This is a genomic window from Prochlorococcus sp. MIT 1303 (genome assembly GCF_001631965.1).
In the GTDB taxonomy this organism is placed as follows: domain Bacteria; phylum Cyanobacteriota; class Cyanobacteriia; order PCC-6307; family Cyanobiaceae; genus Prochlorococcus; species Prochlorococcus marinus_D.
On sequence record NZ_LVHK01000043.1, the window covers coordinates 1 to 56,320 of the forward strand.

Annotated in this window: 56 protein-coding genes and 1 pseudogene (1 of these 57 cut by a window edge); 25 read left to right on the forward strand and 32 right to left on the reverse strand. The window is 51.5% G+C overall.

Features of this window, described 5'->3' with window-relative positions; genetic code table 11:
* Positions 1–173, forward strand: a pseudogene (locus PMIT1303_RS13495) (dehydrogenase); the annotation flags it as partial.
* A 169-nt stretch (positions 174–342) separates the two neighbouring features.
* On the opposite strand, the gene PMIT1303_RS07890 reads toward PMIT1303_RS13495, so the two are convergent.
* From PMIT1303_RS07890 to PMIT1303_RS07910, 5 genes are all read right to left on the reverse strand, one after another.
* Positions 343–1,008, reverse strand: coding sequence for an SDR family oxidoreductase (locus PMIT1303_RS07890; RefSeq protein ID WP_063398261.1), 666 nt, complete (start codon positions 1,006–1,008; stop codon positions 343–345).
* Between the two features lie 410 nt (positions 1,009–1,418).
* Positions 1,419–2,591, reverse strand: coding sequence for a transaldolase (locus PMIT1303_RS07895; protein ID WP_063398262.1), 1,173 nt, complete (start codon positions 2,589–2,591; stop codon positions 1,419–1,421).
* A gap of 92 nt (positions 2,592–2,683) precedes the next feature.
* The gene (locus PMIT1303_RS07900; protein ID WP_063398263.1) at positions 2,684–4,492 is read right to left on the reverse strand and encodes a penicillin-binding protein 2; all 1,809 of its coding nucleotides are present in this window, start codon (positions 4,490–4,492) and stop codon (positions 2,684–2,686) included.
* Complete coding sequence (locus tag PMIT1303_RS07905; protein ID WP_074159230.1) at positions 4,492–4,959, reverse strand: hypothetical protein; 468 nt, start codon at positions 4,957–4,959, stop codon at positions 4,492–4,494. The genes PMIT1303_RS07900 and PMIT1303_RS07905 overlap by 1 nt, the downstream gene beginning before the upstream one ends.
* 93 nt (positions 4,960–5,052) lie before the next feature.
* A complete protein-coding gene (locus PMIT1303_RS07910; protein ID WP_304440524.1) occupies positions 5,053–6,444 on the reverse strand; it encodes a CPBP family intramembrane glutamic endopeptidase in 1,392 nt (463 codons plus the stop codon).
* Between the two features lie 151 nt (positions 6,445–6,595).
* On the opposite strand from PMIT1303_RS07910, the gene PMIT1303_RS07915 reads away from it, so the two are divergent.
* Positions 6,596–7,927, forward strand: a complete 1,332-nt coding sequence (locus tag PMIT1303_RS07915) for a histidine phosphatase family protein (protein ID WP_063398442.1) — start codon at positions 6,596–6,598, stop codon at positions 7,925–7,927.
* Between the two features lie 4 nt (positions 7,928–7,931).
* A complete protein-coding gene (locus PMIT1303_RS07920) occupies positions 7,932–9,188 on the forward strand; it encodes a dihydroorotase (protein WP_063398441.1) in 1,257 nt (418 codons plus the stop codon).
* Here PMIT1303_RS07920 and lepB read toward each other — a convergent pair.
* A complete protein-coding gene (gene lepB / locus PMIT1303_RS07925) occupies positions 9,178–9,882 on the reverse strand; it encodes a signal peptidase I (RefSeq protein ID WP_063398265.1) in 705 nt (234 codons plus the stop codon). The genes PMIT1303_RS07920 and lepB overlap by 11 nt on opposite strands.
* Positions 9,883–9,963: 81 nt before the next feature.
* Between lepB and PMIT1303_RS07930 the strand changes: the two genes are divergently transcribed.
* Positions 9,964–11,457, forward strand: coding sequence for a hypothetical protein (locus tag PMIT1303_RS07930; RefSeq protein ID WP_063398266.1), 1,494 nt, complete (start codon positions 9,964–9,966; stop codon positions 11,455–11,457).
* Positions 11,458–12,098: 641 nt separating this feature from the next.
* On the opposite strand, the gene PMIT1303_RS07940 is transcribed toward PMIT1303_RS07930, so the two are convergent.
* The 3 genes from PMIT1303_RS07940 to PMIT1303_RS07950 all read right to left on the reverse strand — a co-directional run bounded on the left by PMIT1303_RS07940 (position 12,099) and on the right by PMIT1303_RS07950 (position 13,873).
* A complete protein-coding gene (locus PMIT1303_RS07940) occupies positions 12,099–12,461 on the reverse strand; it encodes an arsenate reductase family protein (RefSeq protein WP_063398268.1) in 363 nt (120 codons plus the stop codon).
* Between the two features lie 56 nt (positions 12,462–12,517).
* The gene (locus PMIT1303_RS07945; RefSeq protein WP_011130626.1) at positions 12,518–13,042 is read right to left on the reverse strand and encodes an inorganic diphosphatase; all 525 of its coding nucleotides are present in this window, start codon (positions 13,040–13,042) and stop codon (positions 12,518–12,520) included.
* Between the two features lie 366 nt (positions 13,043–13,408).
* Positions 13,409–13,873 (reverse strand): hypothetical protein, encoded by a 465-nt coding sequence (locus tag PMIT1303_RS07950; RefSeq protein WP_011825410.1) that lies wholly within the window; start codon positions 13,871–13,873, stop codon positions 13,409–13,411.
* A 147-nt stretch (positions 13,874–14,020) separates the two neighbouring features.
* On the opposite strand from PMIT1303_RS07950, the gene PMIT1303_RS07955 reads away from it, so the two are divergent.
* From PMIT1303_RS07955 to PMIT1303_RS07970, 4 genes are all read left to right on the forward strand, one after another.
* Positions 14,021–15,820, forward strand: a complete 1,800-nt coding sequence (locus PMIT1303_RS07955) for a proline--tRNA ligase (protein WP_063398269.1) — start codon at positions 14,021–14,023, stop codon at positions 15,818–15,820.
* Between the two features lie 28 nt (positions 15,821–15,848).
* On the forward strand, positions 15,849–16,289 hold the full coding sequence (gene psb27 / locus PMIT1303_RS07960; protein WP_196757478.1) for a photosystem II protein Psb27: 441 nt from the start codon (positions 15,849–15,851) through the stop codon (positions 16,287–16,289).
* An 87-nt stretch (positions 16,290–16,376) separates the two neighbouring features.
* Positions 16,377–17,696: an adenylosuccinate synthase gene (locus PMIT1303_RS07965; protein ID WP_196757479.1), complete on the forward strand. Its 1,320-nt coding sequence runs from the start codon at positions 16,377–16,379 to the stop codon at positions 17,694–17,696.
* A 64-nt stretch (positions 17,697–17,760) separates the two neighbouring features.
* Positions 17,761–18,768, forward strand: a complete 1,008-nt coding sequence (locus PMIT1303_RS07970) for an adenosine kinase (protein WP_156486974.1) — start codon at positions 17,761–17,763, stop codon at positions 18,766–18,768.
* A gap of 13 nt (positions 18,769–18,781) precedes the next feature.
* Here PMIT1303_RS07970 and cutA read toward each other — a convergent pair whose 3' ends face one another.
* Both cutA and PMIT1303_RS07980 read right to left on the reverse strand, forming a co-directional pair.
* Positions 18,782–19,123 (reverse strand): divalent-cation tolerance protein CutA, encoded by a 342-nt coding sequence (cutA, locus tag PMIT1303_RS07975; protein ID WP_063398445.1) that lies wholly within the window; start codon positions 19,121–19,123, stop codon positions 18,782–18,784.
* Positions 19,124–19,143: 20 nt separating this feature from the next.
* On the reverse strand, positions 19,144–19,965 hold the full coding sequence (locus tag PMIT1303_RS07980) for a precorrin-6A/cobalt-precorrin-6A reductase (protein ID WP_063398271.1): 822 nt from the start codon (positions 19,963–19,965) through the stop codon (positions 19,144–19,146).
* A gap of 29 nt (positions 19,966–19,994) precedes the next feature.
* Here PMIT1303_RS07980 and PMIT1303_RS07985 point away from each other — a divergent pair, with 29 nt between their 5' ends.
* Positions 19,995–20,477: a single-stranded DNA-binding protein gene (locus PMIT1303_RS07985; RefSeq protein ID WP_063398272.1), complete on the forward strand. Its 483-nt coding sequence runs from the start codon at positions 19,995–19,997 to the stop codon at positions 20,475–20,477.
* A gap of 9 nt (positions 20,478–20,486) precedes the next feature.
* Here the strand turns inward: PMIT1303_RS07985 and PMIT1303_RS07990 are convergent, their stop codons facing one another.
* Positions 20,487–20,687, reverse strand: a complete 201-nt coding sequence (locus PMIT1303_RS07990) for a hypothetical protein (protein WP_011130635.1) — start codon at positions 20,685–20,687, stop codon at positions 20,487–20,489.
* A 52-nt stretch (positions 20,688–20,739) separates the two neighbouring features.
* Between PMIT1303_RS07990 and PMIT1303_RS07995 the strand changes: the two genes are divergently transcribed.
* The 4 genes from PMIT1303_RS07995 to PMIT1303_RS08010 are packed head-to-tail and all read left to right on the forward strand — an operon-like array spanning position 20,740 to position 22,985.
* Entirely contained in the window at positions 20,740–21,312 is a 573-nt protein-coding gene (locus PMIT1303_RS07995) for a DUF2854 domain-containing protein (RefSeq protein WP_011130636.1), read from the forward strand.
* Positions 21,299–22,225, forward strand: a complete 927-nt coding sequence (gene argB / locus PMIT1303_RS08000; RefSeq protein ID WP_063398273.1) for an acetylglutamate kinase — start codon at positions 21,299–21,301, stop codon at positions 22,223–22,225. The genes PMIT1303_RS07995 and argB overlap by 14 nt, the downstream gene beginning before the upstream one ends.
* A 3-nt stretch (positions 22,226–22,228) precedes the next feature.
* A complete protein-coding gene (locus PMIT1303_RS08005; RefSeq protein WP_063398274.1) occupies positions 22,229–22,720 on the forward strand; it encodes a hypothetical protein in 492 nt (163 codons plus the stop codon).
* Between the two features lie 19 nt (positions 22,721–22,739).
* Positions 22,740–22,985, forward strand: a complete 246-nt coding sequence (locus tag PMIT1303_RS08010) for a hypothetical protein (RefSeq protein ID WP_231901412.1) — start codon at positions 22,740–22,742, stop codon at positions 22,983–22,985.
* 14 nt (positions 22,986–22,999) lie between these two features.
* Here the strand turns inward: PMIT1303_RS08010 and priA are convergent, their stop codons facing one another.
* Complete coding sequence (priA, locus tag PMIT1303_RS08015) at positions 23,000–25,303, reverse strand: primosomal protein N' (RefSeq protein WP_063398276.1); 2,304 nt, start codon at positions 25,301–25,303, stop codon at positions 23,000–23,002.
* A 390-nt stretch (positions 25,304–25,693) separates the two neighbouring features.
* On the opposite strand from priA, the gene rpoD reads away from it, so the two are divergent.
* Entirely contained in the window at positions 25,694–27,028 is a 1,335-nt protein-coding gene (rpoD, locus tag PMIT1303_RS08020) for an RNA polymerase sigma factor RpoD (protein WP_063398277.1), read from the forward strand.
* A 260-nt stretch (positions 27,029–27,288) separates the two neighbouring features.
* Here the strand turns inward: rpoD and PMIT1303_RS08025 are convergent, their stop codons facing one another.
* The 4 genes from PMIT1303_RS08025 to PMIT1303_RS08040 all read right to left on the reverse strand — a co-directional run bounded on the left by PMIT1303_RS08025 (position 27,289) and on the right by PMIT1303_RS08040 (position 29,088).
* Entirely contained in the window at positions 27,289–27,561 is a 273-nt protein-coding gene (locus PMIT1303_RS08025; RefSeq protein WP_156486975.1) for a hypothetical protein, read from the reverse strand.
* Between the two features lie 244 nt (positions 27,562–27,805).
* Positions 27,806–28,120, reverse strand: a complete 315-nt coding sequence (locus tag PMIT1303_RS13500; RefSeq protein ID WP_156486976.1) for a hypothetical protein — start codon at positions 28,118–28,120, stop codon at positions 27,806–27,808.
* 184 nt (positions 28,121–28,304) lie between these two features.
* Complete coding sequence (locus PMIT1303_RS08035; protein ID WP_063398280.1) at positions 28,305–28,559, reverse strand: hypothetical protein; 255 nt, start codon at positions 28,557–28,559, stop codon at positions 28,305–28,307.
* A gap of 241 nt (positions 28,560–28,800) precedes the next feature.
* Positions 28,801–29,088: a hypothetical protein gene (locus tag PMIT1303_RS08040; RefSeq protein ID WP_156486977.1), complete on the reverse strand. Its 288-nt coding sequence runs from the start codon at positions 29,086–29,088 to the stop codon at positions 28,801–28,803.
* A gap of 960 nt (positions 29,089–30,048) precedes the next feature.
* Here PMIT1303_RS08040 and hemC point away from each other — a divergent pair.
* Positions 30,049–31,002, forward strand: coding sequence for a hydroxymethylbilane synthase (gene hemC, locus PMIT1303_RS08045; protein WP_063398282.1), 954 nt, complete (start codon positions 30,049–30,051; stop codon positions 31,000–31,002).
* Positions 31,003–31,078: 76 nt separating this feature from the next.
* On the opposite strand, the gene PMIT1303_RS08050 is transcribed toward hemC, so the two are convergent.
* From PMIT1303_RS08050 to PMIT1303_RS08060, 4 genes are all read right to left on the reverse strand, one after another.
* Positions 31,079–31,720: a L,D-transpeptidase gene (locus PMIT1303_RS08050; protein ID WP_369818716.1), complete on the reverse strand. Its 642-nt coding sequence runs from the start codon at positions 31,718–31,720 to the stop codon at positions 31,079–31,081.
* A 107-nt stretch (positions 31,721–31,827) separates the two neighbouring features.
* The gene (locus tag PMIT1303_RS08055; protein ID WP_011130644.1) at positions 31,828–32,415 is read right to left on the reverse strand and encodes an inorganic diphosphatase; all 588 of its coding nucleotides are present in this window, start codon (positions 32,413–32,415) and stop codon (positions 31,828–31,830) included.
* 101 nt (positions 32,416–32,516) lie between these two features.
* Positions 32,517–32,675, reverse strand: coding sequence for a hypothetical protein (locus tag PMIT1303_RS13505; RefSeq protein WP_156486978.1), 159 nt, complete (start codon positions 32,673–32,675; stop codon positions 32,517–32,519).
* 8 nt (positions 32,676–32,683) lie between these two features.
* On the reverse strand, positions 32,684–33,058 hold the full coding sequence (locus PMIT1303_RS08060; RefSeq protein ID WP_231901413.1) for a hypothetical protein: 375 nt from the start codon (positions 33,056–33,058) through the stop codon (positions 32,684–32,686).
* A gap of 815 nt (positions 33,059–33,873) precedes the next feature.
* Between PMIT1303_RS08060 and PMIT1303_RS08065 the strand changes: the two genes are divergently transcribed.
* Complete coding sequence (locus PMIT1303_RS08065; RefSeq protein ID WP_063398284.1) at positions 33,874–36,108, forward strand: hypothetical protein; 2,235 nt, start codon at positions 33,874–33,876, stop codon at positions 36,106–36,108.
* Positions 36,109–36,551: 443 nt separating this feature from the next.
* Here the strand turns inward: PMIT1303_RS08065 and PMIT1303_RS08070 are convergent, their stop codons facing one another.
* From PMIT1303_RS08070 to PMIT1303_RS08080, 3 genes are all read right to left on the reverse strand, one after another.
* Positions 36,552–37,004 (reverse strand): hypothetical protein, encoded by a 453-nt coding sequence (locus tag PMIT1303_RS08070; protein WP_063398285.1) that lies wholly within the window; start codon positions 37,002–37,004, stop codon positions 36,552–36,554.
* A gap of 194 nt (positions 37,005–37,198) precedes the next feature.
* Complete coding sequence (locus PMIT1303_RS08075) at positions 37,199–38,749, reverse strand: carboxypeptidase M32 (RefSeq protein ID WP_063398286.1); 1,551 nt, start codon at positions 38,747–38,749, stop codon at positions 37,199–37,201.
* A 92-nt stretch (positions 38,750–38,841) separates the two neighbouring features.
* Positions 38,842–39,279, reverse strand: a complete 438-nt coding sequence (locus PMIT1303_RS08080) for a thiol-disulfide oxidoreductase DCC family protein (RefSeq protein ID WP_063398447.1) — start codon at positions 39,277–39,279, stop codon at positions 38,842–38,844.
* Between the two features lie 159 nt (positions 39,280–39,438).
* On the opposite strand from PMIT1303_RS08080, the gene PMIT1303_RS08085 reads away from it, so the two are divergent.
* The 6 genes from PMIT1303_RS08085 (at position 39,439) to PMIT1303_RS08120 (ending at position 44,433) form a co-directional block, all read left to right on the forward strand.
* Positions 39,439–40,053: a secondary thiamine-phosphate synthase enzyme YjbQ gene (locus PMIT1303_RS08085; RefSeq protein WP_231901414.1), complete on the forward strand. Its 615-nt coding sequence runs from the start codon at positions 39,439–39,441 to the stop codon at positions 40,051–40,053.
* Positions 40,046–40,414: a hypothetical protein gene (locus PMIT1303_RS08090; protein WP_063398287.1), complete on the forward strand. Its 369-nt coding sequence runs from the start codon at positions 40,046–40,048 to the stop codon at positions 40,412–40,414. The genes PMIT1303_RS08085 and PMIT1303_RS08090 overlap by 8 nt, the downstream gene beginning before the upstream one ends.
* A 9-nt stretch (positions 40,415–40,423) precedes the next feature.
* Entirely contained in the window at positions 40,424–40,678 is a 255-nt protein-coding gene (locus tag PMIT1303_RS13830; RefSeq protein ID WP_197459802.1) for a hypothetical protein, read from the forward strand.
* Between the two features lie 24 nt (positions 40,679–40,702).
* Complete coding sequence (locus PMIT1303_RS08100; RefSeq protein WP_063398289.1) at positions 40,703–40,993, forward strand: 4a-hydroxytetrahydrobiopterin dehydratase; 291 nt, start codon at positions 40,703–40,705, stop codon at positions 40,991–40,993.
* A gap of 90 nt (positions 40,994–41,083) precedes the next feature.
* Positions 41,084–42,169: a GTP-binding protein gene (locus PMIT1303_RS08105; protein WP_063398449.1), complete on the forward strand. Its 1,086-nt coding sequence runs from the start codon at positions 41,084–41,086 to the stop codon at positions 42,167–42,169.
* Between the two features lie 662 nt (positions 42,170–42,831).
* Complete coding sequence (locus tag PMIT1303_RS08120; RefSeq protein WP_063398292.1) at positions 42,832–44,433, forward strand: iron ABC transporter permease; 1,602 nt, start codon at positions 42,832–42,834, stop codon at positions 44,431–44,433.
* Positions 44,434–45,033: 600 nt separating this feature from the next.
* Here PMIT1303_RS08120 and PMIT1303_RS08125 read toward each other — a convergent pair.
* From PMIT1303_RS08125 to PMIT1303_RS08140, 5 genes are all read right to left on the reverse strand, one after another.
* Positions 45,034–45,750 carry a putative 2OG-Fe(II) oxygenase gene (locus PMIT1303_RS08125; RefSeq protein WP_063398450.1) on the reverse strand — a complete coding sequence of 239 codons (717 nt, stop codon included), beginning with the start codon at positions 45,748–45,750 and terminating at the stop codon, positions 45,034–45,036.
* A 643-nt stretch (positions 45,751–46,393) separates the two neighbouring features.
* Entirely contained in the window at positions 46,394–47,377 is a 984-nt protein-coding gene (locus tag PMIT1303_RS08130; protein ID WP_063398293.1) for a lysylphosphatidylglycerol synthase transmembrane domain-containing protein, read from the reverse strand.
* Entirely contained in the window at positions 47,371–48,603 is a 1,233-nt protein-coding gene (locus PMIT1303_RS08135) for a LarC family nickel insertion protein (RefSeq protein WP_063398294.1), read from the reverse strand. The genes PMIT1303_RS08130 and PMIT1303_RS08135 overlap by 7 nt, the downstream gene beginning before the upstream one ends.
* Complete coding sequence (locus PMIT1303_RS14065) at positions 48,600–48,770, reverse strand: hypothetical protein (RefSeq protein WP_011825368.1); 171 nt, start codon at positions 48,768–48,770, stop codon at positions 48,600–48,602. The genes PMIT1303_RS08135 and PMIT1303_RS14065 overlap by 4 nt, the downstream gene beginning before the upstream one ends.
* Complete coding sequence (locus PMIT1303_RS08140) at positions 48,771–49,448, reverse strand: hypothetical protein (RefSeq protein ID WP_197459803.1); 678 nt, start codon at positions 49,446–49,448, stop codon at positions 48,771–48,773.
* A gap of 151 nt (positions 49,449–49,599) precedes the next feature.
* Between PMIT1303_RS08140 and PMIT1303_RS08145 the strand changes: the two genes are divergently transcribed.
* Positions 49,600–50,379, forward strand: a complete 780-nt coding sequence (locus PMIT1303_RS08145) for a lipopolysaccharide assembly protein LapB (protein WP_231901415.1) — start codon at positions 49,600–49,602, stop codon at positions 50,377–50,379.
* Here the strand turns inward: PMIT1303_RS08145 and PMIT1303_RS08150 are convergent.
* Entirely contained in the window at positions 50,330–50,707 is a 378-nt protein-coding gene (locus PMIT1303_RS08150) for a hypothetical protein (protein WP_369818717.1), read from the reverse strand. The two genes, PMIT1303_RS08145 and PMIT1303_RS08150, sit on opposite strands and share 50 nt — an antisense overlap.
* 19 nt (positions 50,708–50,726) lie before the next feature.
* Here PMIT1303_RS08150 and xth point away from each other — a divergent pair, with 19 nt between their 5' ends.
* Positions 50,727–51,566, forward strand: coding sequence for an exodeoxyribonuclease III (gene xth / locus PMIT1303_RS08155; RefSeq protein WP_063398297.1), 840 nt, complete (start codon positions 50,727–50,729; stop codon positions 51,564–51,566).
* 54 nt (positions 51,567–51,620) lie between these two features.
* On the opposite strand, the gene PMIT1303_RS08160 is transcribed toward xth, so the two are convergent.
* On the reverse strand, positions 51,621–53,096 hold the full coding sequence (locus PMIT1303_RS08160; protein WP_011825363.1) for an FAD-linked oxidase C-terminal domain-containing protein: 1,476 nt from the start codon (positions 53,094–53,096) through the stop codon (positions 51,621–51,623).
* Positions 53,097–53,229: 133 nt separating this feature from the next.
* Here PMIT1303_RS08160 and hemL point away from each other — a divergent pair, with 133 nt between their 5' ends.
* Positions 53,230–54,531, forward strand: coding sequence for a glutamate-1-semialdehyde 2,1-aminomutase (gene hemL, locus PMIT1303_RS08165; RefSeq protein ID WP_231901426.1), 1,302 nt, complete (start codon positions 53,230–53,232; stop codon positions 54,529–54,531).
* A gap of 201 nt (positions 54,532–54,732) precedes the next feature.
* Here the strand turns inward: hemL and PMIT1303_RS08170 are convergent, their stop codons facing one another.
* Positions 54,733–56,320, reverse strand: partial view of an amidase gene (locus tag PMIT1303_RS08170; RefSeq protein WP_063398298.1) — the 3' portion only. It continues 191 nt past the right edge of the window; 1,588 of the gene's 1,779 nt are visible here — the last part of the coding sequence; its start codon lies beyond the right edge, outside the window; its stop codon occupies positions 54,733–54,735.

A 56,320-nucleotide genomic window follows, 5' to 3' on the forward strand; every position in this document is an offset into this window, starting at 1 on the left:
TGGCCTGGGGGAAAAGGATTGCTCAGGTGTTTTATCGATTTCCCAAGGTGGGATATCAGCTTGGAATCAAAAGGCCAACAGCTCCACAACGGATTGCTCAGATCCTTTCTGGAGAGATGGGATATGGAGACATTGCCCAGCGTGTAATTAAACGGTTGCTCTTGCAACGTTAATTACCTGAAAGAATAAAGATTGGCCGAACGAAGTTCGATAACTAGCATTCAAGCATTTCTAATTCAAAATAAATTTTAGCGTGAGCAGTGAAGCGCTCTCTAGTGATTACGAAGAACGCAAAATAACAAGCCAAAAGCAACGTCAATCACTTCCTTGCCAAACCAATTTTTACCAAGGAAGAATTTCCCCATTGGCATGCCAAAAAGTGCCTGAGTTTTCCAAATTGAGATTGTCAATACGGGCCAACAAGCCATCAACTGACTCTTCTGGAGTGATGCCTTGAGCAGTGAATCCTGTCATGCGGGTACGCACAAGCCCTGGATGAAGAAGCGCCACGGCAATGCCTTGAGATTTAAGGTCGATAGCTAATGACTTTCCTGCCATACATAAAGCCACCTTCGACATCCTGTAGCCATAAGAACCGCCGGAACTGTTGTCATCGATCGAGCCCATGCGGCTAGTCATCAAAATAACTTTGGCTCCAGGAAGTAGATGATCCAAAAGAGCATGTGTGACACGTAATGGCCCAATGGCGTTGACCTCGAACTGACGACGAACGCTCTCGGGATCAAAATCTTTCAAATTTGTGCTTTCCAAAATGCCGGCATTGTGGATCAGCACATCGATCGGCAAGCTGCGAAGCCGTTGCTTCAAGCGCGCAATCGATCCATCTGAAGTGATCTCTACCCCAGCCTCAATACGCACGCCTAAGCCTTCCATTTGCGGCGAAGGCTTACGGCATGCAGCCACAACCACGTCACCACGTGCATGAAGCTGACGACAATATTCATAGCCAATGCCGCGATTCGTTCCTGTGATCAGATAGGTCGCCAAGAGCAGAGAAAGCAGAAGCCTATTTAGAAAATAACTTTATAGCGAGAGGGGATCTTTGCACGCATGCCAGTTGGATTGGCTGGATTGCCAACCCTGATCTCTCTCATGCTCTGATCAAACGATGCCGATCTTGCGATCAGAGCATTATTACTTTCAAGATGGCAGAAAGACTCTCCAGCTTCAACTCAGGCAAAATAAGATATTCTTCAAAGCCATAAGAAATTGTAGTAAGCACTCATCCCCAAGCTCTCTATCTTACTCGAGACAAAGCTATAAATTTTCCCACCCAGAGAAGATCGCAATCTTGACTAGAGACTTCAATAAGACCAAACGTTCTATGTCTTTCAGATAATTACTGCCAGGGGAAAGCATTGACAACGGAAAGACTCATCCCCTTATTCAGCGAGACTTCAAGCTGTTGTTAGTGCCAACGCAGCACCCAGCCCAGAACGAACATCTTCCTGAAGGAGTCGGCCATCATGGTCATGATCTAAGGCGTCAAATACCGCATCACTACCGAGCCATTCTTCTCTAGTAATACAACCATCACCATCGAGATCATTGAGCATGAAAATCTCCTGAACAACATGGCAGAAAGCCGCTCCTCCCTCCAAAACAGCTAATCGATGTGCCAACTGAGCCTCAAGAGTTTCAATCGCCTTGCTAAAGCCGCGAATCCCTTCATCCAACTTCTCAAAAGCCATGCGATCAGCCCGCATCATTGACTCAAAACTCTCCTTATCGACATGGATCTGAGACTCTGCAGCAACAGGATTGACAGCATCCAACTTACGCATCAGCGGAGCCTCTGTACTACGCAGCTGATCCAAAAGCTTTGGTGAGATGGTCAACAAATCACATCCAGCCAATTCAATAATTTCGTCAAGATTGCGGAAACTCGCACCCATGATCTCAGTCTGGTAATCATAGGTTTTGAAGTAATTAAAGATCTTGGTCACCGAGATCACACCAGGATCTTCTGGACCTGTATAAGAATCCCGACCAGTAGACGCTTTGTACCAATCAAGGATTCGCCCAACAAAAGGAGAGATCAAAGTGACTCCTGCTTCTGCACAAGCGACAGCCTGAGAAAAGCCAAATAGCAGAGTTAAGTTGCAATGAATTCCATCCTTCTCCAAAACCTCAGCCGCTTTTATGCCCTCCCAAGTAGAAGCTATCTTGATCAAAACGCGATCATTAGTAATGCCAGCATCGTTATATAGGCCAATCAGTTTGTGAGCCTTAGCGATTGTGGCTTCAGTATTGAAACTGAGGCGAGCATCCACTTCAGTGGAAACACGGCCAGGAACAATCTTGAGAATTTCCTTTCCAAAGATTACACAAATCTCATCGAGAGCCTCATGCACCACCTCCTCCACAGCTGCAGAGTTGCCCAATAACTGACGGGAGGAATGAAGAGCCTCATCGATCAAACTCTGATAAGCAGGAATCTGAGCCGCCGCAAGGATCAATGAAGGGTTGGTCGTGGCATCCCTGGGGGTGAACTTTCTAATGGCGTCCAAATCACCGGTATCCGCCACGACCACGGTCATGGTGGAAAGCTGCTCAAGGAGTGTGGCCATAAAGCAGAACGTCTCGCAAGATCTTTAAGCTAGCGGCGTTTTTTTTGCTGACAGCCCAGGTTCAGAACTCACCATCGAAGCTTTGCCAAGACTTAGCCTTTGGCCGGCTGAGAATGGGTCTGCTCAGTGCTAGGGGGAATTTTTTCAAGCACCAGCAAAGCATCAATGATCTGCTTCGCCACAGGTACCGCCACCGTGGACCCATAAGCATTGCCCCCCTGGGGTTCATCCACCACGACCAGCACCACATAGCGAGGATTATCAACAGGCAGATGGGCAACAAAGCTGCAAATCTTTGCTCCTGATAAATAGACCCCATTCAGTGCTTTCTGAGCAGTGCCGGTCTTGCCACCGATTCGATAACCAGGCGTTTTCGCCCCTTCCCCACTTCCTTTCTCTACAACCGATTCCATCCAGTCCCGCACAATCCTGGTGACATCTGGGCGCAGTAATTGATGTCCAGTTGTTGCGGCGGCGCGTGGAGCCAACGCTTCTCCCGCCCGCAATCCCCTGGTGATGTGGGGACTCACCAGGCGGCCACCATTGGCAATCAAGGCATGCAACTGAGCCAGCTTCAGTGGCGTGAGCGACAGTCCCTGTCCAAATGCCGCCGTGGCCGGCTCAATTGGCTGAGCCACGAACTGCTCCTTCGTCTTTAACTGACCTGCAATAGCCCCCGGCAGATCCGTATCGGGCTTGACATCAAGTCCTAGCCGTCGCAACCAATCCCAGTACAGCGTGGGTTTGAGCTGACGCATGATCTTCACCATGCCGACGTTGCTAGAAACTTGCAGCACCGTGGCGTAGTCGATCACCCCATGGCTCTGACGATCATGGTTGGAAATAGGCCATCCACCGATCTTCAGTGATCCGTTGTCGTTCACCTTTCCACCCGGCTGAATCACACCTTCCTGAAGAGCAAGGGCAAGGTTGATCGGCTTTAAGGTAGAACCAGGTTCATAAAGGTCCTGAACGGACCACTCGCGAAAGCGAGAGGGCGAATATTGCCAATACTTGTTCGGGTCATATGTGGGTGTTGACGCCAGCGCCAGCAACTCTCCATTGGTGACATCAATCACGATGGCCACTCCCTTCTTGGCCTTCCACTCTTTGACCTGGGCCACAAGTGCCTGCCCCGCCAACTCCTGCAAACGAGCATCCAAAGTGAGCTGCAGACTTAGATGATCGCCATAAAACACTCCCGGAGCCAGGTCGTCAGGAAGGGGGGTGCCATCCGCTCCTCGGCGCAGGCTGCGAACCTGTTCATGACGCAACAAATCCTCGTGGCGACTTTGCTCCAATCCCGCCTGTGGGACGCGATCCAAATTAAGAAAGCCCACCACGTTGGCAAAAAGAGAGCCCTGCGGATAAAGCCGCTGTGGATAAGCCTCAAGATCTAAACCACTGATACCAAGGTTGCGGATTTCATTGACGATGTCCTGATCCAATCCTTCAGCAAGCTTCACACCAGAAGGACGGTCACCAAATCGCTGCACCAATTCGGCAACAGGAATCGCCAACACCCCGGAGAGCTTGCGAGCAACATCCAGTGGCTTACGAATCAAACCGGGATCATCCCCGGGGAAATTAAAATAACGAGGATGAGCCCAAAGCCGAAAGCGTTCCTCATCGAGAGCCACCAGCCGTCCATTGCGGTCCACAATTGAACGCCGTGTCCCAATCGGTTGGGTTCGATGGGTCTGCAAATCCCTTGCACGGGCTTCAAGTTCCGGTGCTTGCAGAACCTGCAGCCAAGCCATCCGGCCCACAAGTCCAATCAGCCCAACGCAGAGGATGGAAAACACCCATCGCATCCGATGAGCAGGAACTGATTCCAACGCAATCACGCCCTGGTCACGCCTCCTAGAACTTCGTGAGCGACGAGCCTTTGAGGCAGGCATCAGTAGCCGTGATTAATGGGTTGGCCCATCAATTGGCTAAGCAGTTGCGACTCTCCAGAAACAACACCACCAGACGGATCAGCAGAGCGTTCGAGATAAAGAAGGTTGGCAACCTTTGTGGGAACCATCGACTGAGGCAACCTAGTTTCAGCCAACAAGTGACGCTCAATCATCGCGGTTGACTCCGTAAGACGATGAGCCAATGAGCGAGTGGTCTCCAGCCTGTTGAAAGCAATGGTCCAACGATGCTGCCAATGCAGCGTGAGAGCAGACATCAATGCCGCAGCAACCAAAACACCGATCAATGCACCATCAGCAGCCCGATGCAGTCCTGCCAGAACTGGCGACTGGCGAGCCAGCTTCCTTGAAGACAAGGATCCCTGGATCAGCTCAAGTGTGCGGACAGATCGTGCCCGCGAAACACCACGGTTAGCCGTTACCGAACGCTGTTGGAGTGCGGCAACCACCGAATAAGCCACTGTAATAAATCAGTGAACCACCCTCAATAGGCCTCCGCAAGGCTAAGTCGCTGACAATCACATGCTGATTGAAGAGTTCAGTTATCCGCCAAGGAGCAAAAGATTGATGAAAGTAACCCCATTCCAGAGGGCATGCATCAGCACGCAAGGCAAAAGACGACCTGAACTAAGCCTTAATAGACCGAGTCCCAAGCCCAACACAAACAGCGGGGGTAATTCACCAACACTCAGGTGAGCCACACCAAACACCAACGCGCTGGTTACCACACCCCATAGCGGACCAAAAGATTTCGCCAATACAGGCAGAAGCGCACCACGAAAAACCAACTCCTCAAAGAGAGGCGCCAGAATCACAGCGGTGGTAGCTAGCAACATCAAGGCCAATGGATCCTTGCTGCGCAGTACCAGTTCCAATAAGGGGTTACTTCCCCCTTGATCCCCCAACAGCAATCCCATCAGCCATCCAGTCAATAGAACCAACGGCATCACCATCAACCAGCCTCGACCTGCCTTCAGCAACGCTGAACCCCAAGGCTGCAGACGCCACTGCAACCATCCATCAACAGGCCGATCAGTTGCCTTCAGACTGCGCAGCTGCTGACGCAGAATCAACAATGGCGGTAGTGCCAAAGCGCCGTAGCCAATCACCACTGTCAACGCTTTGCTCAAGGGGCTGTCCAGCCCCCTAGTCATCAAGGCACTCAGCGGAGCCACGAAAGCGGGAGCAATCACCTCACCCAAGACCACAAATCCACAAGCGATCAGGAGCACCATGTCCGTTAAAGAAAGTGGTAAGGCCTGAAGCGGTGGCCAGGGAGCAACGGACTTGCGGATCAACATCCAAAGATGACGCAACAAAAGCCCAGTACCGGCAAGTAGCGCCGCCGCCGGTAAAACCACGCTCAAGACCAGCCTCAAAGCCATGCTCGATGCGACACGGGGATTCACGCAGTCATCGCGATCCCCGCCAAGAGCAAAGCAACCAACCTGCTGAAGCAAAGGGTCCCCGCTTAATGAGCCAAGCGCCTCACGATCAGCAAGTGACAGGCCCCCTTCTTGCGTACTAGCCAGTAGCACCTGCTGTAGAGGAATCAGTAACGGTGACTGCACTGAAGCAGCCAGGAGCTCACGACGTTCTGCCCCTGAAGATTGGAGTCCGGCGAGCAACAGCCTCTGGCGGTCATTCATCTGAGTGAGAGGGATCTCACCGAGAGCTTCTTGCAAAGCCAATGTTGGATCCTCACCCACCAGCAGAGGCCTAATGGCTGCAGGGACGGCCTGATCAGCAAGCAAAGCCATCTCCTGTTGCTGCATGGAGATGGTTGGGGTCACTGACGGCCTGCTGAAGCTGTCTTGCAACCCCACAAACCAAATCAAAACCGCGAACATCAGTGATACAAAAGCCAGTCCGACTTTCCAAAGCGGCTCACGGGTGTATCGCCTGATCAGGCTGAACAGGGGATCAAAGCTCAACGACCAGGCATCAATTGAAGCTGATTCTCGCTGGCCGCAGCACAGCGCGCTAACAGCTGTTCAACACTCCCTCAAGGGCATCGCCGAAGACCATCCCATACTGCGCTGGCAGGGGGCCCCATACGATGGCCGCGTCAAAACATCTTTGCCGGTGCCCCTGCGTCTTCTCCTCGTCCGTCATGGTCTGAGCAGCTTCAACCGCGAGCGACGGATTCAGGGTCGCAGTGATCTTTCCACGCTCACCTCGGAAGGCCAAGAACAGGCCCGTCAAACTGGACAAGCCCTGAAAGAAATCCAAATCAATGCTGTTTATAGCTCCCCTCTGAAGCGTGCCGCATCCACAACAACAAACCTACTAGCAAGCAAAGGCAGTGATCTCAGGCCTTGCTTCGATGATGGGCTACTGGAAATCGACCTGGCTCCATGGAGTGGTCTCTGCAGCGATGAGGTAAAGATCACATTCCCAGATGCCTATCGCACCTGGAAGCAACAACCACAGGAATTGGTTCTCAAGCGAGAAGAGGGCAATCCCTATAAACCCATTGGCGAGCTGATGGAACAGGCTCGTGAATTCCTACGGAAACTCATTCAACGTCACCCACTGGAGGGTGACGAAACAGTTCTGGTTGTTTCGCACAATTGCATCCTGCGCTGCTTAATCCTTGTTCTGCTTGGTGAGCCAGACCAAGGATTGCGACGGCTGCGCCTCGATAACGCCTCCCTCTCGGTGTTCAACCTGATACCCCTCTCAGAGCAATCCCATCAAGCACAAATCGAATGCCTAAACAGCACCGTTCACTTGCATCAGCAACTACCCAGCAAAGGAAAGGGTCCGAGACTGATCCTTGTGCGCCATGGTGAAACCGACTGGAACCAACAAGGCCGGTTCCAAGGCCAAATCGACATCCCGCTCAATAAAAATGGCTTCGCGCAAGCCGCCGCCGCCGGAGCATTCCTAAGCGATGTGTTGATCGATCAGGCCTACAGCAGTTCGATGACCCGACCAAGACAAACGGCAGAAGCCATCCTCAAGCACCATCCAGATGTCCAACTCGAAGTCACCCAGGGGCTGGTGGAAATCGGCCATGGCCTTTGGGAAGGGAAGCTGGAATCAGACATTGAAGCCGGCTGGCCTGAACTGCTAGAGGCCTGGAAACAAGCTCCGCAGACGGTGCAGATGCCCGAAGGCGAAACCATCCAGGATGTATGGAAGCGTTCCGTGGCCTGCTGGAACAAGATCGCCAACAGCCTGGTTCCAGAAGCAACAGCGCTCGTGGTAGCTCATGACGCTGTCAACAAAACGATTCTCTGCCATCTACTCGGAATGACCCCGGCTGATATCTGGGCAGTCAAACAAGGGAATGGAGGTGTCACGGTGGTCGACATCGCTACAGATCCCGGCCAACCTGCAGTGGTGACCTCTCTCAACCTCACCTCTCACCTTGGTGGTGTGCTCGATCGCACAGCTGCTGGGGCGCTCTAACGTGATGCCCGAGGCACAACTTCTAGACCCCATAAGGATCCTGCACGGGTCGGATCAACCTGTCGTTGAAGATGCTGTGCTGATCAGAGACAGCCATCTGATCGCCTTTGGAGCGCAGGCACGTAAACAGGCTCAACAGCTCGGACTGACCCCCAAATCAGCCAGCCAACAACTACTCGCCCCCTGTCTTGTAGACCCCCATTCCATCCTTGAAGATCCAATCAGTGGTCATTGCGAAACCCTTGCAAGCCTGAGACATGCAGCTGCTGCTGCCGGTTATGGCCAACTAGCTCTGCTACCCCGCAGTTCCACCTGGCGTGATCGCCCCGAAAGATTGCAGGGATTTTTAAATCCAAATAGCGATGTCGACATTCACTTGTGGGGCAGCTTTAGCAGAGATGGTGCCGGCAGCGAACTATCCCCCCACGCGGATTTACTGCAACACGGTGCAGTAGGACTGGCAAACGACGATCTAATCGTGCCGATCGCTCTCCTACAACGGGGGCTGGTGCTAGGCGAAATGGGATCAGCCCCAGTGTTAATCGCCCCCAGAGATGAAAAAATTCAAGGTGGCGGGATGGTGCGCGAAGGCGTTGAAACACTACGAGCGGGCTGGGCACCTGACCCCTTCGCCAGCGAAACCCTCCCCCTGAGACAACTTCTCGAACTTCATCGGCAGCACCCTGAACGTTCCCTAAGACTGATGAACCTGGCCACTGCCCCTGGAGTAGCCATCTTGGGGTCCTGTCCCTCCCGGCCTATGGCCAGCGTGTGCTGGTGGCATCTGGTCACTGACCAAAGCAAACTTGATCCCACAGAGCTCGGATGGAGGGTCATCCCATCTCTTGGTAGTCCTCGGGATCGAGCAGCCTTGATCAAGGCCCTCGCCAATGGCACCCTCACGGCCGTGGCTGTCCATGCCATACCCCTTGATGAGGAAGACACCCAACTGCCTCCAAATCAGCTTGAGCCTGGCCTAGCAGGCCATCAACTCGTGCTGCCTTCGCTTTGGCAAGAGCTTGTGGTCAAAGCTGGTTGGTCTGTAGAGCAGCTTTGGCATGCTCTGAGTTTTGGGCCGTCAAAAATGCTCAACCTGCCCGAAGAACGCTTGACCGTTGGCAGCCGACGCTGGCTGATGTTCGAGCCTGATCAGCTCTGGATCCAAGATCGGCACAGTGATCATGCCCCCAAAGCCGCTAATCAACCCTGGCAGGGCTGCCAACTGCAAGGCCGTGTCGTGGCATGTGGACTCAGGGAATAAGTGAGCCGAAACGATCAAAAGGCCAAAAACGCCATAAAGCGCGCCCGAGGATCTCTTTCTCAGGCAGAAATCCCCAAATTCGTCCATCAGTGCTATTGCTTCGGTTATCTCCCAGCACCAACACATGATCGCTAGGAACTGTCGCGATCAGGGAATTGCAAGGGCCCATTCCCCTGTTGGTCACAGGGCAATACTGGGTTACATAGGGCTCCTTCAGCCTCTGTCCATTCACGCTCACTTCTCCCCTGGGATTGATCGAAACCTGGTCTCCACCCACGGCGACAACACGCTTAATCCAAGCATCACAGCTGGGATTGGTTAGTCCCATCCAGTTCATAAAAGGAAGGTTCACCACAAAGCAAGGAAGGGAGCTCTGACCACTCTTCAAATTCAACGCAGAATTAAAGGAATAGGGCGTGTTAAACACCACGATCTCCCCACGACGTGGAGATCGACTGCGAAGGCTGACTTTCTCAACCAGCAAACGATCCTGGACTTGCAGCCCTGGGATCATCGATTCAGAGGGAATGTATCTCGCCTCAGCGACGTAATGACGAATGCCGAAATACAGGCCCAAAGTGAAGAAGACTGGTCCCCAGAAATCCCAAAATGGATGAGGTTTAGAGGTTGATGCTCCCTGGGGAGCAGACGCCTTATCGTTTGTGGGATGGTCCTGCTGCTGCGCGTCAGACAACTCAGCCCTGTTATGAATTCGATGCTTAACGATAAGGCCAGCCTGTCCGGCCCCTTAGCGTGATCAAAGCAACCTCGGCCCATGGTGCGTCCCCGCTGGCAAGGGTTGAAACCCTCCCCCTCGCGTAAGTTCTGGCAGCGCTGGGATCAGGTTTTGGCGCTAATCGCTGCGACCAACTTGAGTTGGATCCTCTTCGACGTTACCTACATTCCGCTACGCAATTTCTGGTTACACCGCAATCTCTATCTCCTGCCCTCAACATCGTTGATGGTGCCGTTGCCATGGTTGCCGAACGTGACGCCTTTCTATGACGTTGTTAAAGGCATCAAACCGCATAGAGATACGCAGCTTTATATCAAACGTTTCAGCCAACTCGATCAAACCGCAGCAAGGCAAGGAATCAATAGCCCTGCTTCACAACAACTACGCCTTAATCAAGTCGAGCTCACGACTCAACTGATCGATGAGAATCCGTTCGTCAGCTCTGGCAACGTCGGCACCCTTGAAAAACTAAAAAACCTACTGCGTGCAAGGGGTGGGATGGATTCCTCCAAGCAGGCAGCCGCCCATCTCTTGGGAAACAAATACCTCAACAACCTCGATTGGCAGCAAGAAAGACTGTTCTGGACCGAGAAGATTCTTCCCCTGATCGCCACCAACTATTGGCGATCGATCAACGAAAACGGGCAGCTTGTTGACTATGCCTGGCGCCTCGACACTCCCTTCCAACTTCTCTTTCTCCTCGACATCCTGCTAAGGGCTATGCGCCTGAAGCGTCGCTTCCCCGGCATTAGCTGGCGAGAGGCCCTGCTTCGACGCTGGATCGACCTGCCTCTACTCCTCCCATTCTGGAGACTCTTGCGGGTAGTGCCCGTTACCGAGCGCCTATCCAGCGCTGGGCTCATTCAGCTGGAACCTTTGCGCGCTGTCATCAGCAGGGGCGTCGTAGCCCTATTAGCCCTTGAGCTGTTTGAAGTTCTCACCTTACGCATCGTGGATGCGATGCAAGAAATCATTCGCTCACCACATCTGCCGCAACGAATCCGCAGTCTTTGTAGTCATCAATCAGTGGACAAGAACGAAGAACGTGAACTAGCCGAATTGCTTCGACTCTGGCTACCGCTGCTCCTCAGTGAGGTAGGGCCAAGCATGCGTCCCCAACTTTTGGCACTCTTTAGTCACGCCTTGCAGCGAAGTATGGATGGCGTGATCGTGCCCACTCCACTCAAAGGGCTTGCCGTCATTGAAAAGGCCGAATCCGAACTAAGCCGGCAACTTGCAGCCGGAATGATCGATACATTTCTGCAGCTCTCTCGCAATGCCGGCGACCAACTTGGCCGCAAAGATATGGTGCTAGAGCAACTAGGAGTCGATACGATTGATCGCTTCTGGGAAGAGCTCGCTCGCACCATCGAGCAGGGACCCGTTCTCGAACGTAGTCAAGAACTAATGGTGGCCTTCCTTGAAGAGTTCAAGCGCTCCAGCTTCCGCCAGCTCAGAGAACAAGGTGGGGTTAATGAATTGATCAGTGAGCTCGATGGTCTTAACTTCAGCGAGGCGAAAACGACAAGCTAAAAGCAAGAATCTAGCAATAAAATAACACTATAAGATATCATGCAAGCTACCATTAGAAGAAATCCAAAGACAGCGAGAGCCTGAAATACGCAAACAAAAGAAAACGAAATAGCGACAAGATAAACGGCCACAAAGATTAAAATTGCCTCCGCATTTAATATTGCATAGCGAGCCCTCAGCGACTTTAATCTCTTGACTTTTTGAGCCTGATCCGGATCCACTTAATTGAACTTCTTTGAAAAAGCTTGCTGCTTTATCTAGAAAATATACAACACAAACCATCTCCTTCCAGCAGCATGAATAGACAACAAGCACTATCCTTTACAGGCTGCCATCAACTTGCAGATAAAGTAGATAAATGCTTAGACAAGGCCATTATATTCGCGCACAGGGATGACTCATGGCTCGTCATACACCTGCTATCGCCATGGCAGTCAATCCCCCAGGAATAAACAATATACGAATCATCCTTCAGGTTATTGATTACTGGCTTTTACAAATTGCGAATAGCAATAATCGCACGCCCATCGTTCGCGATCTGTTTTTGTCATTTTCCCTTTAGCAGCCCTACAAAAAATTCATCGCATCAAAACAATATTTATTTTTGCCGAAATATACTCCTATTTCTAAGGGTTTACTCTTCAAGGCAGCAACGCCTCAGCCCAGACATCCGGCTTGAAGCCCACCAATACACTGCCATTTTCAGTGATCAAGAAAGGACGTTTAATCAACTTGCCATCGGAGGCAAGTGCATCGAGCGCCTCGTCATCGCTCATGGCCTTGACTGCATCCGCGCCAAGCGCGCGATAACTTACACCACTTGTGTTGAAGAGAAGTTTGCGGCTTGCTAACTGCTTACTGGCGCCACTAAGCATCTCTCGACTAGGAGGTGTCTCAACGATGTCGAAAAGATCATGCACAATTTGATGCTCCTGCAGCCAAGCCAAGGCCTTCCGACAAGTAGCGCAGCGCGAATAGCTATAAATCCTTATTGAGTTGAGCATGATTTAACTGGCCAGCAAAAAATGAACTCGTTCAATCAAGCGATTAGGGTTCATAGTTACTTTTTCAGCTTAACCTGCGCAGCTTTGGCGCAGGTCTCCAACAGAGGCTCAACAGCTTCTGAATCTCTCCAGCCACCGATATCAACAACTCGCCCCTCAAGATTTTTGTAAGTGCGGAAGAATTCAGCCACATCCTCCAGTTGACTGGCTGAAATCTGCCGAATGCTGCTGATCGACCGTTGACGGGGATCAGCAACGGGAACACACAACAACTTGCCGTCATAAGCCCCGGAATCATGCATATCAAGCACCCCGATTGGTCGTGCCCTAATCAGACAGCCAGCAAATGTGGGTTCCTCCATGATCACCATTGCATCAAGAGGTGCACCATCTTCAGCAAGGGTGTTGGGGATGAAGCCGTAATCAAACGGGTAGCGAACCGAGGAATGAAGAACCCTATCGAGGGCCATCACACCAGCCTCATCGAAATATTCGTACTTGTTCCGGCTTCCCGCCGGAATCTCCACCAACAGGTTGACCAACCCGGGTGAAGGAGATGGGAGTAGAGAGCTTAGATCCATCTTTCTCCAAGGCTGTGGGAACCATGCTTTCCCTCCCCGCAGACCGATCTGTCAAAACTGCCGCGAGGGGTACTCCAACGGTTGCGATGGCAATAGTCAAACCCAGCAACGCAATCGAAGGCGCACTCAAACTGAAAGGATCTTCAGGATCTGGTCCAATGAGACCAGAATCATGATGTGATCTGGACGGCTCCTCACCCTTAGACGAGGGGCTTGAAACTGAGGCTGGGTCAGGATCCATGCAGGGGTGGTTTAGAACGACCCGGTGTAGGGGATAGCATCAGCCACCTTCATCGGGGCGATTTCAGGGTCTGGGCAAGCCATTGCCGGAAACCGCTACAAAATATTCTGTCACCGAAAGAGACGTTATGCAGCAGGACGATCCTGCCGCTCTCGATGGGCGGCCAAATCTGACGGTGCATCATTCAATCCATCAAGCTGTGACCTAATCGCACGCAGCTCCTCAAGGATTGATCCAAGAACCTGTTGCGTTGCTGTTGAGGGGGAATTAAGAACCTCAACAGTGACTTCTTTGATCCTTAAAACATCCTTTGCGAAACGGGCGACTTCATTTGGATGAAAAAGAAGGGGATCTTTCTGATCGCTTCGATACTCAGGATTGAGCTTGCGAGGATTAAACGAAGGATTGAGGTTGCGTGGATCTGTATTTGTGTAGCGATACACCGAAGCCCTTGAACGATTCAAAGACTTCTGAACGTCATCGATCCCAACCAGCGCATCAGATTGAGCCATCACAGCATTAATATCTTTGCTCAAATCTGAAGAAGGGCTGGGCAGAGGAGAATCAGAATTGACCGAGCCATCAGACATGAGATCGACTAACCGCTTCTTGATGTTGCGCGAGATTAGCAGGTGAGACTCATCTCGTACAGGTCGATTCGGCGCCTTGAGACAGTTTCGTGATCGGCTTTTTTGGACCGCGGATGGTAGCTTCCCCCATCCACTGAGGTCCGATTCATGCGCGTCTCCCGCCTGATGCTGGTGACGTTGCGCGACATACCAGCTGACGCGGAAATCGCCTCCCATCAATTGCTGCTCAGAGGGGGATATATCCGTCGTGTGACTTCAGGCATTTATGCCTACCTACCACTGATGTGGCGGGTCCTGCGCAAAATCACAGCGATTGTGCAGGAGGAAATGGATGCCACTGGTGCTCTGGAGACCTTGTTACCTCAATTGCAGCCTGCAGAGCTCTGGCGGCTTAGTGGCCGATGGCAGGGGTACACGGCCGGCGAAGGCCTGATGTTCCACCTTGAAGACCGCCAAGGACGAGAACTCGGACTCGGCCCCACCCATGAAGAGGTGATCACAAGTCTTGCCGGAGACCTGCTGCGCTCATATCGACAGCTTCCTGTAACGCTCTATCAGATCCAAAGCAAATTCCGCGATGAGATCCGCCCACGTTTTGGCCTGATGCGCGGCCGCGAATTCATCATGAAGGACGCCTATTCCTTCCATTCCTGCGAAGCAGACCTCGCCAGGACCTACAGAGCCATGGATGAGGCCTATCAACGAATCTTCTCCCGTTGCGGACTCGAAACCGTCGCCGTGGAAGCCGACAGCGGAGCCATCGGCGGAGCCTCGTCTCAAGAATTTATGGTCACAGCGGATGCTGGCGAAGACCTGATCCTGATCAGTGGTGATGGCCTCTACGCCGCCAACCAAGAAAAGGCCGTCTCTCATCCACCAAAAGCCATCCCCCTGCCTGCTTCAAAAGTTGCCTTGCTTGATACACCCGAACAGGGAACGATCGAGACACTGTGTACCGCCCAGGGCCTTGTTCCGTCTCAAGTGGTGAAGGTGCTGGTCATGCTGGCCCGCATCGAAGATGGTGAACTTCAACCAGTCCTTGTAAGCATCCGAGGAGACCAGCAACTCAATGAGGTAAAGCTGATCAACGCCCTAAGCAGTGAACTAAACAAGGGGGTGCTCGATGTGGCCCCCATCAGCGCCGATCAAATCACTGCGCAAAAGCTTGAAGCCTGGCCCTTTGGGGCGATAGGGCCTGACCTAGACGATGCCCTGTTAAGCGGAGCCACAAGCTGGACAAAACGTTTCCTACGCCTAGCTGACCCGACAGCTACTGAGCTGAACTGTTTTGTCTGCGGTGCCAATCAAAACAATCAGCATCGAACTGGCATGACCTGGTCAAAACTCGGGGGAGTGCCCAAAAGCGTCGATCTACGCAAATCGCAGGCTGGCGATCGCTGTATCCATGACTCCAGCCAGATTCTGGAGGAGAGAAGAGGCATTGAGGTAGGACACATTTTCCAATTAGGTCGCAAGTACTCAGAAGCCCTAGAGGCCTGTTTCACCAATGACCAGGGCACTCAGGAGCCTTTCTGGATGGGGTGTTACGGCATCGGTATTTCCAGACTTGCCCAGGCCGCTGTGGAACAACACCATGACGAAGCTGGCATGAATTGGCCTCTGGCTATAGCCCCATTTGAGGTCATCATCGTGGTAGCCAACATCCAGGATGAGGTTCAGCAAAAGCTGGCCGAACAGCTTTACAGCGAACTACAAGCAGCTGATATCGAAGCGCTACTTGATGACAGGACTGAACGCGCCGGCGTGAAATTCAAAGATGCTGACCTGATCGGTATCCCTTGGCGAGTCGTGGTTGGCAGAGATGCCGCCAAGGGGCAGGTGGAACTGATTCAAAGATCCAGCCGCAAGGTTCAAATACTTTCTGCAAAACAGGCCTTTACCGCACTGGTTAAAGAGATAGCAGCGAACCAAAACACAAGGGTCTGACCAGCCATTTAAAATTCTTGGGAATGGAATGAACCGGATGACTACTGCCTTGCATCACATGGCCAAGCAGTTGATGCGGGCAGGATTGGCAATCTGCCTTGTCCTTTGCCTGATGCTCACTGCCAACGGAAGCGCCAATGCAGCCGAGATCCAATTGTCCGGAAACTATGTAGACGACACAGTCAACGTGGCTCACAACCTGCAAGACGCAATCGCCCTGTCCTCGGACGACGAAGGCTTTTCAGCAGCGCAAGAGGAGGCTCGTGACCTGAGCTACAACTACATCGCCCGATATCGGCCTCGCTCCAAGGTGAATAACCTGCAGTCCTTCACCACCATGCAGACAGCCCTCAATTCTCTAGCTGGTCATTACAACAACTTCGCCAACCGCCCCCTACCGGAAGAACTTCAAAATCGGATCACTAAAGAACTTGCCAAGGCAGAACAAACTGTATTAAGAGGCAGATAAATCAACTGCTAGGTAATCACTGTTTGACTTAAGGCAGGGATATCTGGGAAGATCCCCGTTTGTGAATAACGGCGGCTTCGGGCCGCAGTGTCCTTGGCCAATGTTGTCGTCATCGGTGCGCAGTGGGGTGACGAAGGAAAAGGCAAGATCACCGATCTCCTAAGCCGTTCAGCTGATGTTGTCGTCCGCTATCAAGGTGGCGTCAATGCCGGCCACACAATCGTTGTGGATGACCAGGTGCTCAAACTGCACCTCATTCCCTCAGGAATCCTTTACCCAGAAACAATCTGCCTCATCGGCTCTGGCACAGTCATCGATCCCAAAGTGATGCTCAAGGAGCTAGACATGCTGCTTGAGAACAGCATTGATATCTCAGGTCTTCAACTGGCGTCGACTGCCCACGTAACGATGCCGTATCACCGCCTCTTGGATGAGGCGATGGAGCAAGAACGTGGCGATCAACGTATCGGCACTACTGGACGGGGCATCGGTCCCACCTATGCCGATAAATCCCAACGCAACGGCATTCGCGTACTTGATCTTTTAGATAGCCAACGACTACGAGAACGACTTCGTGGCCCTCTGCAAGAAAAGAATCGTCTACTCGAACAAATTTATGGAGTAGCACCACTTGACTCAGAGCAGGTCATCGAGGAATACCTCGGCTATGGCCAAAGGCTTGCTCCACACGTTGTCGACTGTATTCAAACCATTCATCAAGCTGCCCGCAGCCGCAAAAACATTCTTTTTGAAGGAGCTCAAGGGACCCTTTTAGACCTTGATCACGGCACCTATCCCTATGTCACCTCCTCCAATCCAATCTCAGGCGGTGCATGCATCGGAGCTGGAGTCGGACCCACGCTGATCGATCGAGTGATCGGTGTTGCCAAGGCTTACACCACCCGTGTAGGTGAAGGTCCTTTTCCTACAGAACTGGAAGGAAGCATCAATGAACAGCTCTGTGACCGGGGAGGTGAATTCGGCACCACCACAGGCCGCCGCAGACGCTGCGGCTGGTTCGATGGAGTCATTGGTCGTTACGCAGTAGCAGTGAATGGCCTGGATTGCCTGGCGATTACCAAACTCGATGTGCTTGATGAGCTCGACGAAATCCGAGTGTGCGTGGCCTACGAACTCAATGGTGAACGAATTGAACACTTCCCTAGCAGCGCAGAAGACTTTGCCCGCTGTCATCCAATCTTCGAGACCCTGCCAGGCTGGCAATGCTCCACTGCAGACTGCCGCCGTCTTGAAGACCTACCAACCACAGCGATGGACTATCTGCGCTTCCTCGCCGACCTGATGGAAGTGCCGATTGCCATCGTCTCCCTAGGTGCCAACCGTGATCAAACAATCGTTGTAGAAGATCCGATCCACGGTCCCAAAAGGGCTCTCCTAAGCGCCTAAGCCCTTTCTCAAAACAGATGGTGGACGGGGATCGATACTTCTGAGGTTTCCCATGCATCCCTCCATGGCTATCCCCAGGTTCAGTGATCGTCCTCTCGATGTGGTTGGAATAGGCAATGCCATCGTGGACGTGCTGGTGCAGGCGGACGATGCCTTCCTTGATGCGCACAGTCTGAGTAAAGGCAATATGGCCTTGGTGGATGAAGCCCAAGCAGAAGCGCTTTACTCCATCAGTGGACCAGGTCTAGAGACTTCAGGTGGATCCGCCGCCAACACCCTGGTAGGTCTGGCGCAGCTCGGCGGGAAGGCAGGCTTCATCGGTCGTGTCAAAAATGATCAACTAGGCAGCATTTTTAGCCACGACATCCGTTCAGTAGGCGCTCGATTCGAGACTCCACCAGCAAGTGATGGTCCTTCTACGGCTCGCTGTCTGATCCTGGTCACCCCTGATGCGCAACGCACCATGTGTACCTATCTAGGAGCTTCGGTACAGCTGGACCCTGAAGATTTAGACCTGTCAATGGTTCGCCAAGCCAAGGTGCTCTACCTCGAGGGGTATCTATGGGACAGTCCAGCAGCCAAAAAAGCCTTCATCGCTGCCGCACAAGTCTGTCGTGATTCAGGAGGCCAAGTAGCCCTCTCTCTTTCCGATGGCTTCTGCGTTGATCGGCATCGCGACAGCTTCCTCGAGCTGGTTGATAGCCACGTTGATCTGCTGTTTGCTAACGACAGCGAAATCACCTCTCTTTACAAGAGTGTCAGCTTCGAGGCTGCATTGGAAGAAGTGAAAGGCCGCTGCAAGGTGGCAGCCCTCACCCGCAGCGAGCACGGATCTGTCGTGCTCGCTGGTGATCAACGCTGGGATATTCCTGCTTACAAACTTGGCAACGTGGTTGACACCACAGGTGCAGGTGATCTATACGCCGGTGGCTTCCTACACGGTTACACCCAGGGAAGCCCTTTGGAAACCTGTGGACAAATTGGATCCATCTGCGCCGGCCAGGTAATCACTCAACTCGGTCCTCGCTCACAGGTGTCGCTTCCGGAATTAGTAGCGAAGCATCTGAACTAATTGAAGGGCTGTTTCACCCTTCAACAGGTTCCACAGCTGCTGCTACCCAAGCAGCGTAAGGATCACTTGCAGTGGCTGACCAGTAAATCCACTCTGGGGTCTCATAGCTGTGTAACTCTTTAATCGTCTGATGCAGTGCATCCAGCTGATCCTGACTGGTCTTGATCAGCAATTGCACTTCCTGCGCTCGTTCCAGCTTCCCCTGCCAACAGTAGTGGGATTGAATCTGCTGCAAACTCACGCAGGCCGCCAACCTGCGAGCCAAGAGCTCATTGGCCAATCCCTCGGCCAGGTTTGCGTTTGCCTCTGTGGTCAACACTAAAACCAGTGTCGATGAGGATCCTCGATCAACCATGAAGACCTTTGCGAAGAACGTCAGCACAGTGGAGCTACTGGATCGGTTGAGAGCCGATTGAGCAGGCTCTCAACGCTACCGATGGCTTCTACTGCAAGGCAGGGCTGTGGCCGGGAGATCAACCAAAGGCCAAGACCCTGCTGCCGACAGATCTTGTGCCAGAGCTGCTCCGTCACCCCCCCCGACTGCCTGCAAACCACTGCTGTAATCGACCAGCGCCGGCACAAGGCTGACTCCAGTTCGCCATGAGATTGCCCCTGCAGCGGACGCACAACAGCCAGATGGTGCTCGGGCAAGCCACTCGCCAAAGCATGTCGAAGACTTTCCGGCGAAGGAAGCACACGGGCAAACACTTGAGCTCCAGCCTGACGAGCTGCCCTAACAGCCTGGCCAAGATGCCTTGCCCCAAGAGCCATCAACAATCGACTTCCTTGCAATGTTTGCCTTGCCAAATCAGCCGAGCTCGCGATCAGGGATGCTTCTCCACAACCCTCCATGGGACGCTCAAAGCGCAACAAAGGCTGAACGAATTCCTGACAGGCACTCTGCAGATCCGTACTGATCTTGACTGCAAAGGGATGGGTCGCATCCACCACCCAATCAAAACCTTGATGGCGATCACGAGCCTGATCAAGCACCCCGAGTATCCCTTCCACTCCGTCGAGGGGGCCCGTCCAAAGATCTTCCAAGGACAGACCTGCGTAGGCCCCTGCGGCGCTAGCACTGACGACACTGACACTGACTCGCCATCCCTGAGCCACCAAAGCGGCTACCAAAACAGGCCCTTCACCAGTCCCAGATAGCAACCAGACATGCGGCTGGTCATTCCTGCAAGCTTGCATCAAAATGACTCTCACTCCAAGGGAAGGACATGAACCACTGCGTACTTGAAGTGGAAGTGATCCAGGCACCAACCATTCGTTATACCCAAGACAACCAAACACCGATCGCCGAAATGGAGGTGCGCTTCGATGCACTTCGTGTCGACACTGCCCCTGGTCAACTCAAGGTGGTGGGATGGGGCAACCTTGCCCAGGATCTACAAAACCGCGTCCAAGTTGGGCAAAGGCTTGTGATTGAAGGGCGACTACGAATGAACACAGTTCCCCGCCAAGATGGCACCAAGGAAAAGCGCGCCGAATTCACGCTCGCGCGTCTTCATTCCCTCTCCGGCCAAGCTGGTCAAACTGCTAGTAGCCCAGAACGACCTACTAGCACTACAACCAACCAGACCTCACGACCTATAGCGATAGCCGAGACGCCAACACCCAAACCGGTAACAACTGCAGAACCAGAAGCTGCCAGCTGGAATAGTGCCCCACTGGTGCCAGACACCGATGACATTCCCTTCTGAACGCATTCATTACCCGAAGCTGTTCTCGTCTTCAAGGCCCTCGGCAGCTCGAGTCAACAGCTGGCCCAATTCCCTCTCCAGAGCAGCCAAGTCAAGGCGCAACTCAACCCAACGGCCACGATCAATCTGCTCCAGCAACCAAGCTCGATCAGCATCCAACTGAGTGATCAACTCAGATAAGTCGCTATCAGAGGGATGAGCTGAAGCCATTGCAACGGATCCTTACCCTCAGCCTGGAGGCTAAAGCGTCAGAATAAACGCCATGAATGATCTGTTCTCTCCAGGCAGCCTCGTCACCGTGGCAGGTGGTGTACTTGCAGTTGTTGGTGCGGTGGCCTACACAAATGGCGATGCCAACCTCAGCCTGCCAACCATCTTCTATGGAGTGCCCATCCTCATAGGAGGACTAGCACTAAAATCCTCTGAACTTCCCCCTGCTAAACGCGTCACTCCAGCCGCAGTTCTGCGTCAAGCCAGGGAGAAGGGAGCACCGGAACTTGGCAAACTCGTCTGGGATGTAACCCGCTGGCGTTATGGACAGAAAGCCCATCTTGAGACGTCCTTAGAAGCGCTCAAACTCTGGGATAAAGACAACCCCCCTCAGCTCCAAGAGATTGAAGAACTAGAAACTGCAGCGGGGTACGGCGTACGGTTGAGATTCAATCTGGGTGCTGTGCCACTCGATCTCTGGCAGGAACGCCAGGAACGATTGGGCCGCTTCTTTGCCAAAGGCCTGCACGCCGAACTGAAATCTCCAAGCGCGGGGGTTCTGGATCTCATCCTGCTGCCAATCAACAAGGATGATGAACTAGCAGGTCAAGATGGAGTCAGCTAAATCTGCTGCAGCGCTGGTTGAGCCCTGCCAAACCAACTCCGCGAGAAGGCTTACAGAGGATGACTCCCTCAGGGTTTCTGTGCTTAGCGAAGCCCTCCCTTATATCCAACGTTTTAGCGGACGGCGCATTGTTATCAAATACGGCGGAGCCGCCATGGCCCACGCCAATTTGCAGGAAGCGGTTTTTCGCGACCTTGCCCTACTCGTCAGCGTGGGCGTAGAGCCCGTTGTGGTTCATGGCGGCGGACCAGAGATCAATCAATGGCTGGAAAGGCTTGAGATTCCAGCACAATTCCGCGATGGCCTTCGCGTTACCGATGCAGACACCATGGACGTGGTGGAAATGGTCTTAGTTGGACGCGTTAACAAGCAAATCGTTAATGGCCTCAACCAACTGGGGGCCAAGGCTGTTGGCCTTAGTGGCAGTGACGGGAGTCTGGTTGAAGCCCGACCCTGGGGCGACGGCAGCCATGGCCTCGTCGGAGATGTAGCCCGAGTCAACACCGATGTACTTGAACCAATTCTCGCAAAGGGTTATGTACCAGTAATCTCAAGTGTGGCCGCCACTGTTGAGGGCTGCTCACACAACATCAATGCAGACACGGTCGCCGGTGAGATCGCCGCCGCTCTTCAAGCAGAGAAACTAATCCTGCTAACCGACACCCCAGGCATCTTGCTAGATCGAGATGATCCAAGTTCCCTTGTTCATCAGTTGCGTCTCTCTGAAGCACGCCAGCTCATCACTGAAGGGGTGGTGACTGGCGGCATGACCCCAAAAACCGAATGCTGCATCAGAGCTTTAGCTCAAGGGGTCGGCGCTGCCCATATCATCGATGGACGTGTTCCACACGCCCTGCTTCTCGAGGTGTTCACCGACGCCGGCATCGGCACCATGGTGGTTGGTCGCAGCTGAGCGATGCACGCGAATCTGGCCGAGGCTGAAGCCGCCCTCGCCCGCGGAGACTATGGCCAAAGCCTTGCTCTATTAGAGCCTTTGGCAGCAAACCATCCACTGCCCCATGCGGAGGGGGCCAGGATCAGAATGCTGATGGTTACTGCTTGGATGGGGCAAGGTGACGAGCGCAAGGCCCTCGCAACCTGTCGTCTTCTCACCCGCTGCAAAGACCTCGAACTTCGCCAGAACGCGAAACAGCTACTGATCGTGTTGGAAGCACCAAGCTTGCAACGGCCTGCCAACTGGTCGATACGCTTGCCGAACTTAAACATGACAGCCACAACGGCTGCACGCCCTGTCTCAGCCCGTCGACCTTCACTGCGGCCAGCACCGCCGCCACCGCCAGCCACCGGACCCACAAAAGCCCCCAATCTGGGCTTCTTAATCTTGGTCTTGCTCGTTCTCATCGGGTTAACCATGCTGCTCAGTGGCTTGGCCATACCACCGAGATGAGCCTCTTAAGGCCAAACGAGTGAACCCAGTAACCAGCCAAAGACTCACCAACAACCCTGACGGGGATCTGAGTTGGCCTCTACAGCAAGGCGACCCTCAGCAGCTAGACCTTGATCGCAAACGCTCCAGCCGACTCGAGGTTGGCAACCCTTGGGGCATGGAGCTGTTGAAGATCAGCCTGATCCTGCAAAACGTTCAGCTCAGACTCGGCTTCGGCGTGCTCAAAATGCCCCTCGAACGGACCTCCAAGACCATCAACCATTGAAGATGATGGCCTAATCAAAGCTGAATGGGATCTGGGTCCACCGCTAAGGAAACCCCACGGGGCAATCCATTCCAAAGAGTCGATCCTGATGGCAGCGGCAAACGACTCTCCTCCGGACCATGCAATAGCAGTTGCCAACGACTTCGACCAGCGACCCGTGCGATCGGAGCTGGCGCTGGTCCTACAAGAGACCAACCCTGAGCCTCACAAAGGGGTTTGATCTGTTCAGCGAGGACCGCAGCAGCTGTGGCTGTCACGGCAGCTGAATCACCTGACAAACGCAACAAACAGGCCCGGCTATAAGGCACCAAACCAGCCTCATGACGAAGACAGGCCTCTTCTTTCAGGAACTCGCCATAGCGACCATCCACCAAATGGAGAATCACAGGATGATCAGGGCAATAAGTCTGAACAAGCACATGGCCTGGCCGCTCGCCACGTCCTGCACGACCAGCCAATTGCATCAATAGCTGCAAGCTCTGCTCTCCAGCTTGTAAATCAGGGCGATGCAGCAAACCATCTGCAGCCAACACCGCCGCAAGAGTGACCCGAGGCAAATCCATACCCTTGGCCAACATCTGGGTGCCAACCAGCACATCTGCCTCCCCTGCTGCAAATTGCTCCAGTAAACGGCGATGCCCATCACGCCCAGCGGTGCTGTCACGATCAAAACGCAACAACCTCAGACCCTGGAGCTCCTCAACGAGATGCTCCATCACGCGCTGCGTGCCTGCACCAAAGGGTTTGAAAGCCTTCGATCCACATTTATGGCAACTGGACTCAACCTCAGCGCGATGGTCACACCAATGGCAACGCAACCACTGGTGCCCTTGACGACTGCGATGCACCGTAAGCGCCACATCGCAGTTAGGACACTGCACGACCTCTCCACAGCTACGACAACTCAAAAAGCTGCTGTAGCCGCGTCGTGGCACCAACACCACCGCCTGTTCACCGGCCTCAGGCAATGCCGAAAGACGTTCCATCAATGGACGGCTGATCAAGCGACGATGGCCATCGGCCAATTCCTGTCGCATATCAACCACATGCACAGGCGGTAAGGGCTGATCGGAAATGCGACGGGTCAGTCGAGCCAAGACAAGCTGGCCTTGAGGAGCGAGGTTCTTCCAGCTGACAAGCGAAGGCGTAGCGCTTCCCAGCACCACCCTGGCGCCAGTTCGCCTGGCCCTATCCATGGCCATATCACGGGCGTGGTAGCAAGGCATGGGTGACTCCTGCTTGTAAGAACTGTCGTGTTCCTCATCAAGCACGATCAAACCCAATGGTGCCAATGGCAAAAAGACTGCTGAACGAGTACCAACCACCACCAATGGAGTGGCAGCAGTCAGCCCCTGCCGCCAGGTGCTCACCCGTTCACGATCGGAACAGCCACTGTGATATTCCAGAACCTTGGTTCCGAAACGGCGACGGAAACGATCGACCAACTGAGGGATCAAACCAATCTCCGGCGTGAGAATCAAGCAATGACGACCGGCTTGCAGTTCTCTTGCCGCAAGCTGCAAGTAAACCTCTGTCTTGCCCGAGCCTGTCACCCCCCAAAGCAGCATCCCAGTGCCAAGAGGCTGGGATTGGAAAGCCTCCACAACCTCCTGCTGTTCAACCGTCAGAGACTGAGGCACCTCCAAATCCTGATCACAAGCATCTGAGCAGGAAAGCCCGTTGGAGGCATCAGTAGGTTGACGCTTTTCCCTACGAATGAGACCTCGCTTGATGAGGCCATTGACAAGACCAGACCCGAAGCCAGCAGCCTGAAGATCCCTCTGCCATGCACCACCACCCCCTGCAGCCAAGGCCGCCTGCAAATCAGCCTGACGCTGAGGAAGATTCTGGGGATTGATCGCAGAAGATTCGAGTTGAATCCACCAGAGTCGATGGGGCTCCGCCTGATGAGACTGCCGCTGACCGAGCCAACCAGGCGGCAAAGCTGCTTTAAGCATGCGAAATGAACTGATATGGCAATGAACAGCCATCGCTTCAATCCAGCCAAACCAGAGAGGATCTACCGCCGCAGACTGCACAAGAGCCTCGATGGCCTCTAAGTGACGCGGCGGCGCTTCACTCCCAGAGGCCTGCCCACGATCAAAAGGAGACGAGATCCGCCGATCCATCACGAGGCCGTGCATCCTTCGTCCCCGCAGGCGAACGACGACGAGGTCCCCTAAATCCACCCCTAACCGTCTGCTGTCTACATAGGTGAAACACCGCCCTTCACGACCTGCCTCCAACCAGACGTCCACCTCTGCGCAGCATTCGGAAGAGCAGGGGGCCGGTTCAGCCGGATCAGGACTTGCAGGCATCACAAGTTTTTTTTAGAATGTCAATGTTGGACAGTCCAAAGGCTGTCGTCGGAACCAAGCAGAGTTCCGTCCAGTGGGAAGACACGAAATTCGAGCCTCTATAGGGAACCCTCTATAAAAGTTCAGTCGGTCTGAGAAAGCCCCTGACAGCCCTGCTTTGGTCCACAAAAACATTTCCTGTTCCTTTCGCTCCAAATCAGAGCATCCCAAGTCTCAACCTGGATAACAGGATCGTCAGGCTACTTCTAGCTCAGATGATCACTTGTTTATGAGGTTCTGATCTGATGCTGTGAGCCGTCGGTGCTGCAGTGGCCACTTTTGCATGGTTTTGCATAAGCCTGGGTTCTGCTCCCTCATTCCCACTTTCCTCTTTCATTCCCCTCACCTGCCATGAGTCCTGCAGCCACCCAAGCAGCAGCTGCAAAGGCCAAGCCAAAAGCCTCTGCAAAGACTGCCAAACCCCAAGTGGCCAAAGGCACTGTTAAAGCCAAAGCCAAGAAAGTCAAGGCAACAACTCCTAAGGCCAAGACTGCTGCCAAGCCGGTCAGCTCTGCGGCAAAAGCGTCCAGCCCCAAAGCAAAAAAAGCAAAAGCCACCCCTACCCCTACTGTCAGCAAAACCCTTGATTTAACCGCTGACAAACTTCTTGCTGCGGCAGCGACAAGCGCCCCTAAGACCAGCGCTGAAACTGAAAGCAACCAAGCTGCTGCTAAAGCAACCAGCGAAGCAGACGCGAAGGCCAGAGCTCTAGCCAATATCAAGATCGGTCCTAAAGGCGTCTACACCGAAGATTCCATCAGGGTTTATCTCCAGGAGATCGGCCGTATCCGCCTGCTGCGTCCAGACGAGGAGATTGAACTAGCCCGCAAAATTGCTGACCTCCTGCATCTAGAGGAACTAGCAGAGCAGTTCAATAGTGATCACGGTCACTACCCCAACAACAAGGAATGGGCTGCCCTTGTTGAAATGCCCAACATCAAATTCCGCCGTCGCCTGATGCTGGGGCGCCGAGCCAAGGAAAAGATGGTGCAATCCAACCTAAGGCTGGTTGTTTCGATCGCCAAAAAATACATGAATCGAGGCCTGTCCTTCCAGGATCTAATCCAAGAAGGCAGCCTGGGATTAATTCGTGCTGCCGAAAAATTCGACCACGAGAAAGGGTACAAATTCTCCACCTATGCCACCTGGTGGATCCGTCAAGCCATCACCCGAGCAATTGCGGATCAGAGCCGCACAATCCGTCTTCCTGTTCACCTCTACGAAACAATCTCACGCATCAAAAAAACAACCAAAGTGCTGAGCCAGGAGTTTGGCCGTAAACCAACAGAAGAGGAAATTGCCGAAAGCATGGAGATGACAATCGAAAAACTTCGATTTATCGCAAAAAGTGCTCAACTGCCCATCTCCCTCGAGACACCGATTGGCAAAGAGGAAGACTCCAGACTTGGTGATTTCATCGAATCTGATACTGAGAATCCAGAACAAGATGTCGCCAAAAATCTCTTGCGAGAAGATCTAGAAGGTGTTCTCGCAACCCTCAGCCCCCGCGAACGTGATGTTCTGCGTCTGCGCTATGGCCTTGACGATGGCCGCATGAAAACCCTCGAGGAAATTGGACAGATCTTTGAGGTCACACGAGAGCGCATTCGTCAGATTGAAGCCAAAGCCCTGCGCAAACTTCGCCACCCGAATCGCAATGGTGTTTTAAAGGAATACATCAAGTAATCCATTTAAAAGTCAATCCAAAAAGGGGGCTTAAGCCCTCTTTTTTTATGCCCGCCATCAGATGCCGAAAAGGCCTTGAAACCTACTCAGACCACAACACCCATAACTTTTCAGAGCAACAACGTGTTGTCTCGCCCTACAAGGACGATGGGTCCAACTGCTTGGTATTAACAGCTTCAATTATTTATTCCAACATGTCTACAACATAAAAAACCCCGCTCAATGGCGGGGTGATAAAGATACTTCCTGTCTAGAAGGGGTCAGTCTTCGTTGCCACTTCTCTTACTAGATAGGGCACCAACAACCCAGAGGACTTCGTCTATGTAGTCACTCACTTCATGTTTTCCATCACCATCACCAAAAGTACTTTCGGCCCAGTCGGCTGCTTTCTTGGCTGTTTTTTTAACCCAAGACAAGAAGCCTCCACCAGTTATGAATGCCAGTTGTTCAGCAGTTAGCTCCATGTCTTCAAGCTCACTCATAACGAGTGCTTCAAATTCAGCTTGGCTGATCTGGTTTGTCAATGTAGTCATGATTAAAAATGAGTAGTTTATTTAAGTTCGTTGGAATTGATTCCGCCGACAAACACACCATCTCCCAAATCAGCGACAGCTGTGATGATCTCAGTCATCTTCACCTGTGATCTTAATTACAAGCTGAAAAGGCTACAAAAAACCCCGCTCAATGGCGGGGCAATAAAGATCTGCTTGAAGCAATCTGCATTTACCGTAGACATACATATAAAAATATATTCTACTTACAAGGATCAGCCTTCAATCAAAACCAAGGACCACCAAGGATGATGTCTTTAATTTCATCTTTGTAGTCTTCCCATTCATGTACTCCATCACCATCGCCATACTTACGTTCGGCCCAGTCGCCTAATTTCTTGATTATTTTTTTAGACCAAGACCTGAAGCCTCCACCAGTTATGAATGCCAGCTGTTCAGGAGTTAGCTCCATGTCTTCAAGCTCACTCATAACGAGTGCTTCAAATTCAGCTTGGCTGATCTGGTTTGTCAATGTAGTCATGATTAAAAATGAGTAGTTGTTTAAGTTCGTTGGAATTGATTCCGCCGACAAACACACCATCTCCCAAATCAGCGACAGCTGTGATGATCTCAGTCATCTTCACCTGTGATCTTAATTACAAGCTGAAAAGGCTATAAAAAACCCCGCTCAATGGCGGGGCAACAAAGATCTCCTTGAAGCAATCTGCATTCGCCAGAGACATGCATATAAAAACATGTTCTTATTGAAAGGCGATCTTGTATCTCTATCCCTTAGATTTTTCAATGAACCATTTAAAGATAGCAATGACTTCATCTTTGTAGTCACTGACTTCATGCTTTCCATCACCATCGCCATACTTACGTTCGACCCAATCAAGTGCCTGCTTAATTTTATCTCTTAACCAGCCTCCACCGCTAATCATTTCAAGCTGCTCAAGGGAAAGCTCCATGTCTTCAAGCTCACTCATAACGAGTGCTTCAAATTCAGCTTGGCTGATCTGGTTTGTCAATGTAGTCATGATTAAAAATAAGTAGTGTGTTTAAGTTCGTTGGAATTGATTCCGCCGACAAACACACCATCTCCCAAATCAGCAACAGCTGTGATGATCTGAGTCATCTTCACCTGTGATCTTAATTACAAGCTGAAAAGGCTATAAAAAAACCCCGCTCAATGGCGGGGCAATAAAGATCTCCTTAAAGCAATTTGCAGTTGCCGTAGACATGTATAGAAAAATATATTCTATCTACAAGGATCAGCCTTCAATCAGTAGGACAAGGCTGCATCATTTGCCGTTCAGGTCGTTCAGGACAAGGCTTTGGGGTGAGGATTTTTCTAATTTCATCTTCATAGTCGCTCCATTCATGCACTCCATCACCATCGCCATACTTACGTTCGACCCAATCAAGTACCTGCTTAATTTTATCTCTTAACCAGCCTCCACCGCTAATCATTTCAAGCTGCTCAAGGGAAAGCTCCATGTCTTCAAGCTCACTCATAACGAGTGCTTCAAAGTCAGCTTGGTTAATCTGGTTTGTAAATGTAGTCATGATTAAAAATGAGTAGTGTATTTAAGTTCGTTGGAATTGATTCCGCCGACAAACACACCATCTCCCAAATCAGCGACAGCTGTGATGATCTGAGTCAATCACTTCTGTGAGGCTGGTCACACTCTAACTTCTCTTTAGACAAAGATATCAATCAACTTGTCTGCAAATAACTCCAGCAGACACCCCCCAGTGATGATGCATCGAGTTCAAGATCTAACGATACTATCGGCCCATTCCATCCACTCTTATGAAGCCTCGTCTAATGAGGATTGTCTATCTGCGAATTTTCCGCGTTTAATTGCACCATTTCTTGAAACAGATTATCCCTTTCTACAATAAACCCACAATTTCATACCAGAAAGCACAATCTAGTCACAATGATGCTTTAAAGGAATGCATCAAGCAATCAATGTAAAAGTCAATCCAAAAAGGGGGCTTAAGCCCCCTTTTTTAGTGCAGGCGATCAAGAGCTGTCAGCCACTGATATCTTTAATTCCTAATATCAATAAAGCAGAAAAGCTATTTATGCCAAGGCCGCGAAAAAGCAACTCTCAATCTGATCAAAGGCACTCCAAATACTTTAACTACTATGACCATTCATATTAGATATAAAATGCCTCCATCCTTCTAACAAAAGCCAAAACCTTTCCATCAAGCTAGCGCCTCCGCATTCAATACAATCAAGCCAATCATTAGGAAAAATTTTATTTTTTAGCATGCAATCTGGAGACAAGTTAAACATATTCCTGATCCCTTTTTCAATAGTTGCGAAGTGATATTTACTTCCCAAAAGGGAGCTCTTACATCTCTTGCTGGTCTTGGGAAAGGAAATGAACAAGACCTATTGATTGAACAGACAACCGAAAAACCTCCCTCCCCTCAGAGCATTAACGGATTAGCAGCCCATCGCGGAGATCGTGGGGTCGACTGCTTAATCTGGAGGGCTGGAGTTCTGAACACATGGTCCTCACCCAACTGCGCATCGCCTCACGCCGAAGCCAGCTGGCCATGGTGCAAACCAATTGGGTGCAAGCGGAACTGGAGCAAGCACACCCTGGCCTTGCCATCTCGGTAGAAGCGATGGCAACCCAGGGAGACAAAATTCTCGATGTCGCCCTTGCCAAGATCGGCGACAAAGGCCTGTTCACGAAAGAGCTTGAAGCTCAGATGCTGATCGGCCGAGCTGATATCGCTGTTCATTCCCTCAAAGATCTACCCACCAATCTTCCCGAAGGGCTCATGCTTGGGTGCGTGACTGAGCGAGAAGACCCAGCCGACGCTCTGGTAGTAAATCAAAAGAATGCCGAGCATCAACTCGACACCCTGCCTGAAGGGGCAATCGTTGGCACAAGCTCGCTACGGCGTCTCGCCCAATTACGGCATCACTACCCCCATCTGGTGTTTAAGGATGTGCGCGGCAATGTGATCACCCGCCTTGAAAAACTGGATGCCGGCAACTATGACTGCCTGATCCTTGCAGCAGCAGGTCTGACAAGGCTTGGCTTTGGAGATCGCATTCATCAGTTGATTCCCAGCGAGATCTCCCTTCATGCCGTTGGCCAGGGAGCCCTAGGCATTGAATGCGTGGAGGGTCACCCCGAAGTCCTCGAGGCCATCAAGGCACTGGAACACAAACCAACAGCGCAGCGCTGCCTTGCTGAGCGGGCCTTACTAAGAGAACTAGAAGGGGGCTGCCAGGTCCCCATCGGTGTCAATAGCCGCATCGAAGCCAATGAATTACTGCTCACGGGCATGGTTGCCAGCTTGGATGGCAAACGCTTGATACGTGATCAGCAGCGCGGCCCAATTGATCGATGTGAAGCCATCGGCAAGGAACTCGCTGAAACCCTGAAATCTCAAGGCGCCGGAGAGATCCTTGCGGAGATCTTCGCTGCTGTCAGGCCAGAAGCCTGACTCCTCTCAATCTCTATTGAGCCAGCTAGCGAGATCACTCAATCACTCGTAAGTGTGTTGGCTGCGCTGACAAGGATCAGCGCAGAATTTCCACAGTTGTTCCCACCTCGACGACGTCAAACAACTGACGTACATGCGCATGAAGCATGCGCACACAGCCATTGGTGACTGCAGCTTTTGCATTGACCCAGTAGGGCCATGGGGTGCCATGAATGCCGAATTGGTTCTGACCACTTTGCAGAAAGCCAATCCAGCGATCGCCAAGGGGACTAGCAACCCCAATCGCAGGATTCACTCGCCCAGATTTGGTGCTCTGATATTGCGGATTGATCACTTTGTTCTCCACCTTGAAGACACCTGTAGGAGTAGGTGTACGAGGATCACCAATAGCAACCGGCCAGGGGCCAAGCTTCTCGCCATCGCGGATCACACTGATTTCACGACGACCAAGCAGCAAGACAACTTTCGTACTGATCTCAGGCGATGCAGACACTTCAGAGTTGTCCGCTGAGACTTCAGGCGATGTAGACGCTTCAGAGTTTTCTGCTGAGGCTTCAAGAGATGCCGGCGCTTCAGTGTTATCCGCTGAGACTTCAGGCGATGCAGACGCTTCAGTATTTTCCGCTGGGATCTCAACAGATGCTTGAACCATGCCTGGCAAAGCAACAGCTCCCGCCAGGATCAATGAAACAGGCAACAGCGAAAACGGACGGCGCAACAGGCTTGACACGGGCCAGCAAAGACTGATCAGTCTCAAGATAAACAGCGAGCAACAAAACCGTTCAGGCCATGTTCATTCGCTGCCAACGACCATTGCCGCAAAGATCAATCAACCAGTTTTGGATCGATCTCAGCGAGATAACGGGCTTCGCAGGCCTTGATAATCTCGACAGCCTTTTGCACCCCTAAGAAGCCGTTCACCCTGCAGGTACCAGGCTTTTTAAGGTCCTTGTAGTGCTCCCAGTAGTACTGGGTCTCCTTCAGCCATTGCTCTCCGAGCTGTTCAAAGCTGGTGATGTGGTCCATGCGCTTGTCATCAGCCAGCACAGCAATCACTTTGTCGTCGACTTCACCACCATCATCAAAGGTCATGATGCCAATGATCCTTGCCTCAACGATCGAGCCAGGCACCAGCGGCTCTGTGACACTGACGATTTCGATGTCGAGTGGATCACCGTCTTCGTCCCATGTACGAGGAATGCAACCGTAGGCAAAGGGATAGGCCAGGGAGGAGTAACCGACACGATCAAGCTTGAGGTGACCTGTTTCCGTGATCAGCTCATATTTATTGATCGTGTTGGAGTTGAGCTCCACGATCGTGTTGAGCCGCAATTCCGATTCATCGGCAAAGGCAGGCAACACATGCAAGAGGTTGGGAGTGCTGCGGCTTGGAGCCTGATCGATGTTGGCCATAAGTAGCGAAGTCGCCAGCGGCGCATCCTACGGGGGCGCCGCGATCAAGCTCATCGCTGCAACGAATCCAAAGTGATTGATTCAACAAAAGATGCTTAACACTATCCAAAACCACGAGAGTGAACCAAACCAACAGCTGGCAGAGCAGTTGGTTTGATTAAAAGAACAAATAAAAAGATTAATGATTGACCATCTAAATATTCAATCAAGAACTTCTCGTTAAAAGAGAAGCATTTGCCAATCATCTTCTTTGCTTCCATGAGACAACTCAAAAGAGCTTAGGCTTAACAGAAGCACCGACACTCCCTTCCACATTAACCTTGCCATCAATATTAACTCTACCTTGCACTTGTAGCGGAGATGAATTCACCACATCCACCGGTGTTCGAATTTCATCCACACTCACGCTTCCTTTAATCTCTTCTACCAACACTTGGCCGAGGATCGGCAGAGCCTTATTCGAGTTAATCGTCACGCCATTCTTCACAGCCACATTACCTTGCACAGAGAGTGGCTGTTCGGCGTTGATGTCAACGGTGGGCAGATCAATCTGATCCACTTGCAATCCACCAACGATGCGAATTGGAATCGGCCGGCTGAGCAACTGCAGCGCTGTTGCCGAAAGCACACCAATCGAGATCACCAGCGCGAAGGGCCATCGACTTGCGATGCAAACTTGTACCCACAAGGGCGTTGCTTGATTGTAGCTGCGTTGCTCGGCTTGCATAAAACAGTATCGGCCCCTATTCAAAGAAGCACAGATCTAAAGCAAATGCCACAACACAAAGCAGAGCCAGGCTCGAGCCATTGCGATGCCCTATCCCATTACTGCAGTTGGTCTAAGCGATGGTATGGAATTATAGAGCTCCATAAAACTTAGGGCTCCAGCAAACTCCTAGAACCCAAAATTGTGTCAAACCTAATCTTGCTTTACGATTAAAGGCATTAGCAAGACTTCAATAGAGAGCTCTCAATGCAATCAACTCTATGGCTTCTCTATTAAAGGCAAAAGCACAAATGATCTGCAGCGCAATTGGAATTAATCCCAAAAAACTTTGAGCAGTTCAAACAATTTTCCACCCACTGTAAAAATAAACAGCAATCCCAATAAACAGCGTTACAGGCACTCGCAACAGAACTATCTTATAAGTAAAACATTCCATCGCTCGACCTTAATTAGAATGGCCAATTCAATTGTTGACAAGCGAAGGAAACGTTACGTTCTTTTGATTTCGCAACAAATCAAACTCCACCACCATGCAAGTAGACAAAATTCAGATGGACCTAATGACTCTTTGCAAGAGCAGCAAACCTGCTTTTGCAAAGAGTCATTTCCCAAAATCCAATCAGAACACGGCAATGCTACTAAACATTGCGCAAAAGAGATGAACACCTTAAGCTTCTCGAGTAAGTCCAAAAAAGATAATTAGTATTCATAACAATTACAAGATCCTTCTAATGAGCTACGATCCAGGATATACCAATCCTATATATAGCATACCCGAAAAATATTCAGGGGGTGGCCTCCCAATACCAGAATACCAATTTCTACAGGACGTCCAGCAACAACAAGCCCAAAATTTTTCTATTTTCCCAACTGGAGCAACGCTCATCTCTGGCCTTGGCTGGGCATGGATAAATCAACAGCTCGCCTATGATATGAGAATAGTCTCGAGAGCTAATTATGCAGTAGCGAAAGAGAAAACACTCCCTTTTTTCCATGGCTGGAGCATCGACGGATGGTATGACGCTGGTGTGGAAGGTGTAACAGCCGGGACCAAGAATCTACCTAACCTTGGCAAGCAGGCTTACAAGACATTGAGCCGGAATGGCCCCTTTCGGAATGCTTTTAATCAACCACAGACAGTAAACCCCTATTCATCTGCTAGTGAATATTTAAGTGGCCTAGCTATTCACCCCAACACATTTGCCCCTGAAACAAATGCGCATGATCTAAAGGTGCATGGATCTAGCAATCGCCGAGTTAATGGCGCAAGTCCAACAATAAGTCCTCTGACAGACGTTACGGAGGGAACTGGGTCAAAAAAGGATTGGTTCCAAATTAGTGTCCCCAAGGGGGGAGCTGCAATCACCGAAGATTACACAATAACATTTACTTCTGAAACAGGCGCAAGCGTTGATCAGTCACACGGATGGTCAAGTCAAACAAGTGTAGAAGCGACAGCGGGAATTAGTGCATCCTTAGGGGCTGTAGATGCATCTTTTCAAACAACTGTTGGCACTAATTGGGGGCTTAATGGTGACAAGACATCTAGCAACCACAACACTAAAACAACAACAACAACAGCTTCGAATACATACAAGGTCAAACCAGGTAAGAGTATCGCCCTACTGGGAACTTACACGCAGGGCACTCTTCCAATGACATATAACTCTCCTGCAGTACTCGACTATCCGCACAACTATGGAGCAGCAGGTTCATTTGGGGCGAAAGGTGCTTTAGCCTCAGCTTCCAACCAACTGGGGTTGGTAGCTACTTCACCTTCTCCTTTGAGTGTAACAGCTGCAGACGTTTACCATTACTGCCGTGCAGCGATGGTTCCTGGGCACCAACATATATATGAAGCGAGCCAAATGGGCAATAGCCTTTATAGACTTTGGTCAAGTGGTACAGTTAGTCTAAAAGATGTAGGCCAACATGAGATCAAGGAGTATGTGATAATTGGAGGGGAATGGGTGTCTAATCTTAGCGCAACCAGCCTTCAAGGTGAAAGTCAAAATGATGACTTGTCAACCGAAAATGCGATGGAATCTACAAGCTATACACCTCACGAAGGAGACACTTTAATTGTTAATGGCGTTGAGAAAAATATAGGCGTCTTGTATGATGAAGCCAATAAAGCCAATGGTGTTTATTTGGGCAGCAAATATGACGACAGGTTCTATTTAAATGGTCCAAATCAAACAGTTCATACATATTCTGGCGAAGACCATGTAGAAGGTTCAATCTATAATGACAAAATATTCGCAGATAACAATGGATCTAGTGGTAATAGTATTGAGTCTGGCGACGGGGATGACACTATTAGGGCGATTAACGGTGGAGACTATATAGATTCAGGCGCTGGCGATGACAATGTTTATGTAACACTAGATGATAATCTAGTCGACGAAATCAACCTCGGCAGCGGCTCTGACACCTTAACCATAGATCTATCAAAAGCTCCAAAAAGATATGGACTAACCGTAAACGATTTAGAATATACAGACAAGCATATCTTTAAGGGTGGATCTGTTGAAGCAGAGATATTTGGCACCTCTGTTCTTCTTTATTCTAAAGGAAACCACATTGCCACTTTCTTAGATTATGCGAAGCAGTTTGATGGGTATAATATTCATAAATTACAAGAAGTTGGCCTTCTAAATATGCATATTCTAGGTGATTCAAATGATTATGATTATGTTGCTGATTGGCGCGACCCGCTTATCACAGCAAAAGCCGAGGGAAAATCTATATATGATGATTATGACTCTCTTTTGAACTCCAACTCATCAGCATTAAAGGAAACTCTGAAAGGCATGCAAGAATACTTCTTTAAAGAGTCAACAAACGAGTTGACGACATGGGGCCTGGCTCACGCAGACGAATACGAAAGTGCATCAGATTTTGCGCATGCTCTCCTGGGGCAAGGTAGAAGCTCTACTATTGATTTACCATTCGGTTATGTTTAAATCTTAATCAATCAACACCAAGAAAAGTAAGCGTACTACCTCAAAAATAATCCACTCAAGATCTAACCTTATTAAATAATAATTACAGCACGAGTCTTGTTTGTTAAACTATAAAATGAACTTTTTAACATTTACTGTCTCGGCAAATTCATACCAGGAGCCTTGCAAAGCCAATAACATCAGCCTTACCTGATCGCCAATTAATAACACTCTCTAGAGCATAGTAACTGCTCCCATAGCTAGAACAATTGAGCGTCTAAAGACTGCCTCATCTAGGAGCAATACATTGCACCTAGATTTAGATTAATGCTACTAATCAAGTCTTTGAATCTAGAAAGTTAAACTCTCATAGCCTATACTTTGCAATTAGCTAGACTTGCAAGCCGAAGATGAATAAAACAATAGTTTATATTCCATAGATTAATTACCCGGCAAAAAAGTTTTCACTCACGGCAATTAAGCACCATCCCTCCAGCCCAACAATTCTTCTCGCCCGGACCGACCGTATCAGCAACATCAAGCACCTTAAACAATCCAGGCACACATAAAATGCCATCGCCTGCCTCTACCCAGCCAGGCGCACATTTAGAGCCCCGCTGTTCTACAGTGGTCTCATCTGTTGATACTTGATCATTCGGTACTCGCTGGTTGGTTACTGAATTAGCTTGCACTCGCTGAATAGCTAGCGGATTAGTGGCTGCTGGATTAGTTACTGCTGGATTAATTGCCACTTGATTATTCTTCAATTGAGCACTGGCTACGCGCCTAGCATCAAGCTGGCTTTCAGCAACTTGCTTAATGATAACATTATCTCTAGGAATTATCCCCATGGTGATAACAATAAACACCAAAAGCATGACGCCAATGGCAGCCAATATGCTATTAATACCTTTCATTTGCGACGTTCTGCTGTATCAAGCATAACGGGCCCTGGAGAAATCCCAGAAGAAAGAAAATAATTAGTAAGAACATCTAACGCCAAAGGAAGATGCCATTCACCCAATGCCCTACCCTTCAATGCAATTAATTTGATCTAGCAATGGCAGCAGACGTTTTCAACATAGCGCCAAATCTAGGCAAGGAGTATCTATTAAAGTTCTTGCAAATGCCCAAGCTTGTCTTCTAAGTAATCAAGAAAAGGCTTGCTCGATAAAGGTTTTCCTGTTACTTGCTCCACCAATTGCTCAGCATTCATCATCCGACCAATCGGGTGAACATGCTCTCGCAACCAAGCCAACAGCTGATGCTCATTACCATGAGAAACTTGTTCCTCAATTGGACCAATCGCCTGCTGCATCGCTTCTGACAGCTGCGCACTAATCAGATGCCCCATCAGATAAGAAGGGAAATAGCCAAATAAACCTTCACTCCAATGCACATCTTGCAGACAGCCCTCGCCATCATTTACAGGAACAACCCCAAGTAAATTGCTATAGCGCTGGTTCCATTGATCAGGCAAATCCTCCACCGGCAAGCCTTCTTCTAGAAGCGCTATTTCAAGATCTGTTCGAATTAAAATATGCAAGCCATAACTGAGTTCATCGGCTTCCACGCGATTCAAGCCTGGTGTTAATGGATTCATCGCCAGCCAAAGCTCATCAGAAGAGCTGAGTGGCGCACCTACAGAGGAAAAATGAGGCCACCAGCATTCGCAAAAAGCCCTACTGCGAGCAATTCTGTTCTCCCAAAACAGAGACTGACTCTCATGCACAGCCATCGACGTGGCCTGGCCCAACGGCCAGGCAAACCATTGATGACTTTGAGCAGGTAGACCCTGTTCATAGAGGGAGTGTCCCCACTCATGGGCGGTGGCCAAAAAACAAGACAAGGGCTGCCCAGGCACCACTCTTGTCGTGAGTCGAAAATCCTGAGGTCCAAGGGTGGTTGAAAACGGATGAGGTGATCGCGCCACGCAAGTGATGCTCAGATCCCGACCCCATCCCTGAAGCAAGCGCTCACAAAGATCCTGCTGAGTGGTGTCAGGTAAATCCCATCCCAATGAAACAGCACGAGAACGAGTCCAAGCGCGTGCCTTCTCAACTAACTCAGGCAGTCGTTGACGTAATGGAGCAAACAGCTCCTTTAAACGCGCCAAGGTCAGATCTGGCTCAAAAGGTTGGGCCAAACTTTCCCAGCAGCTGCGTTGTTCTGCCAGCTGCTGCGCCTGCTCCTGCCGCAAACTGATCAGATGCTGCAAAGCCGACGCGAAGCAGGAAAAATCAGCCGTTGATTTGGCTTGCTGCCATCGGGCATATCCCTTCGCCTTCGCAGTCGCGAGCGCTCCCACCAAAGAAGGATCTAGGCGCTGCTGTCGCCTGAGGTCTTGCTCAAGCAGCTCCAGGTTGCGAGCTCGCTCAACAACCTGGATTGGCTCCAACTCCCCCGCCAAACAAGCTTGCTCAAATTCAGCTCGAACCTCCACCAACAGCCCCTCAAATTGTGAACTGCTTTGACGAGCATGCAATTGCTTGGCCAGAAGGCTGAGTTGCTCACCGCGCCAAGCTGCGCCGGCAACAGGCATGCGAGTGTTCTGATCCCAATAGAGGGTGCTTTGAATCGAACCCAAAAGCTGGGTCTCGTGCAGATATTCACCAAGTCGTTGCCAAGCCAGCTCAGGCAAGGGCTGGATCCATGACTGCATCAACCTTAAACAGACGAGCGCCCTAAGGCCAAAAATTCGTCGAGCTTGACACCCCCTTACCCCTTAAAAGAGAGACAGAAGAGAGGTAAAAACTAAAGCCGCTTGATGCGGCAGCGGCATAGCTGATCAAGGGATTCGCGACCAGTGAGCCGCAGGCGTAATCGAGCCCAGATCTTGTAGACCCCATCCACAACACGAGCAACACCAGGCCAGGCCGTGGGTGCATAGAGCCATCCCCAATCCACCAATTGATAAGCCTCGCGAAAGACCGCGACATCTCGCACGACTTCACCATTGCGACGCAACGCATGCATGCGCCCCATCGCCTGCCGATAACTGATGCCAGCAAAGGCCTCAGGCTCATAGTCAGGGGAATCAATATCAACAAAATTCAAGCGGCCGTGACGATCATGAGCGCGTAAAAAGCTCACTTCACGGCAACAAAAAGGACAAGCCCCGTCAAACAAGAGGGTGAGCTCAGGTTCAACATTGACGGTCATCTCCTGTTCCAAGTGCATTCCTTGCTGCATCATTCATCAGTCAAGGTCATCCAACCACAAGGGAATTCCTCACCATTGCTGGCCATCAAGGCATAAGTCATCCATTGGCGAGTGTTGTCTTTGCCAGCAAAAAGTTTCAAGACAAGCCATCGGGCAGATATTTTTCAGCTGCTTCAGCACCCGCTGCCCATGGAGAGGGGCACAGCCACTCGCAAGCGCAGCAAGCAACGCAATGATCGCCAGCAGACCCTTTCAGCGCAACAGCACGCCCCATTGCTGCTAGCTCAACTGTGTAGCCCAAACTTAGGCAGCCAGTCACTCCCCCCAACAGCGATGTCTCTTCAGCAAGCGTTACACCAGCTGGAGATTGTCACGACAGGAGAGGGCTTCACAGACCTCACTGCCCAACTCAATCATTGGATTGCCTCCTCGAGAATTGAGCGTGGCGTTCTCCACCTCACGGCATTGCACACCAGTTGCAGCCTCACCATCAACGAAAACGCAGACCCACGAGTGCTCACAGATCTCTCGGCTTATCTCAAGGCTCTCGTACCAGAAGAGGGCTTCCGGCCAATCAACGGCCTAGGCGAGCGGCGTTCCTATCTCCATGACGATGAAGGGCCAGACGATATGCCCGCGCATATCCGCACAGCTCTCACCTGCAGCACTCTTAGCCTCAGCATTGATCAAGGCAGGCTGCTACTAGGCATCTGGCAGGCGATTTATCTCTGGGAACATCGCCGGCATGGAAGCCACAGGCGGGTGGCGATCCACGCGATTGGCGAAATGAACAGCCATGAATGATCTGCCTGATGAATTGTTAAAGCGACTTGATCGTTATGCCGCGATGCACGGCATGGATCAAAAACAAGCCATCGAGCATCTACTACGAGGTGCCCTCAATCTCGCCATCCCTGATCTCTTGAAGTCCAAGCCAGTCAAGCCAACTACTGGTCACAAAGAAGCAGCACCAAGCAGCACAGCCAACTTATTCGCACGCCGCAATGGTTTCAAACTCAACCAGTTGGTGCAGCAACGCCACAACCCTGATGCCTGGGCTGAAGATGGTGGTGCTGAGACCGACGTGGATCTGCTCGTTGATCGCCTCCACGATCTAGCTGAATCACCAGATTCGGAGCAATCGATGCCAACAGATCCAACATGATCCACACAAATGCACTGCCCAATGTGCATCGTTGCCAAATGTGCATCGTTGATCGATGCTCTGACAAGACAACCTCTCGACAACGCACCACAGCGCTCAATCATTGCCAGTTCAAAGAAAAATTGTTTAGCCGTATCCGACCAGCTCGGACAACAGCATTGGATTCAACTGCCGCAATCACTCCTAGGGGACAACATCAAATCACCCTTCAGCCATTGCATCATTAGAGCAACACAACACAGCAACCATTACAGACAAGAATGACTCCAAAGCTCACAACACAACCTCATGAAGGCAACCCTGCTTACTGCTGAACAGCTCTCTTCCGTAGCTGAAAAGCTGCCGGGGTGGACCCTCGCGGATCAACGGCTGCGACGGCAATGGCGCTTTCGCAACTTTGTGGAAGCCTTCGGTTTTATGACCCGTGTGGCACTGCTAGCTGAAGCCATGAACCATCACCCGGAATGGAGCAACGTCTATGCCACTGTGACGATCGAGTTGACGACCCATGACGTCAATGGACTGAGCGATCGTGATTTGAAGCTCGCCGAAGCGATCAATTTGCTTGAGCCTGGCTAATCAAAACTCACTCAGCCGAAACTGCTGCCAGCATGGAATCAACGAGCGGCTGTGGTTCCAGCACCCTCCCGCTCCCCTGACGGCAAGCCCATGAACGACGCAATCGCATCCGAAGCAACCACTCAACCTGATCATGGCGAAGCGCTCGAGCAAGACCGGTGCGTACCGGTAACAATCCTCACTGGCTTCCTAGGCGCCGGCAAAACCACCCTGCTCAACCACATCCTCAGCAATCAGAAGAGCCTAAAAACCGCCGTATTGGTGAATGAATTCGGTGAGATTGGAATCGACAACGAGTTGATCGTCAGCACCAGCGAGGACATGGTTGAACTCAGCAATGGCTGCATCTGCTGCTCGATCAATGGGGAGCTGCTCGAAGCGGTTGATCGGATTCTCGAACGTCCAGACCCAATCGATTACCTCGTTGTAGAGACCACAGGCCTGGCAGATCCGCTACCCGTTGCCATGACCTTTCTTGGCAGTGAACTGCGAGATCAAACCCGCTTGGATTCGATCATTACCTTGATCGACGCGGAAAACTTTAACGACCAACTCCTGGAAAGCGAAGTCGGCAGAGCCCAGGTGATCTATGGCGACATCCTGCTGCTCAACAAAACAGATCTCGTCTCTGAAGAGCGATTAAAAGAGGTTGAATCCAAGTTGGCAGACCTCAAACAAAATCCCCGCATCCTTCGATCAATCAAAGGAAACGTGCCCTTACCGCTGCTGCTAAGCGTGGGCCTGTTTGAAACCGATCGCGTACAACCAGCAGACGTTGCAGAGAGCCACGATCACAGTCATCACCACGACGATCACAGTCATCACAGTCATCACAGTCATCACCACGATGACCACCCTGATCACCTTGCAATCGAAGGCTTCACATCCCTATCTTTCAGCAGCGATGACCCTTTTGCGCTGCGGAAGTTCCAAAATTTCTTAGACAATCAACTTCCTGCAGAAGTCTTTCGTGCCAAAGGGATTCTCTGGTTCAACGAGAGCGAACGCCGCCACATCTTTCATTTAGCCGGCAAGCGCTTCTCCATTGATGACAGCGACTGGCCCGCTGAGCGCAAGAACCAACTGGTGTTGATTGGACGCCAACTCGATCACGACACCCTGCGGCGCCAACTTCAGGCCTGCGTAGCAAAGGACGCCGGCAAAGGGTTCAGCTGAATCAAACCAATAGCCAAACAGATCTAAAACTTCGCCCACTGCTTGCTACTCAACAGCTGCAGCAATGGCAGTTGCTCAACCCACGCCAGGAGGAGAACCTGACCAACAGCTTGATCAACAGCGCACTCAATTCTGGGGCAATAAAAACGACTGCACGCTTGCTGGTTCTGTTTGCTGTGCTGAATTGATACTTCAGTATGAGCAAAATCAAGCTTCTTATACCTCCTCATTGAGATCTACCTGGGTAAAGTGTTTATTCAACGGAGAGGGCCATGCTTGAACTGCTGACCGCCATCACCGCCCTGGCCCTCGTGATGCTGGCCTTTTGGTTATTGGCCGATTCCGATGACGACAACAGCGGCGGCGGACTGATGGAACCCTCACTTGTGCCTATTCCGGTACGCGAGCGACGCCCCTAGAAAACTACCCCTCAATCAACAAGCGGGAAGGGAACTCGAGCACAAAAAGAAGCTGCAGGCCAACTTTCAAAGCCATCGCAGAGCAAAAAGAATGTCGTGACTCACAATGCTGTTGAACGCAGTTGAGGTCATGCAGAAAAAAGTCTTCACCGCTGCAGAACTCTGCCAATGCCACCCAACTTCGCTTGCTCAACATCAAAACCTTCTCCCTGATGGCCTCTAACGGTTGAGATTGATCGCCTGATGACCCAAGACGCCGTCCCGTCAAGCTACGGCTCGAACCGCCTGCGCAAACGCCATTGGCAACCAGACCGCCTGCTTCTCAACAGCATGGCAATTCTGCTTGCTGTGCTTGCTCTCTGGCCTCTGATTGGTCTGATCCGTGAAGCACTGCAGGGATTCATCAATGGATCGGCCAGCCTGGGAGTCGATGGCCCACAACAGATTCAAGGGACCTTGACTCTGCTCATCGGGACATCCTTATTGGGTGGCCTACTGGGAACTGCAAACGGCTGGTTATTAGCAAACTGCCGCTTCCCAGGACGTCGAGCCCTACGAGTGGCTCAGCTATTGCCCCTCGCCACACCCGCTTACCTACTCTCGGCCATCCTGATCGACCTTGGCAGTCGCAATGCCGTACGAATTCATGGCATGGGCTGGGGGATTTTGATCATGGCGCTGACAACCTATCCCTACGTTTTTCTCCTCAGCACTGAAAGCTTTTCAATCTGCGGACGCCGCCAACTGGAAGCCTGCCGCAGTCTTGGGGTTGGACCGTGGAACAGTTTTCGACGCATTGCTCTACCCATGGCTTTGCCAGCGATTGGTGCCGGGATTGCCCTGATGGGTATGGAAGTCGTCAATGAACTCGGGGCCGTAGCACTACTCGCCATCCCAAGCCTGTCAGCTGGCATCGTTGAGACCTGGCAAATGGAAGGCAATCCTGCCGGTGCCATTGGACTAGCAATGATCGCGCTGATCATCGTGATGTCACTGGTGGGGTATGAACGCAGACTGAGACGACGAAGCCGCCGCTGGACAGAGGGTGTCGCTGGTGGCGATTCGCCAGCCTGGCAGCTGCACGGTGTACGAGCCCTGTGCGCTCAGTGCCTAGCCCTGATTCCTCCCACGATCACTTTGGGTGTGCCCCTGCTGTGGGCCATCCTCAATCTCGATCAACTCGAACAAGGGATAGATCCTGATCTAATCCCACTGACAGAACGCAGTCTTGGACTTGGGCTGGCAGCAGCAAGCCTGGCCGTGGTAGCAGGTCTGATCCTTGCAATCGCCAAGCGTTGGTCATCAACGCGCTGGATGGGCAACCTCTCATTTATGGCAGGTATTGGTTATGCCATTCCAGGAGCTGTAATGGCCATTGCGCTGATGCCATTCAACGGTGCTCCATGGAACCTCGCATGGATTCTGCTGCTGCTGTGGGGCTATAGCGATCGCTTCTTGGCAGTTGCAAAAGGAGGACTCGACGCTGCCTTCGAGCGCCTCTCCCCAAGCCTGGATGAAGCCGCTACTGGACTTGGCTGTCAATGGCAGGAGGTGCTTCGACGCGTTCATCTGCCTTTGCTGAAAGGTCCCCTAGCGGTAGGAGCACTTTTGGTTTTTGTCGACACGGTTAAAGAACTACCTCTCACATTTGTCCTGAGACCCTTTGATTTCGACACCCTTTCTGTACGGCTGTACCAATACGCCGCAGATGAACGCATGGCGGAATCCATCTTGCCAGCACTGATTATCATCGCTCTCGGATTAATCGCTTCGCTGGCATTGGTCCCAGGGCTCGATCAAGGGGAACGAAAAAAGCCTCCTTTAAGCAAAGAACCACTCACTTAGTTTTCAATACTTCAAATGATCTTCAACAAGAATTTTGGGTCGGTTTCAGAAAGGCATACCCCATTCAAAACCACAGACTCACAACAAGCGAGAGTTGCGAAGAGAGACTCGACAGACAAAAAAGCCTCTCCTCCACAACACTGGCTACAAATAAATCACTTATTTGATACGAGATTAGCAGCATGCGAGGACTAAGATATTGGCATCTTTTGATTGAAGACCAGTCTATGGAAAAATACAATAATGTGCTTCTAATACGCCTATTTCTTGGTCTTGCCGCTTTCCTTGCTCTGCGATTAGTCGGGGTTACAGTTGAAATGGGTTCGCCAATTTGGTATACAACTAATGCCCCACTTGGCTAAACACGCAATCAAGCAAGCTCTCTCTTAGACCTATACATTGAACGTGGCTTAAACTGCTTCGAGACTATTAATACATGGAGCCTCTGCTGCTTACACTTGCAGCTATTGGCTCTGATATCAGGCAACGACTAAGCGTCTTTTCTTTTAGCAAAGTTGCAGGGCATGAGTCAATCCTCTCCAGACTATTGGAACTGTTCATGACCAAGGTAAAGCATTGATTTTTCAACCACAAAATTAGCTAAAACCCTTTCACCTCAGCTCTCTGAGATGAAAGGGACACGTTTCGATTAATCTGAGAGGTGGTGGGCTGATCCTGTGGCTTGGGCTGATCCTTTGTCTTAGGCAATGCCAAAACATTAAAAGCCAATGACCAGCGCTCTCCTTCACCTCGAAAAGGCATCACAGAATGAGGTTGCCATGCCGGGAAAACATAAAACTCACCTGGCACTGGCAAAACATAGTGCGCCATTCCCGTGCGAAAACTTTGGATGTGCCATTCCTCAGGGCCATGAAAACAAAGCTGACCATCAAAACTCTCTGGTCTGATCTGAGATGGCACTTGCAGGAATGCAACACCCGAAAAACTTCCACCATGGGTATGGGTAGGGTTGTAATCACCAGCACGTTGGCTGTTCAACCAAACATCCACCATCTGCAGCCGATAGCGGCCTGGTATCCATGGGCCACGTCCTTGCGGAGGTTGCCGATCAATCACATGACGAATCCAACGTTCACAACCAGGCAAGACAGCTTGATTGCAAAAATTCTGAACTTCTAGTTGATTGAGAGCAAGCTCTCTTTGTTGGTTGAGTTGCCCAGCCAGCTTCGCCGATGCATCAGGGCTGTTTTCTGGATTCGCGAGCACCTGAGCCGCAAGGCTCTGCAGGCTGCTGAGCACTGAGGGTTCAAGCTCCCCCTTGAGGATGGACCTTGGAAAAAGGTCAAGAACATCCATGGTCAGTTTCTTTGCTAGCAACAGTGTGATGCATTCAATACACATTTATGTTCACAATGAACCGGTGCTTAGCGAAATTTACGAGCATAAGAAGATTTCAGAAAACTTCTTACGGTGCAAACTAATACAAGTAAATTGAAAATTTTCGCCAGAAGCGATGATGAGCAAAGTGTAAGAGCCACTGCATAAAAGAGAATTAGCAAGTTGCTATTCTCTGAGCGAAAAGAGAATTTTTTAGCCCAGAATCCTCTCTTTTAAGGCTTTAGCCTCCAGCCATGATTTCATAGATTGACAGTCATTAAGCGAAATTCTACCCCTAGAATGCCCCAAGAAACCAGAATCTCTCCAACACTCTCTAACGCAAGGATCAAGCAACTTCGCAACAAGAAGTGCCATTGATTCCGATAATTTGACTCAGCCTTTTCAGCCATGCAGAAAGGGTAAAGATCAAACCATGTCGAGCAACAAGGCACCCCGATTAGTCTCGACTCAACAACACAGAGAACGCTCTGCTTAGAGCCGCAAGATTTATCAATACTGTCGCTAATCTGACATCATCAATAAGGGTTTCAGATTTTATAGACAATTTAATTTTTGAAAACTGAGACATCTCATCACCTCATTGCATGCGCCGTCTGTCTCGCTAATGCACCGTCTGTCGCTTCAATAACGCACGATCCCCCGCAACCGCAGCAGCGGCAAGCCCATCGGCAATCGTTGCGATCAGCCTGTAGCAGAGCACCGCCGCTAACAAGGGCGCTTCCGGCACCTCAGAGCCCACTCGCAACAAAAGAGTGGCTTCAAAAACCCCTAGCCCTCCAGGCGCTGCAGGAACGACCAAGCCCACAGTCCAAGCCAAGGCAAACGCTGCCAACCATTCCCCCATCGCCAAGCTGGTGCTCAGCGAAAACGCCATCACACAACACCAAAATCCAGCAAAGCGAAACGCCACGAAGAGCATCTCCATCGCCAGCGAACTCCAGGGGTAGTCGTCTCGTCCACTGCCCAATGATTCTGCTGAAACAACACCAACCAAACCCGCATCAACCCGATCGAGCTGCTTGGCTTTGGCACGTTCTAAGCGTCTGAGCAGGGGCTCTCTCCAGCGAGGTATCAACAACATTGATGGCAAGCAACAGGCCATCGCCAGGCCAGACTGCCAACCTCCGAAGGGAACCCAAAGCAGGGCCGCTACGGCCATGAGCAAGGGCTCGAGCAACACAGAAGCCAATGCAGGCCCGGCCCCCAGATGGGGCCTTAGCACCCGCATTCGCTCAACCAAATGCCAGATCCCACCAGGCAGATACTTGAGCAGATTGCTACTCAGGAAAAGGGGAATCAGTGATATTTGCCTGGGTCGATGGCCCAACCAACCCACCAACACTCGCCAAGCGAGTGCATTCACCACGAGGCTCGACCAGCTGATGCCCACGCCAAGCACCAGCCACCAGCAGGCCAGGCCACTCAGGGAAAGCTGACGCAACTGTGCCCCATGGCTGACCAATGCCACCACCACAAAGGCAAGACTTGCGAGCGTGATCCAGAGGCGAAACCCACCTGGGAGAGCCACCTTGCCCAGCCAAAACCTCAAACCCCGCCCATGGCGAATCAAGCCTGAGATCACCATGTCCAATCTTCATCTGCGACAAAATCCTCCGAAGCCAACAACACTTCACGGCGTAACTCCTCCAGAGAATGGCCCGTCTCAACACTGAGGCGAAGGAGATCGTCATGCTCCGGCTTGACAGTGAGGATCCCTTGAGGTCGCCGTACCTGCTTGACACGCACTGAGCCCCATGGCGTGGGACAGGACCCCCCACGACGAGGCAGCAACCACCGCCCATGAGAGTGTTCCCGCAACCCCAGAGTCGTGCCCTGAGAGAACCACACCACTCGCAACCCAGGGGCCTGTTCAGCAGTCACCAATGCCTTCACACTGACCCCCTGGCGACCTTTTTTCATCTGCACTTGCTCAGAAACAACATCCAACGCTCCGGCATCCCGCAACTGATCACTGAAAACGGCAACGTCCTCAGGCGTGGCGTCATCAATCCAGGCTTCCTGCACAACCACCGGCTGCCATCTCAAACCAGCCATCTCTTCTTCAGATCGCTCTCTCGCGAAACCATCGAGCTCACAGATTCGCAGGATGTTTGGGCGATCAAGAGTGCGGTGTCCCAAACCCACGCCAATCGCTTTGATTCTTAGCGAGGGAGGCTGACCAAAGCGCTCTGCCAGCACAGCCATCAAGGCAAGCCCCGTCGGTGTGGTGAGTTCACAAGCCGGGAGGTCATCACCAACCTCGAGGCAGATTTGATGTCTTCGGGCTAGTTCCAAAACGGCCGGGACCGGAACCGGCAAGAATCCATGAGCTGTGGCCGTCTTGCCTCGCCCCGCCGGAGGTACGGCGCAGACAATCTGTTCGGGAGCCAAGTGCTCAACAGCCGCACAAACGCCCACCACATCAACCAAAGCATCGATCATGCCCACTTCATGAAAATGCACCTGCTCGATGGGGTGACCATGAACCGCAGCCTCTGCTTCCGCCAAAGCCTTGAACACCGTCAACACCCTGGCGCGCAAAGGTTCTGGCCAATCAGCCTCCATGATCAGCGCTCTGATGTCATGCCAAAGCCGATGAGGAGGCTCCAATTCGAGCCCTTCGACGGATAACCTCAGGCCCCTCAAGCCGGCGCTGCGGTCCTCTGCGACCGTAAGGGCATACCCCTGCTCAAGGCCAAGTCCTGCAAGGGGAGCCTCAATCACGGCCCGAGGCACACCCAGATCCAAAAATGCGGCCAGGAGCATGTCACCAGCCAGACCAGTTGGGCAGTCAACAAACAGGGCCGTCATTGCCCCTGGGGGAGTCCCTTGGGAAACTGACCAAACCAAACATGAACAGACTGCCAATACAGCTTGTCGACAGCCAAACCAATAGCAATCACTACGCCTAGATAGACAGCCAATGCAGCGAAGGATCTAACACCAAGGCTTAAGCAGAAAGGTTGGATCAACGACATTCAGTTATTGGGCTGGCTACCGCGTCCATCCCTTCGAACAAGGGAACCTCTTCCGCCTCGCCCCTTGCCACCGCGAGTAGGCATCGGCCCCATCACTTCATAGTCTTCAAGGTGAAGCTGCTGCCCACGACGTCGCACCTCCAAGCTCACAAAATGACGCAGGTTACTGAGGGGCACATCCCCTTTTAATTGCAATTTGAACGGCAATGGTCTACTGCCATCAGCCCTAGGCTTCTGGCGAACCTTCAAAACTAGGTCACCGGTTTCAGGCCTGGTATAGATCAATTCACCACGAATAGAAAAGTAGTCGTCCCCTTGAGGAAGCTGATCTTCAAGTTCCAAGCTGGAATCACTCGAAGACTCTGAATCACTTTCATCAAGCAAGGTTTGTTTCAGGGTGCTGGGCTCCCAGATTCCAGAGATCTGTAGATGGAGATGATCCGCTTCGCGGCAGCGTGGATAGACGACCCATAGATGAGGTTGATCCATTGCCAGATGACGACGCATCAAGGTGAGCACCCGGCCTAGGACAACAGCCTCAATCTCAACCCCTTCAGAATCCACCAGGAAACCTCGAGTGAACTGCTCAGAATCTTGAGGCCGATAAGTGCCTCTTACGACACCGATGGCCCTGTACTGCAACGGCTCAGTGGCCGCAGGAATCGGATGGTCGCGCATTGAAAAAAAGGGCATCCACTGGCCCAATTGGAAATCTAGCCAGCATTCGTGAACCGTCCCAGACTGACCAGGTAATTTTCTGCTCGCTGAAGTGCTTAAGCCCGAAAGGATTCTGCCCTCCCGCGGGATGATCCTTCTGATCACTGGGCTCATGACCGCCTCAGCACTGGCCTGGTTTGGAGCGCAATTGATCGCACCTGAGTCAAGAGCTCTAGGAAATCGGGAGATCCTCAATCGGCAGGTGAAAGATCTGCTAGATCAACAAAATAATGGTGATCTGAACACAGAAGAACAGCAGAAGCTGCTGGAGCGATTGCTGGTCCTAGGCCGCAACGAGGAAGCAATGACCCAAATTGAACTGCTAATGGCCAGGCAGCCAAAAACCTGGTTATGGAAGTTGATGCTCGCGGAACTCAAGCGCGAACAGGGAGATCGCGATGGAGCCCGGAAGGACATCAACCAGCTAATGACCGTCCAGCCTCACAACCTCGAGGTCCTGCAACTAAAGATCTTGCTTGACCTAGAGGCCGGGAGAGAAAAAGCCGCCGTTGCTGAACTCAAAAAGAGATTTGAGTCCAAAACGAAAGGCAAGCGCATACCCATAGGGCTTCTCCTGGCAGATTTGCAGCGCCAGACAGGACAAACCAAGGCTGCAGCTGCGCTCTATCGCGTTCTATCGAATGAGTCACCAACAGATGCACGTCCCTTGCTCGCTCTTGCTCTCATGCGGCAGGAGCAAGGCCAAGACCAGCAAGCACAAACTCTGCTTCAAGAAGCTAGAGAACGCCGTAAAAAACCAGGGGAAGCCGATCCCCTGATTGATGGCCTGGCGAGTCAGTGGAGGCTTAACTCAATCCGCACAAAAGGTTCAAACAGTGTCCTCAGGGCTGATTCGCCGAAGCCTCAGAACTCTCCAATTCCAGGGCCTTGAGGGCTGCATCGATTGCATCAGAAGGAACTGTGGCATCGTCCATTGCTGTGGACCTTCGCAAACGATTCATAAGGTCCATCGGATTGGTGGCATCGAGAATTGTTCCTTTGTCGTCGTTCCCCGGAACGGTGTTGTAAAGATCACGCTCCTGAGGTGTCTGATAGTCACCTGAAAGCTGTGCTTCAGCACGATCGACAACTGTTGTCAGGCTGAGCAAGGCAATTGGCAGTGCAGCCAAACCAAGCTTGCAAAAGGGATTAAGACCTAAGGGGGCTCGGTTGATCAATGACGCATCCCCAAGTTCAGTAAGGCTAATGCTAATTGTCATGGTCAGATTTCCATGACCTGTGCAGATCGCTACCTGGAACGTCAACTCAATTCGCACCCGCCTCGATCAGGTGCAAGCTTGGTTACAGGATGCCCAACCCGATCTGCTTTGCCTCCAGGAGACCAAAGTGGATGATCCGCTGTTCCCTCACGAGGTCTTTGAAGCTCAGGGCTATCAAGTGCACTTTCACGGACAGAAGGCCTATAACGGCGTTGCAATCGTTAGCCGTCAACCTCTCGAAGATGTGCGCCGGGGCTTCACTGGTGAGCTCCCAGAGGATGCCGAAGCCTTGCAACTGGGAGAGCAAAAGCGCGTCATCAGCGCGCTCGTTAACAACATTCGTATCGTCAATGTCTACGTTCCCAACGGTTCCGCTCTGAAATCGGAGAAATATCCCTACAAACTCGAATGGCTGAGCTGCCTAAACCGCTATCTGAGTGCACAAGCGAAACGGGATGAACCCCTCTGCCTCGTTGGGGATTTCAATATCGCCTTGGAAGCAAGAGACATTCATCATCCCGAACGACTAACGGGAGGGATTATGGCTAGCGAGCTTGAAAGAGAGGCTCTTCTAAAGGTTTTAGGAGACCGGCTCCACGACGTGTTCCGCGTGTTCGAACCAGATGCCAACCATTGGAGCTGGTGGGACTATCGAAGTGGTGCCTGGGACCGTGATCAGGGTTGGCGTATTGATCACATCTACCTATGCGATGAGCTTCTCAGTCAGGCCAGAAGCTGTGTGATTCACAAGCATCTAAGGGGCCATGAAAAGCCTAGTGATCATGCCCCGGTAACCGTAGATCTCAACTGGCCTCCAACTGATGACGATGAGGAGATGTCGGAACTGTTAAGCAATTGAAGGACATGGCTATTTAAGGCAATAGTCGCAGTCAAGGATTCACCTCCGGAGCAGTCAGAATGCCTTGGCTTCTGAAGGCATCTCAAGACCTTCTGAAGTCAAGATGACCTGGCGCCGAGCCGACTCACCACAGCTTTTTGGAGTGGGGAAAATTTTGTCAGGATTGGCCCGTCCATCTGGATCGAAGGCTCTTCGTAGCAGTTTCATTGTGGACAGATCATCCGCTGCAAACATCCAATCGAGATAACAGCGCTTATCAGCCCCAACCCCATGTTCACCAGTGATGCTGCCGCCAACATCAAGACACTCACGCAGAATGGCTGACCCCAGATCCCGAACACGAGACTCCACATCAGGCGTGTCTGCGTTGTAGAGAATTAAAGGATGCAAATTGCCATCGCCAGCATGAAAAACATTGGCCACCGGCAACTCATACTCTCGACTAAGCCTCTCTATTGCCGTCAGCACCCTCGGCAAAGTGCTGCGTGGCACGACACCGTCCTGCACGTAATAGGTGGGTGAAATCTGCCCAACCGCAGCAAATGCTGACTTGCGTCCCTTCCAAAGCAAGGCACGGTCAGCAGCCTCTTCTGCTCGACGAATGGTCCTCGCTCCTGCCTTGCTACAAAGTCCACTGGCCTGATCTGCGGCCACAGTGACTTCCGCCGACTGACCATCGAGCTCAATCAGCAGCACAGCCGCGGCATCACGAGGGTATTCGTCGAAGCCAAACAGATCATTGACTGCATTAATCATGAAGTTGTCCATGATCTCCATACCCGCAGGTAAAACTCCGGCGGCGGTGACCTGGCAGACCGCCTCGCCAGCAGACTCCATGGTGGGGAAATCTGCGAGCAGCACAGTCACATGTTGCGGCGCCCGCAAGAGCCGCAGAGTGATCGCTGTGGCGATCCCCAGGGTGCCTTCGCTGCCAATAAATGCCCCACGCAGGTCGAGCTCCGCATGCTCCGACAATCCACCGCCGAGGAGGGTCACCGTGCCATCAGCAAGCACTACTTCAAGCCCCAGAACATGATTACTGGTGACGCCATATTTGAGACAGTGCACACCACCTGAGTTCTCGGCCACATTGCCGCCGATGCTGCACACCACCTGACTGGAAGGATCAGGGGCGTAATAAAACCCTTCGCCAGCGACCGCCCGAGTCACCCAACTATTGATCACTCCTGGCTGCACCGTAATGGTGTGGTTATCAAGGTCCATCGAAAGGATCCTGCGCATGCGACTGGTCACCACCAACAGCGCCTCTTGCTCGACTAATGCACCTCCCGAGAGCCCCGTACCACTACCCCTAGCGACAAAAGGGATGCCATGGCGATGACAACAAGCCAAGATCTGTGACACCTCCTCAGTGGTCTCGGGCAACACTGCCAAAGGAGGACAATGACGATCGATGGTTAACCCGTCACAGTCGTAAACGAGCAACTCTTGCCGCTTGGAGACCACCGACTTCTTCGGCAAAAATCGCCTTAAGTCCCTGTCTAGAGCAGTCCAGTCGTGGGACACCATGCCCGCGCATCTGTCCAATAACCTAGGCAGCAAAACCAGAAGTAAACGGATGGCCTGACACAGTTCATCCGCTTCTGACCGTTTTGGGTCAAGATGGCGAACGGTTCATATCAGCCACTTGGCTTCGGTCCCTGTGACAGCTTCAGCCTTGAACACCAGCCGCTCCCAGGCGATTTTCAGCGCCGCCCAGCGCTTAATGCCTGGTGGCGTTAGTTCTCCAGTGCGAGCATTCCGCTCCGTAGGCGGTCAACCGATCGTGTTTGACCGCGTAAAGGGTGCCTACGCCTGGGACGTCGATGGCAATCGCTTCATCGACTACATCGGCAGCTGGGGGCCCGCAATCTGCGGCCATGCCCACCCAGAAGTCATCGCTGCTCTACAAGATGCGCTTGAAAAGGGCACAAGCTTTGGTGCCCCATGTGAGCTAGAGAATCAACTGGCTGAAATGGTGATCGACGCCGTGCCCAGCGTCGAGATGGTCCGTTTTGTGAATAGCGGCACTGAGGCCTGCATGTCTGTACTGCGCCTCATGCGCGCATTCACTGGCCGCGACAAGCTCATCAAATTCGAAGGCTGCTATCACGGCCACGCCGACATGTTTTTGGTGAAAGCTGGATCCGGGGTGGCAACTCTCGGTCTACCCGACTCACCAGGGGTGCCCCGCAGCACCACCAGTAACACCCTCACTGCGCCCTACAACGATCTCGAGGCAGTCAAAGAGCTGTTTGCCGAGAATCCTGACGCAATCAGCGGGGTGATCCTTGAGCCGGTCGTAGGAAATGCCGGATTCATTACTCCAGAGCCTGGTTTCCTGGAAGGTTTACGAGAACTCACCCGTGAACACGGAGCCTTGCTTGTGTTTGATGAAGTCATGAGCGGGTTCCGCATCAGCTACGGAGGTGCTCAGGCCCGCTTTGGCGTCACGCCTGATCTAACCACCATGGGGAAAGTGATCGGTGGTGGGCTCCCCGTTGGTGCTTATGGCGGCAGAGCTGAGATCATGGAGATGGTGGCCCCCGCAGGCCCCATGTACCAAGCCGGCACGCTGAGTGGCAACCCGCTGGCCATGACTGCTGGCATCAAGACCCTTGAGCTACTCAAGCAAGAAGGCACCTATGAGCGCCTAGAAAGCACAACGGAGCGCTTAATTAACGGCATTCTCGAAGCAGCCAAAGCAGCAGAGGTTCCCATTACGGGCAACAGCATCGGTGCGATGTTCGGCTTCTTCCTTTGCGAAGGCCCAGTACGGAATTTCGAAGATGCCAAAGCAACCGATGCCGAACTCTTCGGCAAGCTGCATCGGGCCATGCTCGAAAGGGGGATCTACCTAGCCCCAAGTGCCTTCGAAGCAGGCTTCACATCCCTTGCCCATTCCGAAGCAGACATCGAAACCACCCTGAAGGCATTCCGCGAGAGTTTTGCCGCAGTGGCTTGAACAGACAACGAGAATAGAGAGCTGTTCTTACAGCTCTCCTGCGTAAATACAAACGAGCCGAAGCCAAGGTGCTACATCTAGAACTAAAAGTTGAGAATCGAGAGTTAATTCAATTCTCGTTTTATAGCAAGCCCTAATTCTGCCTGTGTTCGCGGAGCAGAAGCCTCTCAAGAACAGGAAAAAGCTGGACAAGTAGAGCAGTTATTCACAAGCTTGGACAGACTGTTGATTTGCCTGAGCGAATTTTTGCGTTTGCTGCTCAAAAAACCTTTGATAAGCAGCTGGCTTAATATTCTGACCATTAGCATCCTTTAGGAACTGCTTATAACTATGCCAACCAGCCTGAGTAATAAAGTAATTGATTCCTTGAACACAAATATCCTCGAAAGGAGAATCATTATTACCTGCGTTCACTTCAGGCAAAGGCCTGTCTGGAAGACCAGAAGAATAAGCCTGCGCAAGGCCGATCAAATCCCCCTCTCCATATTGAAAACCAATCAATTCAAAGCCGATCGGCATTACTGGAGTTGCCGATGTCCAACCAGCAATTAAAGCAATTGCCGGCAATCCGGAGTTTGATGCAACCGGCGATTCCGTTGTTGCTGTGCGATACATATCATCGTAATAGCTTGGGGGTTGCCAAGAACTAAGTGGCATTAGCAAAGCATCAATGCTATCTTCTCGCATCAATCCCTCTACATAGTTTCTATTCTTCTCAAAAGTCTTTAACGCAGAATCATATCGATCGCTGTACTTTGGCGCAATACTTTCCATATACCCTATGCAGGCTTTCTCGCCTAGCCGTGTGCGACCAGATAAACATATGTCCTGAAGGCTCCTTCTGGTCGACGCAAAAGAACCTAGGTATTGATCAATATCTTCCGCCTCGCCCGCCATATTATTGTCTCTGTTCGTGTCGAATAACGGCAGATTGATTGCAACAAGTGATGCACCCTTTCTCTCAAGCCTGGCTTTGACCTGATTGAATAGAGCCATTGAAGTCTTGTCGGTGGCGTCAAAGACCTCATTGCCTGCAACACTGCGAATCACGCCAATTCGCCTTCCATCAAGGGAAGCAGTTTTTAAATTATTTGCATAAGAATCTGTGCGCGGTACTTGTTTCGTAAAATGATCATCAGGATCAGATGTGCTTGCTATCGCAGCAAGGCCAAGAGCAAGATCAGGAATCGACCTTGCCATCACTCCTGCTACTCCATCGAGGTTGCCTCTCGGGAGAATTCCTGAATGACTAATCAGCCCCGTGCTTGGGCGAATGGCATAAACCCCGTTGAAGACTGCAGGCACTCTGACCGAGCCACTGTTGTCCGTGCCGATCCCCAACACAGCAAAGTTCGCACTCACCGCAACCGCAGAGCCTCCACTTGAGCCACCGGAATTTTGATTAGGGTCATAAGCATTGCCAATCCTTCCGCTACGACCACTAATTCCTTCCCCACCAGAAGCAAATTCATCCATAGCGGCTTTACCAATAATGATGCCGCCAGCGGCTCGTAATTTATTAACCAAAAAAGCATTACTGATTGGCTGAGAGCCAAGCAAAGCCAACGACCCAGAAGTGGAAGGAGTGTCAACGGTATCAATATTATCTTTAACAGCAACCGGGATGCAATGCAAAGGGCCAATCAATTTATTGCTTTGTTTAAAATGCCTATCCAAAGCCTTTGCCTGCCTGACTGCATTCGGATTAAGTGCAACAAATGCATTAAGCGGAGCTCCTCTTTCGAGGCTGAAATTATACTTCTTGATTCGATATAAATAGCTCTGAATT

What these genes read in the sequence shown, in the direction of transcription:
- PMIT1303_RS07895 (WP_063398262.1), bottom strand. Translation starts at nt 2,591, where the DNA reads ATGGCCACACTCCTTGAGCAGCTTTCCACCATGACCGTGGTCGTGGCG.
- PMIT1303_RS07900 (WP_063398263.1), bottom strand. Translation starts at nt 4,492, where the DNA reads ATGCCTGCCTCAAAGGCTCGTCGCTCACGAAGTTCTAGGAGGCGTGAC.
- PMIT1303_RS07920 (WP_063398441.1), top strand. Translation starts at nt 7,932, where the DNA reads ATGCCCGAGGCACAACTTCTAGACCCCATAAGGATCCTGCACGGGTCG.
- PMIT1303_RS07930 (WP_063398266.1), top strand. Translation starts at nt 9,964, where the DNA reads ATGGTGCGTCCCCGCTGGCAAGGGTTGAAACCCTCCCCCTCGCGTAAG.
- PMIT1303_RS07940 (WP_063398268.1), bottom strand. Translation starts at nt 12,461, where the DNA reads ATGCTCAACTCAATAAGGATTTATAGCTATTCGCGCTGCGCTACTTGT.
- PMIT1303_RS07945 (WP_011130626.1), bottom strand. Translation starts at nt 13,042, where the DNA reads ATGGATCTAAGCTCTCTACTCCCATCTCCTTCACCCGGGTTGGTCAAC.
- PMIT1303_RS07950 (WP_011825410.1), bottom strand. Translation starts at nt 13,873, where the DNA reads ATGTCTGATGGCTCGGTCAATTCTGATTCTCCTCTGCCCAGCCCTTCT.
- PMIT1303_RS07955 (WP_063398269.1), top strand. Translation starts at nt 14,021, where the DNA reads ATGCGCGTCTCCCGCCTGATGCTGGTGACGTTGCGCGACATACCAGCT.
- psb27 (WP_196757478.1), top strand. Translation starts at nt 15,849, where the DNA reads ATGAACCGGATGACTACTGCCTTGCATCACATGGCCAAGCAGTTGATG.
- PMIT1303_RS07970 (WP_156486974.1), top strand. Translation starts at nt 17,761, where the DNA reads ATGGCTATCCCCAGGTTCAGTGATCGTCCTCTCGATGTGGTTGGAATA.
- cutA (WP_063398445.1), bottom strand. Translation starts at nt 19,123, where the DNA reads ATGGTTGATCGAGGATCCTCATCGACACTGGTTTTAGTGTTGACCACA.
- PMIT1303_RS07980 (WP_063398271.1), bottom strand. Translation starts at nt 19,965, where the DNA reads ATGCAAGCTTGCAGGAATGACCAGCCGCATGTCTGGTTGCTATCTGGG.
- PMIT1303_RS07985 (WP_063398272.1), top strand. Translation starts at nt 19,995, where the DNA reads ATGAACCACTGCGTACTTGAAGTGGAAGTGATCCAGGCACCAACCATT.
- PMIT1303_RS07990 (WP_011130635.1), bottom strand. Translation starts at nt 20,687, where the DNA reads ATGGCTTCAGCTCATCCCTCTGATAGCGACTTATCTGAGTTGATCACT.
- PMIT1303_RS07995 (WP_011130636.1), top strand. Translation starts at nt 20,740, where the DNA reads ATGAATGATCTGTTCTCTCCAGGCAGCCTCGTCACCGTGGCAGGTGGT.
- argB (WP_063398273.1), top strand. Translation starts at nt 21,299, where the DNA reads ATGGAGTCAGCTAAATCTGCTGCAGCGCTGGTTGAGCCCTGCCAAACC.
- PMIT1303_RS08005 (WP_063398274.1), top strand. Translation starts at nt 22,229, where the DNA reads ATGCACGCGAATCTGGCCGAGGCTGAAGCCGCCCTCGCCCGCGGAGAC.
- priA (WP_063398276.1), bottom strand. Translation starts at nt 25,303, where the DNA reads ATGCCTGCAAGTCCTGATCCGGCTGAACCGGCCCCCTGCTCTTCCGAA.
- rpoD (WP_063398277.1), top strand. Translation starts at nt 25,694, where the DNA reads ATGAGTCCTGCAGCCACCCAAGCAGCAGCTGCAAAGGCCAAGCCAAAA.
- PMIT1303_RS08025 (WP_156486975.1), bottom strand. Translation starts at nt 27,561, where the DNA reads ATGACTACATTGACAAACCAGATCAGCCAAGCTGAATTTGAAGCACTC.
- PMIT1303_RS13500 (WP_156486976.1), bottom strand. Translation starts at nt 28,120, where the DNA reads ATGGTGTGTTTGTCGGCGGAATCAATTCCAACGAACTTAAACAACTAC.
- PMIT1303_RS08035 (WP_063398280.1), bottom strand. Translation starts at nt 28,559, where the DNA reads ATGACTACATTGACAAACCAGATCAGCCAAGCTGAATTTGAAGCACTC.
- PMIT1303_RS08040 (WP_156486977.1), bottom strand. Translation starts at nt 29,088, where the DNA reads ATGACTACATTTACAAACCAGATTAACCAAGCTGACTTTGAAGCACTC.
- hemC (WP_063398282.1), top strand. Translation starts at nt 30,049, where the DNA reads ATGGTCCTCACCCAACTGCGCATCGCCTCACGCCGAAGCCAGCTGGCC.
- PMIT1303_RS08055 (WP_011130644.1), bottom strand. Translation starts at nt 32,415, where the DNA reads ATGGCCAACATCGATCAGGCTCCAAGCCGCAGCACTCCCAACCTCTTG.
- PMIT1303_RS13505 (WP_156486978.1), bottom strand. Translation starts at nt 32,675, where the DNA reads ATGGAAGCAAAGAAGATGATTGGCAAATGCTTCTCTTTTAACGAGAAG.
- PMIT1303_RS08065 (WP_063398284.1), top strand. Translation starts at nt 33,874, where the DNA reads ATGAGCTACGATCCAGGATATACCAATCCTATATATAGCATACCCGAA.
- PMIT1303_RS08070 (WP_063398285.1), bottom strand. Translation starts at nt 37,004, where the DNA reads ATGAAAGGTATTAATAGCATATTGGCTGCCATTGGCGTCATGCTTTTG.
- PMIT1303_RS08075 (WP_063398286.1), bottom strand. Translation starts at nt 38,749, where the DNA reads ATGCAGTCATGGATCCAGCCCTTGCCTGAGCTGGCTTGGCAACGACTT.
- PMIT1303_RS08080 (WP_063398447.1), bottom strand. Translation starts at nt 39,279, where the DNA reads ATGCAGCAAGGAATGCACTTGGAACAGGAGATGACCGTCAATGTTGAA.
- PMIT1303_RS08085 (WP_231901414.1), top strand. Translation starts at nt 39,439, where the DNA reads ATGGAGAGGGGCACAGCCACTCGCAAGCGCAGCAAGCAACGCAATGAT.
- PMIT1303_RS08090 (WP_063398287.1), top strand. Translation starts at nt 40,046, where the DNA reads ATGAATGATCTGCCTGATGAATTGTTAAAGCGACTTGATCGTTATGCC.
- PMIT1303_RS13830 (WP_197459802.1), top strand. Translation starts at nt 40,424, where the DNA reads ATGCACTGCCCAATGTGCATCGTTGCCAAATGTGCATCGTTGATCGAT.
- PMIT1303_RS08100 (WP_063398289.1), top strand. Translation starts at nt 40,703, where the DNA reads ATGAAGGCAACCCTGCTTACTGCTGAACAGCTCTCTTCCGTAGCTGAA.
- PMIT1303_RS08105 (WP_063398449.1), top strand. Translation starts at nt 41,084, where the DNA reads ATGAACGACGCAATCGCATCCGAAGCAACCACTCAACCTGATCATGGC.
- PMIT1303_RS08120 (WP_063398292.1), top strand. Translation starts at nt 42,832, where the DNA reads ATGACCCAAGACGCCGTCCCGTCAAGCTACGGCTCGAACCGCCTGCGC.
- PMIT1303_RS08125 (WP_063398450.1), bottom strand. Translation starts at nt 45,750, where the DNA reads ATGGATGTTCTTGACCTTTTTCCAAGGTCCATCCTCAAGGGGGAGCTT.
- PMIT1303_RS08130 (WP_063398293.1), bottom strand. Translation starts at nt 47,377, where the DNA reads ATGGTGATCTCAGGCTTGATTCGCCATGGGCGGGGTTTGAGGTTTTGG.
- PMIT1303_RS08135 (WP_063398294.1), bottom strand. Translation starts at nt 48,603, where the DNA reads ATGACGGCCCTGTTTGTTGACTGCCCAACTGGTCTGGCTGGTGACATG.
- PMIT1303_RS14065 (WP_011825368.1), bottom strand. Translation starts at nt 48,770, where the DNA reads ATGTCGTTGATCCAACCTTTCTGCTTAAGCCTTGGTGTTAGATCCTTC.
- PMIT1303_RS08140 (WP_197459803.1), bottom strand. Translation starts at nt 49,448, where the DNA reads ATGCGCGACCATCCGATTCCTGCGGCCACTGAGCCGTTGCAGTACAGG.
- PMIT1303_RS08145 (WP_231901415.1), top strand. Translation starts at nt 49,600, where the DNA reads ATGACCGCCTCAGCACTGGCCTGGTTTGGAGCGCAATTGATCGCACCT.
- PMIT1303_RS08150 (WP_369818717.1), bottom strand. Translation starts at nt 50,707, where the DNA reads ATGACAATTAGCATTAGCCTTACTGAACTTGGGGATGCGTCATTGATC.
- PMIT1303_RS08160 (WP_011825363.1), bottom strand. Translation starts at nt 53,096, where the DNA reads ATGGTGTCCCACGACTGGACTGCTCTAGACAGGGACTTAAGGCGATTT.